Here is a 55,449-nt window from a genome sequence, read left to right as displayed (position 1 = left end):
GGACATTGCTCAGTTTCATCCAGATCGGGATCGATTATGCCAGCGAAGACGCCTCCATCAACCGCGAGATGCAGGCATTGCTTGATATCAGTCACAACACCGCTTCGCGCATCGCTTACAACATCGACGCCGAACTGGCCCAGGAGCTGACCCTCGGCCTGCTGCAATCGCCCGCCATCATCCGCGCCCAACTGGTCGACAACAACGACACTGTCCTCGCCGACATGCAGCGCCCTCGCCAGGAAAGTGCTTACCGCGTCATCAGCGACTTCCTGTTTGGCAACAACCGCCAGTTCAAGAATCGCCTGTACCTCAGCCACATGCCCGACGAATACCTCGGCACGCTGTACCTGGATGTGGACACCTTCGCCTTCGGCAGCCGCTTCCTCAAACGGGCCGAAGTGACGCTGCTCAACGGCTTCGTGCGCAGCCTGGTGCTGACCGGTATTCTCCTCGCGCTCTTCTATATGATGCTGACCAAGCCATTGGTGCGGGTGATCAGCTCCCTGAGCAGCAGTGACCCGCACGACCCCAACCAGGGCAAGCTGCCCTTCCCCGTCGGTCATGAACACGATGAGATCGGCGTGCTGGTCAAGGTCGCCAATCAGCAGTTCGTCACCATGGCCACCGAAATCAAACAGCGGCGCAATGCCGAGAACCGACTGACCGAATACCTCAACGAACTGGAAAACATTGTTTCCGCCCGCACCGACGAGCTAAAAGCCAGCAACACGCGCCTGAGCCAGTCCAATGAGGAACTGGAAGACGCGCGACGGCGCGCGCTGGACATGGCCCAGGCCCGCGCCGCCTTCCTGGCCAATATGAGCCATGAAATCCGGACGCCGCTGAACGGTCTGCTCGGCATGATCGCGCTGTCGCTGGACAGTCCGCTCAACGCCGAACAACGCCAGCAACTGGCCATCGCCCATGATTCGGGCAAGGTGCTGGTGGAGTTGCTCAACGATATCCTTGATCTGTCCAAGTTCGACGCCGGCCAGCTCGAACTGGAGCGGATCCCCTTCGACCTCGGCGCCCTCGTGGAGGACACCGCCAACCTGTTGTCGCAAAACACCGCACCCAACGTCGAACTGACGTGCCTGATCAACCCGACATTCCCCGCCATGGTGCTGGGCGATCCGACACGGGTCCGGCAGATCGTCAGCAACCTGCTGTCCAACGCACTCAAGTTCACCCGATTCGGGCGTGTGGATGTGCGCCTTAGCGTCTACAACGGCGGCGTGCGCATCGATGTCTGCGATACCGGCATCGGTATCGCCCAGGAAGCCCAGACCAGGATTTTCCAGCCCTTCATCCAGGCCGCCGCCGGGATTACCCGTCAATACGGCGGCACAGGCCTGGGCCTGACCCTGACCAACAACCTCTGCGAAGCCATGCAGGGTCGGCTGAGCATCAGTTCCGAAAGCGGTTTTGGCAGCCAGTTCAGTGCGGAACTACCACTGCCGAGCCACACCGGCGCCGTCACCTACGAGCCCCTCCACGGCAACGTGATCGCCATCAGCAACGCCAACAGCGGGCTGGCCGAGTTGCTGCAAACCCTGCTGCCGCGCTGGGGCGTGAATTATCAGCGGCACGATCGTATCGATCAGCTTGGCGACAGCAATCCGGACCTGCTGATTACCGACGATCTGGACAGCCTGATGACCCTGCGCCCGACCATCAAGGCGCCGATCCTGTTGATCACCGCCTACGGCAACTTCCTGCCAGGCGACCAGGCCACCGGCCTCGCCCCGCTACAGCAACAGGCTCGCCCCCTGGCCCGGAGCGCTTTGTATCAGGCACTGCGCCGGGTACTTTCGCGCGTCGATGAAGGCGCGCCTGCCAAACAAGCCGAAAAGCCCGCCAGCGTGCGCCGGGCGCGGATACTGCTGGTAGAAGACAACCCGGTCAACCAACTGGTGGCCAAGGGCATGCTGGGCAAGCTGGGCTGCGAGGTGAGCGTCGCCGCACACGGCGCCGACGCCCTGGAGCAACTGGAAAACGGGAGTTTTGATCTGGTGCTGATGGACTGCAACATGCCGGTGATGGATGGCTACGAAGCCAGCCGCCGCATCCGCCAGAGCGGACGCTGGCCGAACCTGCCGATCGTAGCCCTGACTGCCAACGCCATGCCCGAAGAGCGCGAGCGGTGCCGGGCGGCGGGGATGAACGACTATCTGGCGAAGCCGTTCCGCCGCGAGGAGCTACTGGCCCTGATCGACCATTGGGTGCCGCCGGTGATTATTTGAGCAGTGCTTCGATATCGGCGCTCAAGGCATCCGGCCTGGTGGTCGGCGCATAACGCGAGACCTTTCCGGTACGCGGATCGAAGAGGAATTTGGTGAAATTCCACTTGATCCCTTGCGAGCCCAGCAGGCCGGGCGCGCGCTTTTTCAACTCGACGAACAGCGGATGGGCATCTGCGCCGTTGACGTCGACCTTCCTGAACAGCGGGAAGCTGACACCGAAGTTCAACTCACAGAACTGCGAAATGGCCGTCTCGTCACCCGGCTCCTGCTTGCCGAACTGATTGCAGGGGAAACCCAGCACCACCAGGCCCTGCTCGCGATAGTGCTGCCAAAGCGCCTCAAGTCCTTTGTACTGGGGCGTGAAGCCGCACTGGCTGGCGGTATTTACGACCAACAGTGCCTTGGCCGGAAAGTCCGCCAGGGTCTTCTGCTCACCCTTGATGGTGGTGCAGGGGATATTCAGCAATTCGCCAGCCATTCACATCGCTCCTTAATTGAATGAACGCGTTTTCAGCGTGGTACCAATTCCAGGCACACCGAGTTGATGCAGTAACGCAGGCCGGTGGGTGGCGGTCCGTCGGGGAATACATGACCCAAATGGGCATCACACTGGGCACAGGTAACTTCGGTACGGATCATCCCGTGGGAGGTATCGCGTATCTCGATCATCGCGCTGTCTTCGATCGGCTCGTAGAAGCTCGGCCAGCCACAGCCGGAGTCGAATTTTGCCTTCGAATCGAACAACGGGGCGTCACAGCAGATGCAATGGTAGACGCCATCGGTCCGGGTCGCGTTGTACTTGCCGCTGAACGGGCGCTCGGTGCCTTTCAGGCGGCAAACCTGATACTGCTCGGGGTCGAGCATCTCACGCCATTCTTCAAGGGTTTTCTCTAACTTTTGCATGTGCAGGCCTCGGCAAATCAAAAAGCCCGTGCAGCTTCTTTTCGTCTGTACGGGTGGCACGTATTATTGCGCCTCAATTCAGACGTCAGTCTGGCACCCGCGTTACTCGCATTTCAAACCTTTTCAAAGCGCAGTGCGCGGCGATCTTTTCCAAACGGGATCACATCATGCAGGTCAGCAAATCGAACAAGCTCGCCAACGTCTGCTATGACATTCGCGGCCCGGTGCTCAAGCACGCCAAGCGACTGGAGGAGGAAGGCCATCGCATCCTCAAGCTGAATATCGGCAACCCCGCGCCCTTTGGCTTCGAGGCGCCCGAGGAAATTCTCCAGGATGTGATCCGCAATCTGCCAACCGCCCAAGGCTACAGCGACTCCAAAGGCCTGTTCAGCGCCCGCAAGGCGGTCATGCAGTACTGCCAGCAGAAGCAGATCGAAGGTGTCGGCATCGAGGACATCTACCTCGGCAACGGCGTTTCCGAACTGATCGTGATGTCGATGCAGGCCCTGCTCAACAATGGCGACGAAGTGCTGATCCCGGCACCGGATTACCCGCTGTGGACCGCCGCGGTCAGCCTGGCCGGCGGCCGGCCGGTGCATTACCTGTGCGACGAGCAGGCCGACTGGTTCCCTGACCTGGAAGACATCAAGGCCAAGATCACCCCCAACACCAAGGCCATGGTGATCATCAACCCGAACAACCCTACCGGCTCCGTGTACTCCCGCGAAGTGCTGCTGGGCATGCTTGAACTGGCGCGCCAACACAACCTGGTGGTGTTCTCCGACGAAATCTACGACAAGATCCTCTACGACGAAGCCGTGCACATCAGCAGCGCATCCCTGGCGCCTGACCTGCTCTGCCTGACCTTCAACGGCCTGTCCAAGTCCTACCGCGTGGCCGGTTTCCGCTCCGGCTGGCTGATCATCTCCGGCCCCAAGCAACACGCCCAGAGCTACATCGAAGGCCTCGACATCCTGGCCAACATGCGCCTGTGCGCCAACGTGCCGTCCCAGCACGCCATCCAGACCGCCCTTGGCGGTTACCAGAGCATCAACGACCTGGTCCTGCCGCAAGGCCGCCTGCTGGAACAGCGCAACCGCACCTGGGAACTGCTCAACGACATCCCGGGCGTCAGCTGCGTCAAGCCGATGGGCGCGCTTTATGCGTTCCCGCGGATCGACCCGAAAGTCTGCCCGATCCTGAACGACGAGAAATTCGCCCTCGACTTGCTGCTCTCGGAAAAACTGCTGATCGTCCAGGGCACCGCCTTCAACTGGCCGTGGCCGGATCACTTCCGCGTGGTGACCTTGCCGCGCGTCGACGATCTTGAGCAGGCCATCGGTCGCATCGGAAATTTCCTGAAGACTTATCAGCAGTAGCCTACAGTCATACCTGCGTCTGAAAAGTCGCAGGTACTTTCCCCTACCACTTCCTCCTTTCCTACCTGCGGCTCTGGACCGCGGGTTGGATTGGCGTGTCCGCCGCCCTGACGCGTACACAGTTTGAAATAGTCGCTCGGTTGAATCCCAAAGGCGCGCACCTTATATACCCGCATACGCTACATATCTATCCGTCAGGAGAACGTAACAACCATGATGCGCATTTTGCTGTTTGTGGCCACTAACCTTGCGGTCGTGTTGGTCGCCAGCATCACCCTGAGCCTGTTCGGCTTCAATGGGTTCATGGCGGCAAACGGGGTTGACCTCAAGCTCGACCAACTGCTGGTTTTCTGTGCGGTGTTCGGCTTCGCCGGTTCGCTGATCTCGCTGTTCATCTCCAAGTGGATGGCGAAGATGAGCACCGGTACCCAGATCATCACCCAGCCGCGCACCCGTCATGAGCAATGGCTCATGGAGACCGTCGAGGAACTGTCGCGCAATGCCGGTATCAAGATGCCGGAAGTCGGTATCTTCCCGGCCTACGAGGCCAACGCCTTCGCCACTGGCTGGAACCGCAACGACGCACTGGTCGCGGTCAGCCAGGGCCTGCTGGAGCGCTTTTCGCGGGATGAAGTACGTGCGGTTCTGGCCCACGAGATCGGCCACGTCGCCAACGGCGACATGGTGACCATGGCACTGGTACAAGGCGTGGTGAACACCTTCGTGATGTTCTTTGCGCGGATCATCGGCAATTTCGTCGACAAAGTGATCTTCAAGAACGAGGAAGGCCAAGGCATGGCCTACTACATCGCGACCATCGTTGCCGAACTGATCCTGGGCATCCTCGCCAGCATCATCGTCATGTGGTTCTCGCGCAAACGCGAGTACCGCGCCGACGACGCAGGTGCCCGCCTCGCCGGTACTGGCGCAATGATCAGCGCACTGCAGCGCCTGCGCTCGGAACAGGGCATACCGGTGCAGATGCCGAGCACCTTGAATGCCTTCGGCATCAACGGCGGCCTGAAGCAGGGCCTGGCTGGCCTGCTGATGAGCCACCCGCCACTGGAAGAACGCATCGAAGCACTGCGCCGTCGCGGCTAAGCGACACCGCAACGAAAAAGGGCGACCGCAAGGGTTAATGCCAGTCAGCTAGGCCAGTTGGGGCCTTCGCGAGCAAGCTCGCTCCTACAGAATCGACACTGAACCTGTAGGAGCGAGCTTGCTCGCGAAGGGCCCCAGTCGCTTTAACTGACTGGCATTAACCGCAAGGGTCGCCCTTTTTTTCACTGCCGATTCAGCCCCGCAGCACGTAAACCCGCTCCAGCAAACGACTGACACCCGCCTGCAGAAACTTCCAGCTCTGACCGAGAATGTCCTGCTCGTCTTCGGCGAGGATCTGCCAGCGCGGCGTGTACAGCCTCCGCACCTCGTCATCGTTGACGGCGAACGGAGGTCCGTCCAGCTGCGACTGATCGTAGTCCATGGTCACCAGCAAGGCCCCGCAACCGGCGGGCAGGATCGCCGTCAGATGAGCGGCATAACGCTCACGCATCTCCGGTGGCAGGGCGATCAGCGCGGCGCGGTCGTACAGGCCGACACAGTCGGCCACATCGGCGGCATTCAGCTCGAAGAAGTCTCCGCACCAGAGCTCGATGCCTTCACTGCGATAACACGTGAAGGCGCCATGCTCGAAGCGCTCGGGCTCCAGTTGCTGCTCGGCAAAAAAGTCTTCCACGGCACGCTGCGACAACTCCACCCCCAGCACCCGCAACCCCTGCCCCGCCAGCCAGACCAGATCCAGGCTTTTGCCACACAATGGCACCAGCACTCGCCCACCGGCGTCGATGCCCAATGAAGGCCAGTACTGCGCCAGATAGGAATTGACCTGCTCCTGGTGGAAACCGATCTGATTGCGCTCCCAGCGCTTGTGCCAAAAATCCGCTTGCATGCTGACCTCGAATAATTCGATCAAATACTGCGAAAACTTATATTAGATTTAGATCAATGATCTGCCTGAAGATGGTGGCCATCATAACCCTCAGGACTTCCGAGATGCTCCCCAGCCTGTTCATTTCCCATGGATCCCCCATGCTGGCCCTGGAACCGGGCGAAAGCGGCCCGGCGCTGGCCCGGCTGGCCGCAGAACTGTCGCGCCCCAAAGCCATCGTCGTGGTGTCGGCACATTGGGAAAGCCATGACCTTTTGGTGACCAGCGCCCCAAACCCCGCCACCTGGCATGACTTCGGCGGCTTCCCGCAAGCGCTCTACGCCGTGCAATACCCGGCACCCGGAGAGCCTGCACTGGCCGAGCGCCTGGCCGCGATGCTCACCGAAGCCGGCCTGCCCACTGGCCTCGACCCCAAACGCCCTCTGGACCACGGTGCCTGGGTACCGCTGTCGCTGATGTACCCGGCAGCCGATATTCCGGTGGTGCAGGTTTCCCTGCCCAGCGTGCTTGGCCCAGCCTTCCAGGAACGCGTAGGCCGTGCCCTGGCCCCGCTGCGGGCAGAAGGCGTGTTGTTGATCGGCTCCGGCAGCATCACCCATAACCTGGGTGAACTGGACTGGCGCGCCAGGGATAGCAGCGCCGCGCCCTGGGCCTTGGCCTTTCGTGACTGGATGGTGGAAAAGCTGACGGCCAACGACAGCGCCGCCCTGCTCGACTATCGGCGCCAGGCGCCCTTCGCCGTGCGCAACCATCCAAGCGATGAGCACCTGCTGCCGTTGTACTTCGCCCGGGCCGCAGGCGAGCGATTCGGCATCGAACACCAGGGCTTTACGCTGGGTGCGCTGGGAATGGACATCTACCGCTTCGATTGACCTTGCCCCGCCTTCTGCCATCTCACAGGCAAAAAAAATCCCCGAACCAGTCGGGGATTTTTTATTTACTCGCGGATCAGTCTTCGCGATAACGGCGCAGTTTCAGCTGCTTGCCGGCAACGCGGGTGTCCTTGAGCTTGGTCAGCAGACGCTCCAGACCATCTTCCGGCAGTTCAACCAGGCTGAAGCTGTCGCGCACCTGGATGCGACCGATAGCTTCACGGGCCAAGCCGCCTTCGTTGAGGATCGCGCCCAGCAGGTTCTTCGCGGCGATACCGTCGCGAGCACCCAGAGCGGTACGGCAACGCGCACGGCCTTCACCCAGCGGGATCGGCGCACGACGCTCACGCTCGCCACGCTCCGAACGCTCACCGGTACGCTCGCGCGGAGCGGAGGTCGGAACCAGCGGTTGCTCTTTCTCGACAGCTTCCAGGGTCAGGGCCTGACCGTTGGTGGCCTTGCGCAGCAGCGCAGCGGCCAGGGCACGTGGGCTGCAACCGATATCGGCGGTCAGGCGATCCAGCAGATCACCGTGGGTCGATTCAGCGTCAGCAACCAGCGGCGCCAGGCTGTTGGTCAGTTTCTTGATGCGGGCATCAAGAACGGCCTGGCCGTTCGGCAGGCGAACTTCGGCAACTTTCTGACCGGTAACACGCTCGATCACCTGCAGCATGCGGCGCTCACGTGGAGTGACCAGCAGCAGGGCACGGCCTTCGCGACCGGCACGGCCAGTACGGCCGATACGGTGAACGTAGGATTCCGGGTCGTACGGCATGTCAACGTTGAACACGTGAGTAATGCGCGGCACGTCCAGACCACGGGCAGCAACGTCGGTAGCGACGACGATGTCCAGGCGACCATCCTTGAGCGAGTCGATGACGCGCTCACGCTGGTTCTGGGCGATGTCACCGTTCAGTGCAGCAGCCTTGTAGCCTTTGGCTTCAAGGGCGCTCGCCAGATCCAGGGTGGCCTGCTTGGTGCGCACGAAAGCGATCAGCGCATCGAATTCCTCGACTTCCAGCAGACGCAGGACGGCGGAAACCTTCTGGTCGGCGTGGACCATCAGGTGTGCCTGCTCGATGGCAGTTACGGTCTGGGTCTTGGTCTGAATCTTGACGTGCTTCGGCTCGCGCAGGTGGCGCTCGGCGATGGCACGGATCGAGGCAGGCAGGGTGGCCGAGAACAGAACGGTCTGACGGCTTTCCGGCATGGCCTTGAAGATGACTTCGAGGTCATCCATGAAGCCCAGTTTCAGCATTTCGTCGGCTTCGTCGAGAACCAGGTGGTTCACGGTAGCCAGGACTTTCTCGTCGCGACGCAGGTGGTCGCACAGACGGCCAGGGGTAGCGACGACGATTTGCGCGCCGTTGCGGATTGCTTTGAGTTGTGGGCCCATCGGGGCACCACCATATACAGCCACCACGGTAACGCCCGGCATCTGCTTGGCGTAGGTTTCAAAAGCGGTGGCTACTTGCAGCGCCAACTCACGGGTTGGCGCCAGGATCAGGGCTTGCGGCTCGCGCTTGCTCGGGTCGATACGATTCAGGATGGGCAGAGCGAACGCGGCGGTTTTGCCGGTACCAGTCTGCGCCTGGCCGATCATGTCATGACCGGCGAGAATGATCGGGATGGATTGTTGCTGAATGGCCGAAGGCTCTTCGTAGCCAGTAGCGATTACGGCGGCAACAATACTTGGGTGAAGATTGAGAGCGGCGAAGCCGCCGATTTCCTGGGTCATGGGTCTGCCTCTAAGTGCATCCGCAAAGACCCATGCTCCAAAGCTGCACATGCCTTGTAAGACCCGAAGGTCACCCTGGCAGCTTTGTCGGCGGGGATTTGCGAAAACGATTGAAGATAAAAGAACGTCTAAGAAGAGTCCGCAGTGCGGACGCGCAGCCGAAGCTGGCTTCGGGGAATTGCACGACTTAAACGAGGTCCGTTGAAAGACCGGCGCGCACTATACCCGATTTCGTCGCCTCCGTGAGACCTTTTTTTCGGAAAACGACGAGCGCAAGCCTTGGAACGACAAGCCTTGCCGAACTCCAAGGCCCCCGTGGTGCCTGACACTGGGGCGGATAGCTGAAACGTTTTATTCAGGATGCCGGGCGAATCACCTCGATCAATGGTTGCAGCGAGTAGCCCAGACGCGGCGCCAGGGCCTCGGCGCGGGCCCGCAGGCCTGCCTGATCCAGGGTCTGGTCGAGGTCGGCCGGCACCAGCAGGATCACGTTGCCCTCCTTCACCGGCAACTCCCAGTAATGGCGATGGTAGAGCCCGCGCAGCAGTGCCGCGCCCAACGGCTTGCCGTCGTCGCCGGCCCACTGATTGATCACCAGCCAGCCACCCGGATTCAGGTGTTTCTGACAGTTTTCCAGGAAGCTCCAGGCCAGATGCGCGACGCCCGGGCCGTGGTCGGTGTAGAGATCGACGAAAATCAGGTCCGCCGTTTCCGCGCTTGGCAGCAGTTCCATCGCATCACCGACGCGGATATACAGACGCGGATCGTCATCCAGACCAAGGTATTCAATGGCGAGGCGCGGCACATCGGGGCGCAGTTCGATGGCCTCGACGTCCTCCAGCGGCAGGAACCTCAGGCAGGCCTGGGTCAGCGTGCCAGCGCCGAGGCCGAGGAACAGCGCGCTTTCCGGCAACTCATGGCACAGCGCGCCAATGAACATGGCGCGGGTGTAGTCGTATTCCAGCCAGCTCGGGTCAGCGGTAAAGACGCAGCTCTGCTCGATCGCTTCGCCGAACTCGAGAAAGCGGTAGTCTTCGACCTCGAACACGCTGATGGTGCCGAATTGATCCTGGACCTGCGCCAGCAGCCGCTCTTCCCGGTCTGTCATGCTGTCTCCCGGCAACCTGCGTGCCCAAGCAAAAGGCGCCATTGTCCGTCAATGCGTCCAGTGCAACAAGGCGTGTGCCTGGTGATAGCATGGCGGCAGACCTTTCCGCTTCTTTGCGATAACAAGACAGAGCCTGTGATGAGCCAACCCTGGAGTCCCGATAGCTGGCGCGCCTTGCCGATCCAGCAACAACCGACCTACCCCGACGCTACGCGCCTACTCAAGGTCGAACAGACCCTGGCCAGCTACCCGCCGCTGGTCTTCGCCGGGGAAGCCCGCGAGCTGCGCCGACAGTTCGCCGAAGTCACCCAGGGTCGGGCCTTCCTCCTGCAAGGCGGTGACTGTGCGGAGAGTTTTGCCGAGTTTTCGGCGGCGAAAATCCGCGACACCTTCAAGGTGCTGCTGCAGATGGCGATCGTCATGACCTTCGCCGCCGGCTGCCCGGTGGTGAAAGTCGGACGCATGGCCGGGCAATTCGCCAAGCCGCGCTCGGCCAATGACGAAACCATCAACGGCATCACCCTGCCCGCCTACCGCGGCGACATCGTCAACGGCATCGCCTTCGACGAGCCGAGCCGGGTGCCCGATCCCGAGCGTCTGTTGCAGGCTTACCACCAGGCCACCGCCACCCTCAACCTGCTGCGCGCGTTCGCCCAGGGCGGTTTCGCCGACCTGCACCAAGTGCACAAGTGGAACCTGGACTTCATCGCCAACTCGGCCCTGGCCGAGAAATACAGCCAACTGGCCGACCGTATCGACGAAACCCTCGCCTTCATGCGTGCCTGCGGCATGGACAGCTCGCCGCAACTGCGCGAAACCAGTTTCTTCACCGCCCACGAAGCGCTGCTGCTGAATTACGAAGAGGCCTTCGTGCGCCAGGACAGCCTCACCGGCGACTGGTTCGACTGCTCCGCGCACATGCTCTGGATCGGCGACCGCACGCGCCAACTGGACGGCGCCCATGTCGAGTTCCTGCGCGGGGTGAACAACCCGATCGGGGTCAAGGTCGGCCCGAGCATGAATACCGAAGACCTGATCCGCCTGATCGACATCCTCAACCCCAGCAACGACCCGGGCCGGCTGAACCTGATCGTGCGTATGGGCGCGGAGAAGGTCGGCGATCACCTGCCGGGGCTGATCCGCAGTGTCGAACGCGAGGGTCGCCAGGTACTGTGGAGTTCGGACCCGATGCACGGCAACACGATCAAGGCCAGCAGCGGCTACAAGACCCGCGACTTCGCGCAGATTCTCAGCGAGGTGAAACAGTTCTTCCAGGTGCACCAGGCCGAGGGCACCCATGCCGGCGGCATCCATATCGAGATGACAGGGCAGAACGTCACCGAATGCATCGGCGGCGCCCGACCGATTACCGAAGATGCCCTGTCCGACCGCTACCACACCCATTGCGACCCGCGGATGAACGCCGATCAGTCGCTGGAGCTGGCATTCCTCATCGCCGAAACCCTCAAGCAGGTTCGCCGCTGAGTTCGACCCGGGCCAGCGCTGCGCGCAAGCGCGCGGTGCCGGCCCGGGCGCAATTGATCTGCACTCGCTCCAGGCCCAGCCAGCCCGCCAGTCGCCAGAGACTGACGGCCAGGGCTTCTATCCCCTGCTCATCCAGCCCCTTTTGTTCCTCATGCAGTGCATGAACGGCCAGGCGCTGGTGCGCACGCTCGGCGCGCAAATCGACCCGCGCGGCAATCCGTTCATGGTGCAGGAACGGCAACACGTAATAGCCATAAACGCGCTTGTGCGCCGGGGTGTAGATTTCCAGTCGGTAGCGGAAATCGAATAGCCGTTCGGTGCGGTCACGCTCCCACACCAACGAGTCGAAAGGCGACAGCAAGGCACTGGTCTCGACCTTGCGCGGTATGCGCGGGCGATCGAGGCAGTAAGCCGGCTGGGACCAGCCCTGAACCTGGCAACGCTGCAAGCGACCGTCCTCGACCAGCTCGGGCAGGCGCTGACGGCTGTCGGCGGGCGAAAGGCGGAAGTAGTCACGCAGGTCTTTCTCGGTTGCCACGCCCAGCGCCTGTGCCGCGTGCAACAGCAAACCGCGCTGGGCCTCGGCTTCATCGGGAACCGGCTGCGCGAGCAGCGACGCCGGCAGCACCCGTTCCGGCAAATCGTAAAGCCGCTCGAAGCCGCGACGGCCGGCGACGGTGACCTCGCCAGCGGCGAACAGCCATTCCAGCGCGCGCTTTTCCGCGCTCCAGTCCCACCACGGCCCGGCGCGCTCCTGGCGGGTCGACAGGCTGCCGGCGCCCAGCGCGCCCTGCTCGGTTACTGCGGCTAACACCCGGGCGATGGTCGCCTGCTGCTCATGACCGAATTCCGCCAGTTGCCGATAGATGCCCTGCCCCTGCCGCGACCGCTGCATGCGCCAGCGCAGCAGCGGGTATAGCTCCAGCGGCAGCAACGACGCTTCATGCCCCCAATACTCGAACAGCTTGCGCTGACGGCCACGGCCCCAGGCCAATTGATCGAAGGTTTCGGAGGAATAATCGCCCAAGCGGGAAAACAGCGGCAGGTAGTGGGAGCGCACCAGCGCGTTGACCGAATCGATCTGCACCACGCCCAAACGCCGCAGCATGCGCGCCAGTTGCGCGGCGCCCGGCGGTTCGCCGAGCGGCGGGCGGGCGAATCCCTGGGCGGTGAGTGCCAGGCGTCGCGCCTGGCTCAGCGAAAAGGACTGTGCAGTGGGCATGCCTGACTCCTTGTGAACAGGCCCACTACAGTAGCCGCGGAACACCGGAGCGGCGACTCATTTTCTTGCAGCAGCAACGATCAGATCTTGAACGCGAGCATCAGCGCGCAGACCACCAGGAAGCCGCAGAACAGCGAGCGCAGGACTTTTTCCGGCATGGCGTGGGCCAGTTTCACACCCCAACTGATACTAAGCAGGCCGCCTGCCGCCAGCGGAATGCCCATGGCCCAGTCGACATGCTGGTGCACACCGTAGGTGAACAGGGTCACGGCGGTACTGGGCAGTGCCAGCGCCAGCGACAAGCCTTGAGCGACCACCTGAGTGGTGCCGAAAACGCTGGTCAGCACCGGCGTCGCCACCACTGCACCACCCACGCCGAACAGACCGCCCATCACCCCGGAAAAACTGCCGAGCACGCCCAGCCATGGCCACGGATGGCGCAGCTCACTGGACGCCGGCTTGCTGCGCAGGAACATCCGCAGCAGATTCCAGGCCGCCAAGGCGACCAGAAACGCCACGAAACCAATGCGCATCGCCCTGGCGTCCAGCCCCACAGCCCAGATCGACCCGAGCCAGGCGAAGACAAAACCGGCAGCGGCCAGCGGCAACGCATGGCGTAACTCGATGCGGTTGCGCTGGTGATAGCGCCACAGCGCCAGCATCACATTGGGCACCACCATCACCAACGCCGTGCCTTGGGCGAGTTGCTGGTCCAGGCCGAACAACACGCCCAGCGCCGGAATCGCGATCAGACCACCACCAATGCCGAACAACCCTCCCACCGTGCCCAGGGCTGCGCCCAGGACGATATACATCAACCACTCGATCATGCCGGCCTCGATTCAATAACCAATCGCGGCATGCTACCGGGACCGGTCTAGCGGGGAAACGCACAGCAACGCACAATGGCTTTGCCGATTTCGCATAAGCGAGCCCACTGATGAACCCCGATGCCCTGACCGAACAGCTCAGCCTGTTCCTCGATGTACTGGAAACCAGCAGCTTTTCCGCCGCCTCGCGGCGCCATCCATTGACACCGTCGGCAGTGGCGCGGCGCATCGACAACCTGGAAAACGCAGTGGGCAGTCGCCTGTTCGTGCGCAGCACTCACGCGGTACGCCCGACCCCGGCCGGCGTCGCCTTCGCCGAGCGGGCCCGGCGCATCGTCGAAGAACTGCGGCTGGCCCGGGCCGAAGCAGTGTCACTCAGCAATGCCCCGGAGGGCCTGATCCGCATGGACGCCCCCGCAGCCTTCGGACGCCGGCACCTGGCGCCGGCGATCGCTGATTTCCTGGTCGCCTACCCGGGCCTGGACGTGCAATTGCGCCTGATCGACAGCTTCGTCGACATGCACGGCTCCCACCTGGGCGAAGTGGACCTGGTGTTGCGCGCCGGCCCGCTGGCCGACACCCGGCTGGTGGCCACGCCGCTGGCGTACATGGTGCGCATCGCCTGCGCCAGCCCAGCCTACCTGCGTCAACGCGGCGTCCCAGCCAGCCCGCTCGAACTGGTACAACACGACGGCCTGGACTGGGACGGCCTGGCGCCACCGTTTGCCTGGCGCTTCGAGATGGACGGCCAGATGCGAGTGTTCCGCCCGTCGCGCATGCGCATGACCGCCAACAACGCGGAAACCCTATTGTTCGGCGCCCTCGCCGGCCTCGGCATCGCCCACTTGCCCACCTGGCTGGTCAGCGAATACCTGCTGCGCGGCGAATTGCTGCCGCTGTTCTGCGAAAACGGCCTGCCGCAAGCCGAAACCAGTGGCATCTACGCACTGCGCCTGGAACATGAAACGAACTCTCGCAGCCGTTTGCTGCTCGAATTCCTCAAGAGCCGCTTCAGCCCGGTTCCGCCCTGGGATCTGGCCCTACAGAGCGAACTGAGCTGGCGATCGCACTAAAATCTTGCGTGCTAACATCCAAGGGTCCACCGAAGAAAAGGATTTGCATGAACGCTGACACCAAAGCCTCCGACAACTGCGACGAGTTGCTGCTCGACAATCAGGTGTGCTTCGCCCTGCACTCCACCTCCTTGTTGATGACCAAGGTCTACAAGCCACTGCTGAACGAGCTGGGACTGACTTATCCACAGTACCTGGCGATGTTGGTGCTGTGGGAACAGGATGCGTTGACCGTCGGCGAGATCAGCCATCGCCTGCTCACGGATCCCGGCTCCCTCACCCCACTGCTCAAGCGCCTGGAAGCCGAGGGCCTGCTCAAGCGCACCCGCAGCCGTGAAGACGAGCGCGTGGTAATCGTCGAACTCACCGATGCCGGCCGCGCCTTGCAGGAACAGGCCCGCCGCGTGCCGCACTGCATTCTCGGCGCCAGCGGCCAGTCGGTTGAGCGCCTCAAGGCCCTACAGGCGCAATTGCTGGAGCTGCGCGACAATCTGCAAAAAAGCCTCTGACTGCTCTGCGACGGGGTTTCTGGCCTGATGACCAGCCCCGTCGCAAAGATCGTTGGGAAAAATACGGAAATTTATCTTGCGCACTAAATACTTGTGAGCTAACTTTATCTCCGTACCCAGACGGCGCCACACACGACGCCACACACGATCAACGTTAGAGGACACCTCCATGAAATCGCTCTACATCGCACACGTAACCTCCACCGGTGGCCGCGACGGCCGTGCCGTTTCCAACGACGGTATCCTCGACGTGAAACTGGCCACGCCCAAGGAACTCGGCGGTGCCGGCGGCGCAGCAACCAACCCCGAGCAACTGTTTGCCGCCGGTTATTCGGCCTGCTTCATCGGCGCGCTGAAGTTCGTCGCCGCCCAGGGCAAACGCCAACTGCCAGCGGATGCTGCGATTACTGCAGAAGTCGGCATCGGCCAGATCGAAGGCGGTTTCGGTCTCGACATCGACCTGCGCATCAGCCTGCCCGGCCTGGAACAAGCCGACGCTCAGGCCCTGGTGGACGCCGCGCACAAGGTGTGCCCGTACTCCAACGCCACGCGCGGCAATGTCGATGTGCGCTTGCACGTCAGTGTCTGAAGCGTTTTTCAGGCATAAAAAAACCCGGCCAAGGCCGGGTTTTTTGCGAAGCCGCCAGTCTTACTTGGCGCGGCCCTTGTAGGAACCACCTTCGCGGGTGTCGATCTCGATCAGGTCGCCGATTTCGATGAAATCAGCAACGCTCAATTCGGTACCGTTCTTCAGCTTGGCAGGTTTCATGACCTTGCCGGAGGTGTCGCCACGGGCGGAACCTTCGGTGTAGTCAACCTGACGAACGATGGTGGTCGGCAGCTCAACCGAAACCAGACGGTCTTCGAAGAACACGGCTTCACAGACGTCGGTCATGCCTTCTTCGATGAACGGCAGAACGGCCTCGATGTCTTCGGCGTTCAGCTCGTACATGGTGTAGTCGGTGGTGTCCATGAAGGTGTAGGTGTCACCGCTGATGAACGACAGGGTCGCTTCTTTGCGATCCAGGATCACGTCGTCCAGCTTGTCATCGGCAGAGTAGACGGTTTCAGTCTTGTAGCCGGTCAGCAGGTTCTTCAGCTTGGTCTTCATGATCGCGCTGTTACGGCCCGATTTGGTGAACTCAGCTTTTTGCACCAGCCACGGGTCGTTGTCGATCCGCAGTACGGTACCGGGTTTCAGCTCTTTACCAGTTTTCATTACGAAGTATCCGAATTTGGATGGATTTATAAAAATCGAGGCCGCGTATCATATCCAATTTCGGTAAAAGTGTACCAGCGTCGTGGCAAGGTCAGCTCCAGCGGCCTGTTCCGAGCACCATTTACGGGCATGGGCGGCCAGTTCGTCCCAGTGTTGCAACAACGCTTTCCACGCTTCGCCCATATCGCGATCCATGTTCCAGGCGCGCCACAACTCGACCAGCGCCACCGCCGCAGGCGTCGACAAACCCGGCGTGTAGCGATCGAGAAATGCTTCGAGCTTCTCCCAGTGCGCGTACTCCTCCTGTACATAGATATGCCAGAGCAATGGCCGCCCCGCCCATTGCGCACGGACGAAGGAGTCCTCGCCCCGCACCGCGTTGAAGTCGCAGCTCCAGAGCAGCCGGTCGTAGTCGTCCTGGCGCACGAACGGCAGGATTTGCACGGTCAGCGCCCCACGCCGATGAACCTCGCCAACCTCCAGTTCGTCCAGCCCCAGCCAGTTGCGCACATCGCCCAGCACCCGCCCTTCCGGCACCAGCACGTGATTGGGCCGGCTGTCTTCGGACAACACCTGCAGCCAGCTCGCCAGCCCCGGATTTTCATAAGCGAACAGCGACAACAGACGTGCCCCCGGCTCAGGCGCGATGCCCAACCGCTGCAAGAACGCCTCGCGCTCGTCCTGTTCGAACGCCTCGCGCCGCTCCAGCAAGCCGGCTTCGCGCAGCAGACCACCGGTGCGCGGGGTGAAACCGGGGAAGAAGAACACCTTGCGCAGGCCATTCGGCTGAGGCGACGGCAGACCATGACAGCCTTCGACCCAGTCCTCGGCACTGAGGTAATCGAGGTTCAACCACAACGCAGGCGTTTCCCGCTGGACCATCGCATCGATGTAAGGCTGCGGAATCTGACAGGCGAACGCCCCGATCACCACATCGGCCACCGCCACCGGCTGCCACTCGGCATCCCAGCGACAAACCTCCACGCCCTCCCAATACTGCCGCTCCGCCTGCGGATCAGCTTCCGGACACAGGCGGGCGAACGCGTTCAGCTCATCGACCCACAGCCGCACCTTCAGCCCATGCTCGGCCACCAGTTGTCGGGCCAGGCGCCAGGTGACGCCGATGTCACCATAGTTGTCGACGACGCAGCAGAAGATATCCCAGCTCGGCTTCATATCAGGCACCTCTTGCACCGCAAACGAATAATCGCCGATTGTCCTGATATTCGAGCGCAGACAAAAGTGTTGCCGGCAACGGAAACCAGGTTCTGCACGAAATGTATTCGAGCGAAGGCCAGGCAAGGCGAAAACAGGCGAGGAAGCGGAGTTGACTGGTTGTCAATGAGCATTCCGAGCCTGTTTTCAACGCAGCATGGCCGAGCTCGGATGCATTTCGTGCAGAACCTACGATGTGTCGTGCGACAATCCCATCCCTGTCCTGGCCAGGAGGCTTTCATGTCCTACCGAGCGCATCGTCGCGAACTGAAAATTTCCCACAAGATCCTGCCGCTTGCCCTCGGCGTGGCCTTGGGCCTGTGGCTCGGTGTTGTCGCTGTCGGCCTTACCCTGTGGGCCGCCTGGCAATTCGTGCCGTCCCTGCATGAGCCGCTGGCCGCAGTGATCAGCCAGCCCGCAACACCACCACCCGCCGCGCCAGCCCGCTTGCCAGCACCAGCCCGCCTGCCGGGTGCGCAGGAACAATCGCCGGAACAGAACCAGATGTTCGACCAGTACCAGCAAGCCCTGCGCACCCAGCAGATCGATGATGCGCAGAGGCATGCCGAGGAAAACCCGCGCAACCTGTCCAACCCCAGGTGCCAGTTCTGGCTGCAACAGGACCGCACCGCCCCTAATGAGAAAAGCCGGGCCAATGTCCTTGAGTTCTGCCGCTGAAATGAACAAGACCGATTTGCTGAAAGCCATCATCGAGCGCCTGGAGATTGACCTGGACGTCATCCAGCGCGCTGCCCAGACCGCCTATGAAACGGCCACGGCGGAAGAAAACATCGCCGAGAACAAGTACGACACCCTGAGCCTGGAAGCCTCCTACCTGGCCACCGGCCAGGCCCGACGCATGGAAGAGATTCGTCAGGCCTGCAAGGCGTATCAGCAACTGACGATGCGTGATTACGACCCCGAACGTGGCATCCAGATCAGCAATCTGGTGCAACTGGAAGACGCCCAGGGTAATCAGCAATGGCTGTTTCTAGGGCCGGAAGCGGCTGGATTGCAGATCGGCACGGGGCCATCAAAAGTCACCGTGATCACCCCACGCTCACCACTGGGCCAGCAGTTGCTGGGCAAATTCGAAGGCGATGAAATCACCTTGGTGCTGGGCAATGGCCGGCAGGTTCAGGAAGTCGTCAGCGCCTGGTAACACTCAGGCCAACGCGTCGAACCGCCGCGCCAGCCCCTGCTCGGCAAACTGCTCCAGGATGAAATCGACAAACGCCCGGGTCTTGCCCGGCAGCAGTTTGTGCTGGGCGTAATACAGCGAAATATTGCCGTCATCCACGTACCAGTCAGGCAGCACTCGCAGCAGGCTGCCGCGCTGCAGATAGGGCACGGCGAACGGCATGCTCACCAACGCGATACCCAGACCCTGCTCGGCCGCCGCGCAGGCCGCCTCCGAGTCGGTCATGGTCATGCGCGGGCGTAGCGTCAGCGGCGAGTGATCCTGGCCACGACTGGTCAGCGGCCAGGAGCGCACGCGGCCGGTCTGCGGCGAACGAATCAGGATGCCGTCCGCCTTGTTCAGATCATCCGGCTCGCGAACGGCCCCGCACTTGTCCAGATAATCAGCAGACGCCACCAGCACCCGGTGCGCGGGTGCCAGCTTGCGTGCCACCACGCCCGGCGGCAGGTCGAAGCCGCCGCCGATGGCTGCATCGAAGCCTTGGGCGATCAGATCGATCTGACGATTATCAAAGTGCCAATCCGGCGTGATTGCCGGAAATCGCCGAAGGAACTCCCCCAACAGCGGCAAGATGTACAAACGCCCGAACACAGTGCCCATGCTGACTTTCAAGGTGCCCGCCGGCTGCCCCTCGGCACTGGCCAGGTTGGCCACGGCGTGCTGGATGGTCTGAAAGCTGTCGCGTACCTCGGCAAGAAAACGCTGGCCTGACTCGGTCAGGGTCAGGCTGCGGGTGCTGCGCTGAAACAGACGAACCCCAAGCCGGGCTTCCAGACCGGCAACGTTCTTGCCCACCGCTGCGGGTGTCAGGCTCAGGCGGCGGGCGGCTTCGGCGAAGCTGCCCACCTCGGCGCTGCGAATGAAGCATTCAATACTGGTGAAGGTTTCCATGGCGCACTCTAAACCCGTGGTTTATTCAGACTATAGCGATTAGTGGATTATCAGAGGGTAATCCAGCGCCGATACTGAGCCCATCAACAAGGCATTCGGCCTTGTCTTTTCGGGAGCATCATCATGTCGAATCAATCCAGCCTCAGCGGCAAAGTAGCATTGGTCCAGGGCGGCTCACGCGGTATCGGCGCAGCCATCGTCAAGCGCCTGGCCGAACAGGGCGCCGCAGTCGCCTTCACCTACGTCAGTTCGCAGGCAGTGGCCGACGACCTGCAACAGCAGATCCGCAACAACGGCGGCCAGGCCCTGGCGCTCAAGGCCGACAGCGCCGACGCGGCGGCGGTACAACAGGCCGTGGCACTGACCGTCGAGCAGTTCGGGCGCATAGATATCCTGGTCAACAATGCCGGCGTGCTGGCGGTCGGCCCGCTGGACGACTTCAGCCTGGAAGACTTCGATCGCACCCTCGCCGTGAACGTGCGCAGCGTGTTCGTCGCCACCCAGGCTGCGGCCCGGCACATGGGTGAAGGTGGCCGGATCATCAATATCGGCAGCACCAACGCCGAACGCATGCCCTTCGCCGGCGGTGGTCCCTACGCCATGAGCAAGGCGGCGCTGGTCGGCCTGACCCGCGGTCTCGCCCGAGACCTGGGCCCTCGCGGCATCACCATCAACAACGTTCAACCGGGCCCGGTGGACACCGACATGAACCCCGCCGAAGGCGAGTTCGCCGAGAGCCTGATGGGCCTGATGGCGGTGGGTCGTTATGGCCGCGTGGAGGAAATCGCCAGCTTCGTCGCCTACCTCGCCGGCCCGGAAGCGGCCTACATCACCGGTGCCAGCCTGACCATCGATGGTGGTTTTGCCGCCTGATACGTCAGTCGACGGCCCTGGCGGCCAGGGTTCGTTCCAGCAACTGGATGAACGCACTGGCGGCCGGGGTCGGCGATTTGGACCAGATGGCATACAGATGACGAATCGGCGCATCGCTGACCGGCAAGGCCACCACGGCCTGAAAACCGGCAGCGATCCGCGCGGGCACCAGCCCAACGGCCAGCCCGCGCTGGACGAAGCGCTCAATCAGGCTGGTGGTACCCACCTCGAATTGCACCCGATGACGCAGGCCAGCGGCAGCGAACGCCTCGTCGGTTTGCCGGCGGGCCCCGGTTCCGGCCTGGAAGTCGGCCAGCGGCTGGTCTTCCAGTTGCGCCAGGGACAAGCGTTCGTCAGCCGCCAGCGGATGATCGGGCGGCAGCACCGCCACCAGTTCTTCCTTCGCCAGCAGGCGCCACTCCACCCCTTCCAGCGACTCTCCCGGCCACACCCCGATAAACGCCACATCCAGGCGACGCTCGCGGACATCGGCAATCATCAATTCGCTCTTGCCCATCAGCCAGCGGATATCCACACGCGGGTACTGGTGGTGGAAGCCGGCAAGCAGGTCCACCAGGTCCAGTTCGGTCAGCGAACTGATCTCGCCGATGGACAAGCGCCCGCGCACTTCTCCACAGGCGGCGGCCACCTCGTCGCCAATCCGCCGCGCCGCCTCCAGCGCGGTGCGGGCACTCGGCACGAACGCCTCGCCGGCCGGCGTCAGGCGCACCCAGCGCGAGGTCCGCTCGAACAGTTGCGCGCCCAGTTGTTCTTCCAGCCGGGCGATCTGATGGCTCAACGCCGACTGCACCACGTGACAACGTTCGGCCGCGCGGGTGAAGCTCCCGGTATCAGCCACCGCCAAGGCGTACTCGATCTGTTTAAGGTTCATGCTCATCTATCTGATTTCAAGATTGATCGAATGAAAACGATACATTGGCCTCATGCTAGCGCATTTTCGATACTGCCCATCTTCACCCACGGATAGCGAGACAGTTCATGACCTCCACAGCTCCACTCAGTCGTGCACTGATCCTGCTGATGGCGACCGCCACCGGCCTGGCGGTCGCCAGCAACTACTACGCGCAGCCGCTGCTGCACAGCATTGCCGAGCATTTCGGGCTGAGCACTGCCAGCGCTGGCGGCATCGTCATAGCTGCGCAACTGAGCTATGGCGCAGGCTTGCTACTGTTGGCACCGCTCGGCGACATGTTCGAACAACGGCGGCTGATCGTCAGCATGATCGCCATCAGCACCCTCGGCCTGTTGATAAGTGCCTTTTCCCCCAGCCTGCTGTGGCTGTTGGTGGGCACCACACTGACCGGCCTGTTTTCGGTGGTCGCGCAAGTACTGGTGCCCATGGCCGCAGGCCTGAGCGAGCCGGGTGAACGCGGCCGGGTGGTGGGCACGTTGATGGGCGGCCTGCTGCTGGGCATCCTGCTGGCGCGAACCGCCGCCGGGTTCATGGCTACCCTCGGTGACTGGCGTAGCATTTACCTGCTCGCCGCCGGCTTGATGGCCGTCAGCGCCATCGCCCTCGCCCGCGCATTACCGCAGCGCCGGCAACATGCAGGGCTCGCCTACCCGGCGCTGATCGCGTCGGTATTCCGCCTGTTCGCCGAGGAGCCGGTGCTGCGTTTGCGCTCCTTGCTGGGCGCTTTTTCCTTCTGCCTGTTTGCCTTGTTCTGGACGCCGTTGGCGTTTCTGCTGAAGGCCGAGCCTTATCAGTATTCCGATGGCGTCATCGGACTTTTCGGCCTGGCTGGCGCTGCCGGCGCGCTTGCCGCCAACCTGGGCGGGCGCCTGGCCGACAAGGGCAAGGGCGCACAAGGCACGACCTTCGGCCTGCTTATCCAATTGCTGTCTTGGGTACCGCTGGCGTTCGCCCCGACTTCACTGGCGGCGCTGCTGGCCGGTGTGCTGTTGCTCGACCTGGCGGTGCAACTGGTGCACGTCAGCAACCAGAACGCGGTGATCGCCCTGCGCCCGGAAGCCCGCAACCGGTTGAACGCCGGCTACATCACCTGCTACTTCATTGGCGGCGCAGTGGGTTCGCTGCTCGGCACCCAGTTGTTCCAGGCCTACGGCTGGAATGGCATCGTCATCGCGGGGCTGGGCATCGGTGCGCTGGCGCTGCTGGTATGGGGTGTCGCCGGGCGGCGAGTGATGCACGTCAGTACTGTCTGACAGACGCATTACCCTCCGTCGCCTGACGATTGACTTGGCGGTATCCGAAGCGCTCAGTAGGGATTGGTCAACAGCCCTCTCAACCTGGATACCCCTATGACAAGACTCACGGTTCAGTCCGGCGATTTCTTGCAAGGTGAAGGCGAGTACCGCAATGGATCGCTCACACTCAAGACCGCCACAAGCCCCTCACCGGGTGAAAAAATCGCACTCTCGCGCATCAAGGACATGCAAGTCGCCAATCAGGAGTCCAGCCGCAATATCGGTAGCGCCATCGGCTGGGGCATGGCCGGTGCACTGGTGGCAGGCCCCTTCGGTCTGCTCGCCGGGCTCTGGCTTGGCGGCAAAGATGAGGAGGTGACCTTCCTGGCCACCTTCAAGGACGGGCGCAAGCTGTTGGCCGTCACCGACAGCAAGACCTGGTCGAAACTGGACGGAACCTGGCGCCGCCAGCACACGCAACCGCCCGCCCGTCACTGAATAAATCCCTTCTCCATTCGTTTTCCGCAGAAGAAAGACTCACGGCAATTCGGGGCACCGCAACGCGGTCGCCCCTGCTAAGATTGCGCCCGCGCTCCGGCGCCCACTGGCGCAATGCCAGTAGCCTTTCGCACTTGCGCGCCCTTTTGCGCCTTCCTGTCGCCGTACCGGGCTTTCAGTCATCGGTAGTCGCCGAGTCATAACGGCGCGCCCGCTGCCGGCCCTCAAGGAGTTTTGCCGCATGTCCCTGCAACGCCCCCGCCTGCCCCTCAGCCTGCTGAGCCTCGGCCTGGCCCTGAGCACCTCGACTGCCCTCGCCCAAGACAATGTGACCCTCGCCCCGGTGAACATTTCCGACACTCAGAACGATGGCTACCAGCCACGCCAGGCTCAGGTCGCCGGCTTCTCGTCGGCGCCGCTGCTGGACACCCCGGCCTCGGTGTCGGTGTTCACCGAGCAACTGTTGAAGGACCGCCAGGTACGCCTGCTCAGCCAAGTGCTGCAAAGCGACGCCTCGGTGGGCGAAAGCTACGCACCGATCGGCTACTACGAGAACTTCACCGTGCGCGGCTTCAGCCTGGACGCGGCCCACAGCTACACGATCAACGGCCAGACCATCACCGGCGAACAGAACGTAGCGCTGGAGAACAAGCAGCAGGTCGAATTGCTCAAGGGGCTGTCAGGCCTGCAAAGCGGTGTGTCCGAGCCCGGCGGCGTGATCAACTATGTGACCAAGCGGCCGGAAGACGTGCGCTCGGTGACGGTGTCGAGCAACGAGCAAGGCGAACGCTATATCGCCACTGATCTGGGTGGCTGGTTCGGCAGCGAGCGCCAGTTCGGCCTGCGCGCCAACCTCGCCCATGAAGATATCCGCAGCTACGTTGACCATGCCGACGGCAAGCGTGACTTTGCCTCCCTGGCCTTCGACTGGCAGATGAACCCCGATGCGCTGCTGCAACTGGATGTCGAGTACCAGACCCGCGAGCAATACTCGGTGCCGGGTTACCAGTTGCTGGGCAACACCAGTCTGCCTCACGGCATCGATCCGAAAGACCGCCTGGCCTGGCAGGACTGGGCCAAGCCGGTGAAGAGCGATTCGCTGAACCTCGGCGGACGCTTTGAATACCGCTTCAACGAGGCCTGGACCGGGGCGCTCAGCGCGTCGCACAGCCGGGTGGTGATCGATGACTACAGTTCGTTTGCGTGGGGTTGCTACGGTTCGGCCAGTTGCGGCGCCGACGCCGTGCCCAACTACTTCAGCCAGGAAGGCGACTACGACATCTATGACTTCCGCAGCCCGGACGACACCCGCCGCACCGATGAAGCGCAGGCAACGTTGACCGGTCGTTTCGCCGCGCTCGGCGTTGACCATGAACTCACCGTCGGCAGCAGCGCGCAACGGCGAACTGTAGATCAACGTCCGACCTTCAACGAGTGGGTTGGCACCGGCAACATCTATCAGGACACCCCCGCCGTCGATCCTGCGCCAGGCACCCCGGGCCACAGCGAACGCCGGCTCGACAGCCGCCAGTACGGCGTGTTCTTCAGCGACCGGATCACCTTCGACGAACACTGGCAGACCGTACTCGGCTCCCGCGTGGTGCGCCTTGACGAAAAAGCCTTCGGTGAAGATGGCAGCCTGCGCCGGCAGACCCGCCAGTACGAACTGCTGCCCAACGCCGCATTGATCTACAAGCCGCGGCCGGATATCTCGCTATACGCCAGCTACAGCAAAGGCCTGTCGTCCGGCGGCACGGCGCCGTGGTTCGCGCTCAACAATCAAGACATCCTCGCCCCAACCACCTCGCACCAGATCGAACTCGGCATCAAGCGCGACTGGCAGCGCATGAGCTTCGGCGCCGCGCTGTTCCAGTTGCGTCAGGCTTACCAGTACGCGAAACCGGACGGCGGTGATTTCGTCTATGTGCAACAGGGCCAGCAGAAGAACATCGGCCTGGAACTGTCCGCCAGCGGCTGGCTGACCTCGGACCTGCAGATCAGCGCCAGCGCCGCAGCGATCCGTGCCCGGGTCAAAGGCAGCGGCACCGAGGCCTACGACGATCACCAGGCCCTCAACGTGCCTCGACTGCGCGCCTCGCTGCAGGCCGACTACAGCCTGCCGGTTCCCGGCCTGGCCCTGCTAGGCGGCATGCGCTACAGCGCCAGCAAGTACGCCAACTACGCGGGCACGGTGGAAGCCGGGGGTTATACCGTGTTCGATGTGGGGACGCGTTATCGCACGCGAATCGCCGGCTACGACACGACCTTGCGGCTGACTGTGGATAACCTGTTCGACCGCCGCTACTGGCGGGATGTCGGCGAATACCTGGGGGACAACTACCTGTTCCAGGGCGCGCCGCGGACGGCTCGGGTCTCGGCGTCGGTGAACTTCTGATCGCGCCGATCGCGGGCCGGAGGCGGCCCGCGATCGACTGCCGGGAGTTATCGCGAACCCAGGTAGAACAAGCCGCCGATGAAAATAACGAAATACAGCGGCCCACGGAAGGCGACCGGGATTTTCCAGACCCCCAGGCCCCACAACCCCCAACTGCCCACCAGCAGCAGGAGCATCTGGAAGGCCATGAACACCTTGTCCTGGGAGAGCGCCTTGGGAATGGCAACGAATATCCCCATCGAGAGAATCAGCAGCCCGAGGACGATGAAAATGTCGGCGCGGCACAGATTACCTTCGTTGAGTTTGTCCTCCTCGCGCAAATAGGATGAGTTGGCGTGCTCGGCATTCTGCTCACTGTTGTGCAACTTGCCACGCTGGTCCCGATATTTGTTGTCGAACACGCGAAGTACTCCTGTAGGTTCATGCCGCCGGCTCCATCCGTTTGAATGTAGCGGATTATGGCAATACGCCATAATTTCAACGAAGGCCTACAAAGACCGTGCTTTTTGGAGTGAGTTCAGAGGGGCGAGAAAAATGCGGAGCAGGATGACCAGGACAGCCAGGAGATAAAATCGCGGGCAATAAAAAACGGCGATTTGCAGGTTGTACCTACAAATCGCCGTTCTTTGCGCCAGGCAAGTCAATGACGTGCGAGGCGTTTGAAAGTGGCGGTGAAGAAGGGATTCGAACCCTTGATACAGTTTCCTGTATACACACTTTCCAGGCGTGCTCCTTCAGCCACTCGGACACTTCACCGGATCTCTTCAAGCAGTTCAGCCTGTCGAGGCGCGCTAATGTAGTCGAAAGGTTTATCGATGGCAAAGGTTTTTTTCAGATTTTTCATGCGTTTAAGCCAATCCGCGAAAAATGGCGGGGGACGATGGCAATTTGGCCAATCTGTGGAGTGCTTTGCCAATCGTTACCAAGCGAACCCCGCCGAGCAAGGACGGCAGGCGATACGGTGACCCACCGGTCAGTCATCGTGCTTTACCTGACTGCGGCGGCTGGGTAACGTCTTTGCCACTTCTTATAAAGGAACACCGCCATGAGTGAGCTGATTACCTACCAACTGGACGACGGTATCGCGACCCTGACCCTGAACAACGGCAAGGTCAACGCCATTTCGCCCGATGTGATCGCCGCCTTCAATCAGGCGCTGGACCGCGCTACCCAGGACCGGGCGGTGGTAATCGTCACCGGCCAGCCGGGCATTCTCTCCGGCGGCTACGACCTCAAGGTGATGACCGCCAGCCCTCAGGCTGCTGTGTCCTTGGTCACCGCCGGCTCGACCTTGGCCCGGCGCATGCTCTCCCACCCCTTCCCGATCATCGTCGCCTGCCCCGGCCATGCCGTGGCCAAGGGCGCGTTCCTGCTGCTGTCGGCCGATTACCGCATCGGCGTCGAAGGCCCGTTCAGCATCGGCCTGAATGAAGTCCAGATCGGCATGACCATGCACCACGCCGGTATCGAACTGGCCCGCGATCGCCTGCGCCGTTCGGCGTTCCACCGCTCGGTGATCAACGCCGAGATGTTCGATCCGGTGAGCGCCGTGGACGCCGGCTTCCTCGACAAGGTGGTACCCGTCGAGCAACTGACCGAGGCGGCCCTGGCCGCAGCGCAACAGTTGAAGAAGATCAACATGAACGCGCACAAGCACACCAAGCTCAAGGTGCGCAAAGCACTGCTGGAACTGCTCGACGACGCGATCATCCGCGATCAGGAACACCTCGGCTGAACCCAGCCACCAGGCCAGACGCAACCGCGTCTGGCCCTTGTCCATTTGCCCGATGACACAGGGCGTTTGCCGCCATCAGTGCACAACCGTACACTGAGCAGTGTTTTATCGAGTGAGTCGTACGATGCTCTTCCTTCCTCGCATGCTCCTGCTGGGTGTCCATTTCATCCTGGCGGGCGTGATCGGCGTGATCATTGGTCTGTGCCGCCCCTTCAATCCCGATAACAGCCGGCTTTATGCCCGCGTGTATGCCTGGCCTTCGAGCTGGCTGCTGCGGCTGAAGATCGAGGCGGAAGTCGGTCCGCTGTTCGACCAGCCACCCGGCTGCGTGATCATCGCCAACCACCAGTCCAACTTCGACCTGTTCGTGCTCGGCAACGTAGTGCCGCCACGCACCGTGTGCATCGGCAAGAAGAGCCTGGGCTGGATCCCGCTGTTCGGCCAGTTGTTCTGGCTCGGCGGCAACGTTCTGGTCGACCGCGGCAACGCCTTCCAGGCCCGCCGCGCCATCCAGACCACGACCCGCACCCTGCGGGAAAACCACACCTCGATCTGGGTGTTCCCGGAAGGCACGCGCAACCCGGACGATCAGTTGCGTCCCTTCAAGAAAGGCGCCTTCCACATGGCCATCGACGCCGGCGTGCCCATCGTCCCGGTGTGTGTCAGCCGCTATGCGCGGCGCTTGAGCATCAATGGCTGGCGCCGCCAGCGGGTCATCATCCGCTCGCTGCCGCCCATTGCCACCGCCGGCCTGAGCCAGCAGGACGTCGCGGCCCTGGTGGAGCAATGCCGCACACAGATGCAAAACTGCATCGATCTGATGGAGCGCGAGGTCGGACGCGGCTGAGCATTTGCCGATTCGCCAGGGTCAGACCAAGCTGTCAGTCACGTTAACGCAGAGAAATGGACAACCATGGGTCGAGTCGTTGCAGCGGCGGTGTACAGCGCCGGCAGGAAAGTCACCAATATCAGCCTCGACGAAGGCGCGGAATGGGCGAGAAAACCAGGGCACTTCGTCTGGATCGGTCTGGAAGAGCCCAACGCCCAGGAACTGGCCAACCTGCAACGGCAGTTCAACCTGCACGAACTGGCCATCGAAGACGCCCTGGAAAAGCACAGCCGGCCCAAGCTGGAAACCTTCGGCGACGCGCTGTTCATCGTCACCTACTCGCCGGTGCGCCATGAAGGCAAGCTGGAGTTCATCGAAACCCATATTTTCGCCGGCAATGGCTACATCATCACCTGCCGTAATGGTCACTCGAAGTCCTACGCGCTGGTCCGTCAGCGCTGCGAGGCGCGGCCGCTGTTGCTGGAGCACGGCGAGGACTTCGTGCTCTACGCCCTGCTCGACTTCGTCACCGAGAACTATCAGCCGGTCAGCGAAGCGATTCATGGCGAGATCGAAGAGCTGGAACAGAGCGTGCTCAGCGGCTCGCTGAACGAAGAAGACATCCGCCGCATCCACGGCCTGCGCCGCGACATCCTGCGCCTGCGCCGTTATGTGGCGCCGATGGTCGAGGTCAGCGAGGAACTGCAGCGCCTGACCTTCCCCTTCATCGACAAGAATATGCGCCCGTACTTCCGCGACGTGCAGATTCACGTCACGCGGCAGATGGAAGACCTGGCGGGCATCCGCGATATCGCCAGCCAGACCATCGAGATCGGCATGCTGCTGGAGTCGTCACGGCAGAGCATCGTGCAACGCAAGTTCGCCGCCTGGGCGGCGATCCTGGCGTTTCCCACGGCAGTGGCGGGCATCTACGGCATGAACTTTCAGAACATGCCGGAGCTGAGCTGGCAGTACGGCTACTTCGCCGTACTGGGAGTAATCGCGGTGGGTTGCACCGCGCTGTACAGCAATTTCAAGCGTTCTGGCTGGCTTTAGGCTGCGCCACGAAACGCATCATCCATTCCGCGACAGTCTGGCCCTGGTGATCCACGCCCAGGCTGTCGACGCCCTTGCGGTACACCTCCTGCCCCAGATGCTCCTGACGCAGTTCCAGCAGCGCGCGGGAATAGTCGTGGATGAATTCCGGGTGGCCCTGGAAACACAGCACCTGGTCGCCGATGTGATACGCCGCATAAGGGCAGAAATCACTGGAGGCAATCACGGTGGCGTTTTCCGGTAGCGCGGTGACCTGATCCTGATGGCTGATCAGCAAGGTCAGCTCTTCAACCTGCGGACTCATCCACGGCGCCTTGGCGGCCATCACATAGCGATGGATGCCGACGCCCCACCCCTGAGTGGCGCGCTCGCTCTTGCCGCCCAGCAGCAGCGCCAGCAACTGATGGCCGAAGCATACGCCCAGCAGCTTGTCGCCGCGGCGGTAGTGCTCCAGCAAAAAGGTCTTGAGCGTCTGGATCCACGGATCGTCGCCGAAGGAGTCGGCCTTGCTGCCCGTCACGAGGTAGGCATCAAAGACCTCGTCATCGGGCGGGTACTCACCGTTCATCACGTTGTAGACCGTGAATTCGGCGGCGATCGGCTGGCGGGTAAACAGTTGCTCGAACATCCGTCCATAGCCCTGATACTGCTCGACCAGCTCAGGTCGCAGGACGTCGGTTTCCAGGATGCAGATGCGTAACGACATAGACTTGGCCCTGAACGACAGTGGTGAAAAAAGACCGGTAGAGCCTGCCGCGAATATGGGCGACAGGCAAGCATTGCCTCGGACGAACGGTCATTTCATTGCAAGGCGTGTGTGTATCCCGCGCACGCGTCTAGTCGGGCACGTCGTACGCATATGGCATAAAGCCTCATAAGAAAAAACGTTAACGACACTAAAGTCGAGACGAAACCGATCTAAAACAGCGGTAACGTTGCCCCTAAGGTTGGTTGTATACCGATATCCAGCAGGTTTGTAGCCGGTACGGGAAATCCCGTGCATTTCGTGGCCAGCGGACCCTGGAAAAGGATGTCTCTCGCTCTCAGGAATAACAACAAGAAGGCAGTCAGCCATGTTCAAACAACACAAAGTACGTCAGGCCGGACTCATTCTGTTCGCCACCACACTGCTGCTGATCCTGCCGAACCTCACTCGCCTGTTCGGCTGATCGCGCCCGGTATTCTCAGCGTTCCTGCGCTCTGGTATATGCTGCCGACCCTCACTGGTTGGAGACCGTCCATGCGCCTTCGCTTCGCCCTCCTGCTCAGCGTGCTGAGCCTGCCGTTGCACGCGGCGCAATTGGCCCTCCAACTGGGCGGCAACGACAAGCAATGGCAAAGCGCGGAGTTACTCCAGCACCCGCAGGCCCGGGACATCCGTATCGAGCAGGATGTGTCGTACAAGAAGTCCATGACGTATCGCGCGGTGCCTTTGGCGGTCCTGCTGGAAGGCGTCAAGCCGGAAGACCATCTGCAAGCCGTGGCCCTTGATGGCTTCGCTGCCGAAATGCCCGCCGCCGCGTTGCTCAAGCAAGGACCGGCACAAGCCTGGCTGGCGGTGGAAGACCCGGCTCACCCGTGGCCGCCACTGGCCAAGGACAAACCCGGGGCCGGTCCCTTCTATCTGGTCTGGACGCACCCCGAGGCCGGCAATATCAGCCCCGAACAATGGCCCTTTCAGGTGGCCAGCATCCGTCGCCTGCCGCCGGTGGCCGAGCGATTTCCCGCCCTGCTCCCGGCACCCGGCCTGGCAGCGAATGACCCGGTGAGCCGCGGCTTCGCCCTGTTCCAGAAGAACTGCTTGGCCTGCCACCGCCTCAACGGCGCCGGCGATGCCCAGTTCGGTCCGGACCTGAACCTGCCCTACAACCCCACCGAATACTTCCACCCCGCGTTTCTTCGTCGCTATATCCGCGACCCGCAGAGCCTGCGCCAGTGGCCGCAAGCGCGGATGCCTGGTTTCAGCGCAAGCGTGCTGCCGGACGCCGACCTCGACGCCCTGCTCGCCTACCTCGGTCATATGGCCAAACGCAAACCCTGACGCTTACTGCTGCGCCGAGAACCCGGACGTCACCAGCACGTTGGCGTGCATCTGCTCGTACCCGCCGCCCCGGCGCATGCCGCGTACCGGGCAGGCGTCGAGGTAATCCAGGCCCACCGCCAGTTTCAGATGGCGCTCGGGTACCGCAAGCTGGTTGGTCACATCGAAGCTGTACCAGGCGCCGTCCAGCCAGGCCTCGGCCCAGGCGTGGCTGGCCATGTGCTGGCTGTCGTTGTCGAACAGGTAGCCGGACACGTAACGCGCCGGCACCAGCAGGCTGCGGGCGCAGGCGATAAAGGCGTGGGCGTGGTCCTGACAGACCCCCGCGCCACCGGCGAAGGCCTGGGCGGCGCTGGTATCCACCGCGGTGGCGCCGGGGCGATAGGCCATGCGCTCATGCAACGCCCCCATCATCTCGATCAGCGCGCTGCGATCACGGCGTTGCCCGCACTGCTGGCCGGCGAACCCACGCAGCGCCTCGTCCGCCTCGGTCAGGCGGGTGAAGCGCAGGAACGGCAAGGGTGACTGCGATTCGTGCTCGGCTTCCCTGGTCGGATCGATCTCGACTTCACCGCGCGCGGCAATCAGCAGGTCGGCATGCGGTTCTTCCAGGCTGAGCACATGCAGGATGTTGCCGAACGGATCGCGCCGGGCCTGGGCGGGACGCGGCAGGTCCAGCTCCCATTGCAGCACCTGCTGACGCTCGTTGTCCGGGGGCGTCAGGCGCAGGTACTGGATGCTGGTTCGAACCTGGTCTTCGTAGTGGTAGGCGGTTTCGTGGCTAATGGTCAGTCTCATACGACCTCCAGGTAAGCGCTGTGAATGGCGTTGCCCAACTCACGCACCAGCGGAATGTAGTGGTTCAACCAGGGGTGCAGTCCTTGCGAGAGGATTTCGTCGATGCCGGTGTAGCGCAGGCGGGCATCCACTTCCGCGGCCAGGCGCTGGGCCGGGCGGCCGTTGGCGCCGGGCAGGCTGGCGAGAATCTGGTCGATTTCTTCCGTACAGGCACGCAGGGAACGGGGTACATCGGCACGCAGGAGCAAGAGTTCGGCGACATGGCGCGCCGTGGGGGCGTCGCGGTAGATCTCGGTGTAGGCCTCGAACGAGGACAGTGCGCGAAGCAAGGCGCTCCACTGGTAATAACCGCGGGCAGAGCTGTCGCTGACGGTTTCGGCGTCCTCGCCGAACATCTCGTAGCGGGCGTCGAGCAGGCGCAGGGTGTTGTCGGCCCGCTCGATGAAGGTGCCCAGCCGAATGAAGCGGAAAGCGTCGTTGCGCATGATGGTGCCGTAGGTGGCGCCGCGGAACAGGTGCGAGCGCTCCTTGATCCACTCGCAGAAACGGCTCATGCCGTAACGCCCCAGGCCCTGCTCGGCAATGCCGCGGATCTCCAGCCAGGTGGCGTTGATGTTTTCCCACATGTCCGCGGTAATCCGCCCACGCACCGCATGGGCGCTGGCCCGCGCGGCGCCCAGGCAGCTGTAGATGCTGGCCGGGTTTTCCGGGTCGAGGGCAAAAAAGTGCAACAAACGCTCGGCGTGCAGTTGTCCATGCCGGCCCAGGTAATCGTCCAGGGTGCCGGTGATGCGCAGCGCCAGCGCCATTTCGTCCAGGCCATCGCCGCGACCGTCCTGCGGCATCAGCGACAGCGAATAACTGACATCGAGCATCCGCGCGAGGTTTTCCGCCCGCTCCAGATAACGCGACATCCAATACAGGTCCGAAGCCGTTCTACTGAGCATGATTCAATCCTCGACCACCCAGGTGTCCTTGGTACCGCCCCCCTGGGACGAGTTCACCACCAGCGAGCCCTCGCGCAGCGCCACCCGCGTCAGGCCACCGGGCACCACGCGGGTCTCCCGGCCGGCCAGGACGAACGGACGCAGGTCGATGTGCCGCGGCGCAATGCCGTTTTCGACAAAGGTCGGGCAGGTCGACAGCGACAGGGTCGGCTGGGCGATATAGGCCGCCGGGCGGGCCTTGATGCGCTCGGCGAAGGCAGCGATTTCCGCCTTGGTCGACGCCGGCCCCACCAGCATGCCGTAGCCGCCGGAACCCTGGGTTTCCTTGACCACCAGGTCCGGCAGATTGGCCAGCACGTGGGAAAGCTCTTCCGGCTTGCGGCATTGCCAGGTAGGCACGTTCTTCAGGATCGGTTCTTCGTCCAGGTAGAAACGGATCATCTCGGTCACGTAGGGATAGACCGACTTGTCGTCGGCTACCCCGGTGCCGATGGCGTTGGCCAGCACCACGTTGCCGCAGCGATAGGCCGACAACAGACCGGGCACGCCGAGCATGGAGTCGGGGTTGAATGCCAGCGGGTCGAGGAAGGCATCGTCCAGCCGGCGATAGATCACGTCGACCGGCTTGGGGCCGTCGGTGGTGCGCATGAATACCCGCTCGTCGCGAACGAACAGGTCCGCCCCTTCCACCAGTTCCACACCCATCTCGCGAGCGAGAAAGGCGTGCTCGAAGAACGCACTGTTGAACCGCCCCGGGGTCAGCACCACGACGCTGGGGTTATCCAGTGGGCTGGAGCTTTTCAGGGTGTCGAGCAACAGGTTCGGGTAATGGTCGATCGGCGCGATGCGCTGAGCGGCGAACAGCTCGGGAAACAGCCGCATCATCATCTTGCGGTCTTCGAGCATGTAGCTGACACCGCTGGGCGTGCGCAGGTTGTCTTCGAGAACGTAATAGCTACCGTCGCTGTCGCGAACCAGGTCGACCCCGGAAATGTGCGCGTAGATGTCGCGGTGCAGGTTCAGGCCCTGCATCGCCAGTTGATATTGATCATTGGCCAGGACCTGCTCGGCGGGGATGATCCCGGCGCGCAGGATGCGCTGCTCATGGTAGAGGTCGGCGAGAAACATGTTCAGCGCCTTGACGCGCTGAATGCAGCCGCGCTCTACCACCCGCCATTCGCTGGCCGGGATGGCCCGCGGAATGGTGTCGAAGGGGATCAGGCGCTCAGTGCCCTGCTCGTCCCCGTATAGCGTGAAGGTGATGCCGGCGCGATGGAACAGCAGGTCCGCCTCGCGGCGGCGTTGCGCCACTTGCTCAGGCGGCGTCTGCGCCAGCCAGCGGGCGAATTCCCGATAATGCGGACGGAGCTGACCGTCGGCGGCGTACATCTCATCATAGAACGTGCGAATCATGCCGAACTCCTTGTCACCCGTGCACAGGCACTGTCGCAAAGCCCGTGCCAGCGGAATTAATCCTTTTCAATCAACGGGTTGGGGAATTCAGAAAAAGACGCCGCACCAGACTTGTGCAGCCAGCCCCACGCGAATGGGGCACGCGCTTCATTGCGAAGCGTGTGGGTTCCCGGGACGGCCAGGCCGTCCCGGGGTGCATTTCAGGCTACCGCGCGCTCCTGCTTCACTCCCCAGCCCTGGGCCTCACCGCCCAGTGGCACGACCACGGCTTCGAAATCCTGTTCGAATTCGTCGATGCCACCATACGTGGCGTACATGATCTTGCTCAGTTCCAGTTGCCAGCCGTCGTCACTTTCATGCACTTGGGCACACAACGACTCACCCCGGAACTTTCCTGCAGCCCTGCGCGCCCGTTCCTCGTCCGGGAATACCGCATAGAACTCGATTGGATGGATTTGTGCGAAGTTGAAACCGCCTTCTTTCATGCGGCGCAATACCGTGCTGCTGATGTCCTCGTACAAGTTGCTCATGAATCGTCCTCCTCAATCACGATGGATAGACTTTCAGTGCTTGCGCACTTACCCCTGGCGCGGGACGCGGGTGGGGTTCTCGAGCGAATGCAGCAATGTTGCGGTAATGAATGTAGCGGTAATGGTAGACAAGGGCCGGCGCCATAACCGACGGCCCTGCATGCAGCGTAGCGGCTGGTGAGGCACAACGCCAGCCAGCCTGTGGATTCAGGTCCGTTCAGTGATGTCGGTGATCTCCACCCCGTTCTGTTCCTTCAGCCACTTCGCGGTCGGACAGTCGGCACGGTCCTGGAAATCATTGAGGTCGAGTTCATCCATGACCGGGAACAGGTGGCCCCTGATCCGCCGCGCTGCGTCTTCAATGCTCGGGCGGTTCGCGGCGGCAAGCAACAACGAAGTGCGTTCGCCCTTCTGGTCCACAAAAGTGATTTCCCACTCTTTCATCTGGCGTGTCCTCGATGGCAGGTACAGGAGTGTTCCCAGCCTGTCTTCCGTTGACCCTCGCCTGCGGACATTGTTCAAGTCGGTTGGCCCGGCGGCGCACCCATAAAAAACCCCGGCCAGGCCGGGGTCTTGTGCAACGAACGGATTACGCCAGGGCGATCAGTCCGGGATGCCGTGGACAACACCGGCGGTATTGTCCAGCAGGCTCTTGGTTGCGGTCTGGATGAAGGATTCGAGCTTCTTGAGCATGGCGTCCTGCTCCGGATGCTCGATCAGCTCAGCCTTGAACTCGCTGCCCAACTGATAACGGTACAGGCGTGGCGACATGTCCTTGGACTCGATCAACACGCGATCCCCCTGGATCAGGCCGACGATCTGCTCGCTGCCCGAAGGCTTGATCATGCCGATGCCCTGGTCGCCTTCCGGCAGGTTGAGCAAGTCACGCCCCCAGCACTGGTGACGAGTTTCGCCACCCAGGCGGCCCATGACGGTGGGCACGATATCGATCTGGGTGCCGACGGTGTGGTTGCGCTTGCCGAACTTGTCCTGGATGCCCGGTGCTATCAGCAACAGCGGCACGTTGAAACGGCCCAGGTCCAGCTCAGTGACCTGCTGGTTATTGCCGAAGCCATGGTCACCGACGATGACGAACAGGGTCTCCTTGAAGTACGGCTCCTTGCGCGCCTTCTCGAAGAACTGGCCCAGGGCCCAGTCGGAATAACGCATGGCGGTCAGGTGCTCGTCCAGGCGACCATGCCCGGTCACCGGCTCTACCGGCAGGTCTTTCGGCAAGGCATACGGGGTGTGGTTGGATAGGGTCTGGAGCAAGGCATAGAACGGCTTCTTGCCATAGTTGTTCGCCAGTTCCTGGTTACCGCGGTCGAACATGTCCTGGTCGGACACGCCCCAGGTCGGGTCGGAGAACACCGGATTGACGAAGTCATTGCGGCCGATGAAGGTGGTCATGCCCTGGTTGCCGAAGAAACCGGACTGGTTGTCCCAGGCGAAATCACCGTTGTAGACGTAGACATCGTCGTAGTCCCGGGCGCTGAGCAGCGCTGGCAGGCCCGACAGCTTGTGGCCGCCTTCCGGGGTCTGCATCAGGTATTCGAAGCCTGGCAGGTTCGGGAAGCAGGCCATCGTGGCGAACATGCCCTGGTGGGTATGGGTGCCGTTGGAGAAGAAGCGGTCGAACAGCAGGCCTTCCTCGGCCAGTTTGTCGAAGTACGGGGTGATGTTGCCGGAAGCCCCCAGCGCGCCGACGGAATGGCCGGCAAAACTCTCCATCAGGATGACCACGACGTTCTTGATCGGCAGGGTGTTCTCGGCCGGCGGTGTGAAGTCACGGCGAATCGCGGCGCTGTCGGCGTCGACCAGCTTGTCGCTCGGCGTCAGCAGCATCTCGCGCACAGTGTTCTGGGCGACCGTCTGATCGAGGGTGGACTTCCAGATGTTGTCGCGGTCCTCGGACATGCGGCTCTTGGCAGCATCGATCAGGGTCAGGGTGCCGTTGAGGCCCAGTTGGTTGACGAAGTTCGAGTCGGTGGTGAAGGCATCCCCCCAACGCATGGGCGGGCCCTGGCGCAGGGTGCCACGGGCGGCAATCACGGCCACCAGCAGGATCATGAAGAACACCACGCCGCGCACGTACCACGGCGCCACGCTGCGAACACCGGCGAGGTTGCTCTGGTACTCGCCACGAGGCCGGGTCAGGCGATCGATGCCTTTGAACGCCAGGCTCATCACGATCGTACCGCCGACCCACGCCAGCAGGTAGCGCACCACCGGGAAGCCGTACCACAGCATGCTGCCGACGGTCTTCGGGTCTTCCTTGATGTACTGGAATACCAGGCCGTTGAGGCGCTGGTGGAACTCGCGATAGAAGTCCATCTCCACCAGGCCGAGGAACAGCACGATGCTGGAGGTCAGGGTCAGCCACACGCGGAAGAAACCGCGCGCCGCCATCGCCCGCGCGCTGAGGATCGCCAGCAGCAGCGGAATGCTCAGGTACACCACTACCCGCAGGTCGAACCGCAGGCCATTGAGGAAACCTTCCACGACAGTGGACGACGGCGTATCGCCAACCATGTCGCTGTTGTAGGCCAGCAACGCGAGCCGCACCAGGCTGAGCATCGCCATGATCGCCAGGCCGCACAGCAGGGTGTAGAGCAGGTGTGATTTGACCGTTGGTTGCAACAGGCGCGAAGCAGCCCGCTGTTGACTCAAGGCGTCCGTATTAGCCATGAATTGGAAGATCCCTGGGATTCGGTTGTGGAAGGCATTGACGCGAAGCGGCGGCAGCGGCTCGGGTCATACCCGAAAAGTGCCGAACCATTAGGCGAATGGATAATTGCGCGCGCGGATTGTCTGCAATCGATTGTGAAAATTTCGTTGAGAACATCGGGGCTGCGGATCAGGCTATCTTTATCGCCCTCTCAAGCAAAGAGCCCACCCGCATGTACTATCGCTATCACCCCAGCCCCATTGGCCAGTTACTGCTGGCGGGCGACGAACAAGGCCTGCACCTGCTGCACATGGACAGCGCCCACCCCTGGGAACTGGACGCCACCTGGCGCCAGGCCGACAGCCAGCTCGACGACGTGGCGCGGCAACTGGACGAGTATTTCGCCCACAAGCGCGAGCGCTTCGAACTGCGCCTTGCCGCCCGCGGCACACCGTTTCAACAGGACGTCTGGCGAGCACTGGTGAACATCCCCTACGGCACCACCACCAGCTACGCCGAACTGGCCCGCACCATCGACCGGCCCAAGGCGATCCGGGCGGTCGGCACGGCCAATGGCGCCAACCCCATCGCAGTGATCGTGCCCTGCCACCGGGTGATCGGCAGCGACGGCAGTCTCACCGGTTTTGCCGGAGGCCTCGAGCGCAAGCAACTGCTGCTGCAACTGGAAGGCGCGTGGCTGATTTGAACCGGCCTACAGCCGCACATTCCCCCGCGGCCCGGCGATGGCCCAGATGATCAGGCCGAGCACCGGCAACAGCAGGATCAGCAAGATCCACAGCACCTTGGCGCCAACCCCGGCGCTGCTCTTGATCACGTTGATGATCGCCCAGATATCCAGGGCCAGAATGATCAGGCCAACCAGCCCGTTGAACGCGGAACCCATGATGAAGCTCCCATGTATGAGTGAGCCCTCAGGATAGCTGGCTATTGGCCTGATAGACGCGTTTGCTTCGGCTTCGCCCTGCCGCTGTGCTTACACTCGCGCCATTGCCTTTCGGAGAAATGCTTTATGCCCTCGACGTCCAGCCACAGCCACTCCGCCCCCGTGCCGCTCTACACCGCGTGGCTGCAGCAGGCGCAATCCTCGCCCTGGATGAGTGCCGGCCTGGGTCTGAGCCTGCTGGCGGTGCTCTGGCTGATGGGCGCCAGCGCCTGGAACGCGATTCACGGTGACCATCAGGAAAACCTGCACATGGCCCTGCTCGGCGGGCTGGCCGGTTTCTCCGCCACCGCCTTGGGCGCATTGCTGGCCATCGTGCTGCGCGATGTCAGCAGCCGGATGCAGGACGTGATGCTCGGCTTCGCCGCCGGGATGATGCTCGCCGCCAGCTCGTTTTCATTGATTCTGCCGGGCCTCGACGCCGCTCGGGAGATTACCGGCAGCGGCCCCTACGCGGCCCTGACGGTGGTGGTCGGCATGGGCCTGGGCGTGTTGCTGATGCTCGGCCTCGACCGCTTCACCCCGCATGAACACGAAAGCACTGGTCCTTGCGGCCCGCAGGCCGAGCGGATCAATCGGGTCTGGCTGTTCGTGCTGGCGATCACCTTGCACAACCTCCCCGAAGGCATGGCCATCGGCGTGAGCTTTACCACGGGTGACCTGAGTGTCGGCCTGCCGCTGACCAGCGCCATCGCCATTCAGGACATTCCCGAAGGCCTGGCGGTGGCCCTGGCGCTGCGCGCCACGGGGCTGTCGACGTTGAAGGCGGCACTGGTGGCCGTCGGCTCGGGCCTGATGGAGCCGATTGGCGCGGTGATCGGCCTGGGGATTTCCAGCGGCTTCGCCCTCGCCTACCCGGTGAGCATGGGCCTGGCGGCGGGCGCGATGATCTTCGTGGTGTCCCATGAAGTCATCCCGGAAACCCACCGCAATGGCCATCAGACCTCGGCGACCCTCGGCCTGATGGGCGGCTTCGCGGTGATGATGTTCCTTGATACCGCGCTGGGTTAAACGTGCAGCGCCACCCGCAGCGCTTCCAGGGCCGGCGCTGCGGTAATGTTCAGTTCGGCGCACAGTTCCAGCACTCGCGGCAGGTCATTGCCGCACACCAGCACCATTTGCAACTCGTCATCCAGCAACTGGCTGAAGTTCATCAGCACATAGCCACCGGCCTCCTTGTTCATGCTGCCCATCTGGATCTGGATGCGGTTGAGCGCGGTGAGCGCCTCGACTTTGGCCAGTTGCTTGGGTTTGATATTGAACGGGACGCTCTGGTCAAACGAATCGGTGATCTGCACGAGCAGGTCCTGGTAGCTGTCGGCCTGGAACAGCACGGTGTCCGGCAGGCTGCCCACCACCACCCATTCACCCAGCGGGATCGGGAAGGTGTCGTCGTAGTTGATATCGGGGTTGGCGGCGAGGAAACCCGCAGGATCGGCGTAGGCCTGCACCGCTTCGTCGGCGATCCCCTCGATGTCCTGCTCGGTCATGCAGCCGGAGCTGATTTTGCCAAGGAGTTCGACCAGTTGGTTTTTCATGAGAGGCCCTGCGACGCTGGAAAAAAGTCGCCAAGGATAGCCGCAAAAGCCTCCCGCCGGTTAGGCCAACGCTTGCAACTGCAATGTGGTGTCAGTGGCGCCCATGGCCTGGGCGGCGCCGAGGGCATCGATGCCACGGGCGTCGCGGCGCTTGGGATCGGCGCCGTGCGCCAGCAGGTAGTCAACGATCGCTGTGCGGTTGAACATCGCCGCCATCATCAACGCCGTGCGCCCGTCGCCTGCGGCTGCATCCGGTTCGACGCCCTGCTCCACCAGCAGCCGGACCATCTCCAGGTTCCCCTTGAACGCCGCGCCCGCCAACGGCAGTTGGTTATTGTCGTTGGCGATGGCCGGATCGGCGCCATGCTGCAACAGCACCCGCGCCGCTTCCAGATGACCGTGATAGCTGGCGAGCATCAGCAGCGTGTCGCCCTTCTGGTTGCGCAAATTGGCTGGCAGGCCGTTCTCCAGCAAGCGGGCAAGCATCGGCGCATCGCCCTGGCGGGCCCGGTCGAAGACTTCTGCGGCAAAGGCGGCGGCTTCATCGGCATCCATGGTGACGGGCTGACGTTGATCGGACATACGGAACCTCCTGACGGGGAAAAAGCCCAAGTCTTGTGAGGATTGGTCCCGGAATCCCTGTGGATAATTCCATGGCGTCGGCAGAAAAAACGCGAGGGCGGACGACCCTTGCAAAATGCACTGTGCAAAATGCACGACCTTGCACAATGCACGGCGGCCCTATTGCCACAAAAACATAAATCATTGATTTACAACGAATTTTTAATTACTGAAAAGCTGGCACAGTCGCTGCACCCATCACTCCATGTCTGCCACCCACAGCCAGGAGCTGATATGGACCTCATTCAGGAAAAATTCGCCTCGGTATTCTCCGCCTACCAAGTGGCCACTCAAGCCCGTCCTGATGGCGGTATTCTGCTGACGCTGCGTGCCGCCGACGGCACACAGGTCAAACGCTCGATTTCCTACGCCCAACTGCACAGCGCCGAACAACTGTCGTGGGCCATTAGCGCCATTCGCCGTGACCTGGCCGAGCAGGCCAGTGAGTTGCCGGTGATTTCGATGCTGCAAAGCCAGCAGCGCTTTGCACTGCCGACTTACCGTTGAGCTGAATGCATCGCTGCGGTTCGGCGCCCCGACAAGCCAACCCCCACAGGTACAGGATTCACTGGACCTTGTGAGCGCTGGCTTGTCGGGGTACCGAGCCGCAGCAATGAAGAACTTGAAGGTTTAGAACGTGTCATCCAGCCCCGGATACAACCGGGCACTTTCATCCCCCGTCAACTCCAGCGCTCGCCCGCCCTCATTCTCGAACAACCGCGCCAGCACCAGGTTGGGCTGCTCGCCGATATCGAACCAGTGCGCGGTCCCCGCAGGAACGCTGACCAGAGCACCCCGCTCCGCCACCAGCGCATACACGTAATCGCCGATCCGCAGATTCAGCAGGCCGCGCCCGCTGATGACAAAGTGCGCGACTTTTGCCGAGTGACGACGCTCGTCGATCCAGCCGGCGCGCAGTTCATCCTTCTGCGGATGCTCGGGATTGACGCTGAACACCTCCACCACCGCGCCACACTCGGCCTTCAGCGCCTGGAGCTGCTGACCCAGTAGCACAATCACCTCCTGCGCGGCAGTCCCTGGGCGAATCCGCTCGGCCACTTCCCGCTGTTCGAAGTGCACGCCCTGTTCGGCCAGTGTCGCGGCGATATCGTCATCGTGGGTCAGGACTTTGTTAGGGGTATCCGGGGTGGACTGGTGATAAACGCTGAGGATGCTCAAGGGCAACTCCTGTTCTAGACATGACGCGGACGCTAGATAGCGTCCTCTTTCAACCGGGTCGCAATGATAACGGCTGCGGCCAGCGCCGCGACGGCGGCAATACTAAAGGTGATACCCGGGCCCAGGGGCTTCCAGCTATAGCCCGCATACAGAGCGCCCAAGGCACCGCCGGTGCCTGACAACGCAGCGTAGAACGCCTGGCCCTGGCCCTGCTGGCGCGCGCCGAAACTGCGCTGGACGAAGGCGATACAGGTGGCGTGGAAACTGCCGAAGGTCGCCGCGTGCAGCAACTGGGCGAACAGCAGCACCAGCAAATGCTCGGCAAAGCTGCCCAGCAACAGCCAGCGCAGCGCCGCCAACAGGAAACTCGCCAGCAGCACCCGGCGCAATGACACCCGCGCCAGGATCCGGCTCATCACCATGAACAGCAGCACCTCGGCCAGCACCCCCAGCGCCCACAGCATACCGATGGTACCGCGGCTGTAGCCGAGGCTTTCCAGGTGCAAGGTCAGGAAGGTGTAGTACGGACCGTGGCTGAGCTGCATCAACGCCACGCAGGTGTAGAAAGCCAGCACGCCGGGGCGGGTCAGTTGCTTGAGGAAGCCGCCACCGGACGGGCGCTCGGCCTGCTCCACCGGCTGGGCATTGGGCACCCACAGGCTGGCCAGAACAATGCCGGCCATGATGCACACCAGCGCCACCGGGTAGATATCCAGGCTCAACCACTCGAACAGTCGACCCAGGCCAACCACGGTGAGGATAAAACCAATCGATCCCCAGAGCCGCACCTGGCTGTAGCGACCGGTCTGGCCTTGCAGGTGCGCGAGGGTAATGACTTCGAACTGCGGCAGCACCGCGTGCCAGAAGAACGCATGCAACGCCATGACCAGCGCCAGCCAGGCGTAGCTCTTGTCGACGAAGATCAGCGCGAAACTGGCCAGGGTGCACAGCGCGCCGAGGCGCACGATCAACAGGCGCTGACCGCTGCGGTCACCCAGCCAGCCCCACAGGTTTGGCGCCACGCAACGCATCAGCATGGGAATGGCCACCAGCTCGCCGATGCGTGCGCTGGAAAACCCGAGGTGATCGAAATACAGCGCCAGGAACGGCGCGGTAGACCCCAGCAGGGCGAAGTAGAAGAGGTAGAAACTGGACAGGCGCCAGTAAGGCAACGCCACGGCTAAAGAGCCGTGGCGCGATGGGCAATGCGGGGCATCAGAGCTGGCCCAGTACCGGGGTGCTCACACGTACGTCAGCGTTCTGCCCGCGGTGGCGCAGCAGGTGGTCCATCAACACGATCGCCATCATCGCTTCGGCGATCGGCGTGGCGCGGATCCCGACGCAAGGGTCATGGCGGCCCTTGGTGATGACTTCCACCGGGTTGCCATCCTTGTCGATGGAACGGCCCGGCGTGGTGATGCTGGAGGTCGGTTTGAGCGCCAGGTGAGCGACGATCGGCTGACCCGAGGAAATGCCGCCGAGGATGCCGCCAGCGTTATTGCTGAGGAAGCCTTCGGGCGTCATCTCGTCGCGGTGCTCGGTACCGCGCTGGGCGACCGAGGCGAAACCGGCGCCGATTTCAACGCCCTTGACCGCGTTGATGCTCATCAGGGCATGGGCCAGTTCGGCGTCGAGACGGTCAAAGATCGGCTCGCCCAGACCCGGCATTACACCTTCGGCGACCACGGTGATCTTCGCGCCGACCGAATCCTGGTCACGGCGCAACTGATCCATGTACGCCTCCAGTTCCGGGACCTTGTCCGGGTCAGGGCTGAAGAACGCGTTCTGCTCCACCGAATCCCAGGTCTTGAACGGGATTTCGATCGGGCCGAGCTGACTCATGTAGCCACGAATACGGATGCCCTGGCTGGCCAGGTATTTCTTGGCGATGGCACCGGCGGCCACGCGCATGGCGGTTTCGCGTGCCGAGCTGCGGCCACCGCCGCGATAGTCGCGCTCACCGTACTTGTGGTGGTAGGTGTAGTCGGCGTGGGCCGGGCGGAACAGATCCTTGATTGCCGAGTAGTCCTTGGACTTCTGGTCAGTGTTGCGGATCAGCAGGCCAATGGAACAACCGGTGGTGCGGCCCTCGAAGACGCCGGAGAGAATCTCGACCTCATCGGCTTCCTGGCGCTGGGTGGTGTGGCGGCTGGTGCCGGGCTTGCGCCGGTCCAGGTCGCGCTGCAGGTCTTCCAGAGAAATCTCCAGGCCCGGCGGGCAGCCATCGACAATGGCGACCAACGCCGGACCATGGCTTTCGCCAGCGGTGGTGACAGTGAACAGCTTGCCGTAGGTATTGCCGGACATGCAGGACGCTCCGCGAATCAGCCTGATTTGAACAAGGCCGCCAGTATACGCAGGCTAACCATTCAGTTCATCCCTGCTGGCGAACCTTCTGCACGGGGTCAGGTCCAACCGGCATCCCCCCGCATGTAGCCCGATGATGTCGCGCCTCGCCGTCCTGCTCCTCCTGATCGTATCCGGCCTCGCCCAGGCCGCCACCCCCGCTGTGTTCCAGCGCCCGGTCAGCCTCGACACCGGCCAGGGCATTCTTCATGGCAGCCTGCTGCTGCCGCGCGGCGACACCCCGCCGCCGGTGGTGCTGATCATCGCAGGCTCCGGCCCAACCGACCGCGACGGCAACAACCCTGCAGTCGGGCGCATCGACATTCTCAAGCGCCTGGCCCTGCAACTGGCTGCCCAGGGCATCGCCAGCGTGCGCTACGACAAGCGCGGCGTTGCCGAGAGCCTGGCGGCGACCCCGGACGAGCGTCAGTTGAGCGTCGAGCGCTATGTCGCCGACGCCGTGGCCTGGAGCCACAAGATCAAAGCCGACCCACGCTTCGGCCCGCTGATCCTGCTCGGTCATAGCGAAGGCGCACTGATCGCCAGCCTCGCCGCAGAGCCGGCCGGCGCCAGCGCGGTGGTCGCCCTGGCCGGCAGCGGCCGTCCAGTGGACCAGGTACTGCGCGAACAACTGGCCGAGCGCCTGCCGCCGGCCCAACTCAAGCAAGCACAACACGTGATCGATCAACTCAAGGCCGGCCAGCCGAGCAGCGACGTGCCGCCGGTACTCGCCAATACCCTGCGCCCCAGCGTGCAGCCCTACCTGATTTCGTTGTTCCGTCAGGACCCGGCGGCGGCCTTTGCGCGCTTGAAGATTCCGGCGCTGATCATTCAGGGACGCAACGACATCCAGGTCAGCCCGGCCGACGCCAAAGCCCTGCAGGCGGCCAAGCCCGATGCGCAGCTTGCGCTGATCGATGGCATGAACCACATGCTGCGCATCAGTCCGCCAGGGATGGGCCAGCAGCGCGACAGCTACACCAATCCGGCACTGCCCCTGGCCAGCGCACTGGGTGAACGGATCGTAGTTTTTGTGCGGCAGTTGACATCCGCCTGAGCAAATCGGGCTCCAGTCCTCGGCGAATCGGCCGATAAATCCGATGCAGGCGCTGTCACCGTAGACGGCCTGTTGCGCACACGAGGACCCTGTGATGACTGATGCACCCACCCAGGACGCTACCGCAGCGGCCGACGAACCGGTTGTCCCGGAAGCCGCCCCGCTGCCCTGGGCGGATCTGGCACCCGAACATTTCCAGTTGCTGCGCCTGGCGCCGCTGCCGACCGACCGCAACAGCGGCGCGCGTCCGTTGCGTTTCGTCGAGTTCGGCCATGCCGAGCGCCACAGCAAGGAACACAGCCTGCTGCGCATGGAAATCCGCCTGCCCGGGCAGAAAGTGCGCAAAGAACAGAACGTGCTGGATATCCGTGTCGACCACGACAAGCGCTTGGTGACCATCGGCCCCGACAGCGGCTTGCAGATCGAACCACTGAACCGCGGAATCGGCCGCTTCATGCTGGCCCAGGCCGTGCAGTGGGCACAGCGCAAGTGGTCGCACTACCGGCTCGAGGGCGGCGCCCTGGCGAACAAGGACGCACTCAACGAAGACACCCGCCTGCGCCGCGACCATGTGCTGCGCAGCCACGGCGTGGAAGTCGAGTACGCCGATGCCCAGCACCTCAAGGGGCGCTACGTGGAAACCCAGGTGGGCGAGCTGAAGGGCGGCTGGAATACCGACAAGCTGCAGCGGGTCGAGATGATCGAAGCGGCCAACATGTTGCAGCAGGCCGATCAGAAGTTGCAGGAGAAGGAAGCGCAACTGCGCGAGCGCGACGAGCGGGTTTCCAAGTACCGGCGCGAAGACAGCGGCCTGCGGTTCACCATTACCTGCCTGGTGGCTTTCGCAGTGTTCCAGGCCGGCTTGCTGATCTGGATCGCCACCCACCGCTGAGGGCGAAACGCGGGACCGGCTGACGAGCCGTCCCGCGCAACAACATCATCAGACCCGCGAAGCGAACAGCGCCTGATGCTGACGGCATTGCTCGGCGGTGAGCATGAACACACCGTGACCGCCGCGCTCGAACTCCAGCCAGGCGAAATCCACTTCCGGGTACAACTGCTCGACATGCACCTGGCTGTTACCAACCTCGACGATCAGCAAGCCCTTCTCGGTCAGGTGGTCCGCCGCCTCGGCCAGCATGCGCCGCACCAGATCCAGACCATCATTGCCACAGGCCAGGCCCAACTCCGGTTCGTGCTGATACTCGGCCGGCATGTCGGCGAAGTCCTCGGCGTCGACATACGGCGGGTTGGACAGGATCAGGTCGAAACGCTGCGCTGGGAGACCGGCGAAACCGTCACCCTGGACGGTGTAGACGCGCTGTTCCAGGCCATGTCGCTCGATGTTCTGGTTGGCCACTTCGAGTGCTTCGAAGGACAAGTCGGCCAGCACCACTTCGGCGTCGGGGAAGACTTCGGCGCTGACGATACCGATGCAGCCTGAACCGGTGCACAGATCGAGAATGCGCGCCGGCTCGTCGGCCAGCCACGGCTCGAAGCGCTTCTCGATCAGTTCGCCGATCGGCGAGCGCGGCACCAGCACGCGCTCATCGACGATGAACGACATCCCGCAGAACCACGCCTCACCCAGCAGGTAAGCGGTGGGCACGCGGTCTTCGATGCGGCGCTTGAGCAGGCGTTGCAACTTCACCAGTTCGTCGTCTTCCAGGCGGCAATCCAGATAGCTGTCAGCCACTTCCCAAGGCAGGTGAACCGCTCCCAGCACCAGCAGCCGAGCCTCGTCCCACGCGTTGTCGGCACCATGACCGAAGAACAACTCATGCTCGTGGAAGCGGCTGACGGCCCAGCGAATGTGGTCGCGCAGTGTGCGCAGGCGGGAAGTGATCACGGCAGACTCCTTGGAAGACGACCGGCGATTCTACCAGCCTCGCGCCACAAGTGGCCGCAATTGCATCGACGGGCGATTGGCTTACATGGCTGAGAGCCACTAACCACGCCACTTGTACGCTAAGCGATTCACATAAGTGTCCAAGCAGGGGAGAATAGGTAAAAAGCCCTACCCGAAGGAGCCCCTGATGTCTGTTCCAATGACGATGTTTCACCTCAGCGGACGTGGCTATCCGCCCGCCAAACTGAGCAACGCCAGCCTGATCATTATCGATGCGCAGAAAGAGTACCTGAGCGGTCCCTTGGCGCTGTCGGGCATGGACGAAGCAGTGGCGAACATCGGCAAACTGCTCGACGCGGCGCGCAAGGCCGGTCGTCCGGTGATTCACGTGCGCCACTTGGGCACCGTCGGCGGTCTGTTCGATCCTCAGGGCGCGCGCGGCGAATTCATCCCCGGCCTGGAGCCACAGGGCGATGAAGTCATCATCGAGAAGCGCATGCCCAACGCCTTCAAGAACACCAGCCTGCATGAAACCCTGCAGAACCTCGGCCACCTGGACCTGATCGTCTGCGGCTTCATGAGCCACTCCAGCGTCAGCACCACCGTGCGCCGGGCCAAAGACTACGGCTACCGCTGCACCCTGGTCGAAGACGCCTGCGCCACCCGCGACCTGCCGTTCAAGGATGGCGTGATCCCCGCCGCGCAGATCCAGCAGACTGAAATGGCGATCATGGCCGACAACTTTGCCTGCGTGACCCCTACCAACAGTCTGGTCTGACCCTTGGCGCGCGGAACCACCTCCACGACTTTCGGTCCAAAACCGGATATTCACTGAGGAAATCGGAATGAAAATATCCGACGGTTTCGACGCCAAACGCCTTCGCCCGCGCCAACCGGGCAATTGGCGTTCGCGCCTGGCCGCGGGGTTTTCGGCCCTGCTGGCGAGCGTCGGCGTACTGCTGGCCATGGCCGGAGCTGCCAGCCTGTTGGGCCGCCCCGCCGCACTGGGCGAGCTCAATGCCAACCCCGCCGCAGCCAGCCTGGTGCTCGGTGGCGGTTTGCTGGTGCTGTATCTGGGCGTGTGGCTCTGGCGCCGACGTCGCCTGCGTCTGCGCCGCGGCCGCGAACTGAACCTGTCGCCCCACCTGATGAAAAAACACGATTGACTGCAACGGCGTGTGGACTCGCGTAAACTGCGCCGCTTGCGGCGGAGACCTACATGCAAGACGACGATTTTTCCCTGTTCAAGAGCGAGGTGCGCGGCGTCAAGCCGATCAAGCATGATCGCGCCGACACCGGCAAACCCAAGACTGATCGCAAGCAACTGAACAACCTGCGGCAGAACGCGACGGTGCGCAGCGACCAGACCGTGGTCGACGGCCTGTCCGATCAGTTCGTCATCGATGTGGGCCCGGAAGACGATCTGCACTGGAGCCGCGACGGCGTCCAGGAAAGCCAGATGCGCAAGCTCAAGCTCGGCCAGATCGGCTTTGAAGGCAGCCTCGACCTGCACGGCATGACCGTCGAGAAAGCGCGGGAAACCCTCTGGGCCTTCCTTGCCGAGGCTACCCGCTTCGAAATCCGTTGCGTGCGCGTCACCCACGGCAAGGCTGTGCGCCTGGATGGCAAACGTCCCATGATCAAAAGTCACGTCAATACCTGGCTGCGCCAGCATGCTCAAGTGCTGGGTTTTACCTCGTGCCAGGCCAGACACGGCGGCACCGGCGCGGTGTATGTAATGCTGCGTCGGACCATGCTCGAAGGTCGCGACGAGTAACGCCGGACTTGCGGCGCCGCCACAGCCGCCGTACCCTTCGCGTTTGCGAAATACACCACAGGTAGATCCATGTCCCTGGAACAGAACTACACCGCGATTAAGCGAGGGTAGTACTGAGTAATACAGAGCAGTAAAATCGGGCACTTCAGCACTCTGGAGTACCCGACCACACTGCTGGAATCCCCCCCATTGGTACAGAAACTGGTATAGCCGCGAGCCTACCTCCGATTCTGCTTGGGTATCAGCCACAAAATCGGCTCAGGCCTCGACCTACCACTCAACTGATGATAGTGGGTCGCTGAATAGACCTTTAGGACCCACTTCACCAGAAGTTCATTTCCTACCACGCCATAGATCAATCCGCCAACCAGCCGATCGGTCCGATGGCTTTCCCACCATTAACTATGCGCAGTATCTAAACAGTTTCCACGTCAACTGCAAAACTTTCAGACCTCGAATACATTTTCTTACTTTGTGCTTCCAAGGACTCATCAATCACAGTGAAGAGTCTCTCGAAACTTCCGATCCACGACTCATCACCAGCGCCCTCTGCTTTCCGTTTCAGGTATTCCCGAAGCCTCTCTTTCGCATTATCATCCTTACATTCAAAGGGAAGCAATTTACCGTTTAGATCATGACCAAATTTTTCAAACCAATTCGGATGTTCTTCCTTAGCCTCTAGAATCCATTCGTGGGGAAATAATCCTTCCAACGCAAAACCTACTGGAAGAACGATAAAATTCTTGTTTGGCTCAAACGGAAGCTTTTTCTTACCCAGAAACCCCTGGATATTTCTTCTCGTTTTATCCCCTGCCTCATCACCATCCAAAATGCACACCACCGGCCTTTCCTTATGGACATACTCCCAGGAAGCCTTTACGAAACCCTCTAGCGCACCCACACCACCAAAATCTAAGAACTCTGCATTTCTGACATTTTCCCATGCATGTTTCCCGGTAGCTTTGACAGGCACCCGACTCAACACCCACTTGAATATCTCGCGATCTGACTTCCCTTCAACAAACACATTAAACAGTCCTAAATTACAGAAATCACTAAACTTAACACCGAGTGCATTTCGAATAGCCCGCGTAGCTTCAATATATGAACCACAGGTATTGGTCGTGGTTGCACCATCCTCGATTTCAGTTCTCATTACCAGCTTTGGATCTTTTGGCACAAAGGCCAGACTGTGAGTTGTTACTACGACATGTGCAATCTCGGCCAACTCCCTCAGAAGGCAATAACAACTAGACGCAAGCTCAGGGTGCAAATACGACTCAGGCTCCTCAATTAGCCATATAGGAGTTTTGCCAAGTTTTCCCTCCTCTTGAGATATCCATATGAACGAGGCAATCATTGACGCCGACTGAATACCCATCCCCTTTCTGCCAATTTCTGTGACAATCGGGTCAGCAAGATGAAATTCAAAACCACTCAGCAAGCTCTCAATTGAATCGTTCGGTATTCTAAAGTGCGACTTTATGTTGGACATACCCGCCAAACTTAGCTTTGAGTCAATAACTTTTGAAACCTCATCCAAGCCTGACTTAACCTTACCCACTACATCTTGCATTTGGCAAGCTATGTATTTTCTAAGATACGGCAACAACAAATCACCATATAGAGTGTCAATATTTTTGCTCGCTGCAACATAATGACAATTAAAGCAACCAAAAAGCAATTCTAAAAATAAATTTTGGTTTTTTATGAATGCCAACTTTTTACCAGAATCATACTTCTCCCCAACAAACATTCGGTAACTAGGCCTACCTGCACTGGAGAACGTCAGGTAGACAGTGGCTTTATCGAGAATTGTTTTCGGTTGATCCAAGCAAGAATTAATTTCGCGATAAATAGCTTTCGCTAATTCATCATCTTCTTCAAAGACAACTGTGGCAGTCAGCGAAGTCTGACCTGCTTCCAACCCTTCAGGAAAGTCTCGATGATGCAGATATTTATATTTATTATCGAATCCAGTGAAAAACATCTCCACTGCCTTTAATAAATTAGTCTTCCCACTACTATTTGGGCCGACAATCGTCGCTCCCCCGCTAAATGTAATAACCGTATCTGAAATTATCGTACGGAAATTCTTAATTCTAACGCTTTCTAAAATCATCCAGTGCTCTCCGGCAGTACCCGACTTCGCCACACTCCATTGCATGCCCGCGAAGGGCACCAGCAAGATTGCAACGCTTATGGCAATGTGCCACAGGTCCACCTAGAGGTCTATTACGTCACATCTCCATCAAGCCACTTGCTGAAAAAACAAAAGCGAACTACTGTACATCCAGACAGCTGACAGGTAACTGATTATGACCGCCCGCATCATTGCATTCCCAAACCCGTCGCCTATAGCTACCGATCAGATGGAGGTTGCATCCTTCATCAAGACATTGGATATCGGATTCCGCACACAGCACTGTCAACCAGCCCGTCAACTCTTGGGATGGAGTGTTGAGGCACTGAGCTTCAGGTCAGGTGTTTCAACTCATGCCATCAGAAAGTTGGAAGCAGGAGATCATCTGAATGAGGTTACGATGCACGCGCTTGCATACGCCCTGGAAACTGAAGGCTTGGTCTTTTTTCCGAGTCACCCCCCTATGCGAGGCGACAACTGCAGAGGTGCAACCCCAAACCCTAGATCACGCGATGACTTTCATTTGAGAGAATAGGCAGCAGTTACCGAACCCGCCAAAGCTGATCAATTCTTGTCGTGTACGAGCGGCTCATCATTTCGCGCCGCATGTCCCAGTCGGGAGTGCGAGGGACGCTCCCGGTCCGCATGGTCCCCCGGCCGTACTTGCCATTGATGTCGTCCAGCACAGACATGAGCCGATCACATGCAACTGGCTGGGACATCGCGAACAGGTCATCCGTGAATTCGCCAGACTGCCGCAGATCCATCAGCAGCACCTCCGCCTTGCTGTAACGAAACCCCGACCGGTAGACCTGCTCCACAGCCTCGGTGGCTGCCCTGGTGAGCAGCAGCGTGTCATTGGTGGGGTACGGTAGTTCGACCAACGCTCCGTTGGCATACCTCGCCTCATCAGGGTTGAACATCCCTGTACGAATGCTCACCCGCATGCGCTTGCACACGGAACCCTGGGACCGCAGCTTCTCCGCTGCCCTTGCAGTGTAGGTCGCCACAGCTTGCTTGATCGGCGTTAGCTCGACCAGTCGCTTACCGAACATCCGGCTGCAGCAGATCTCTTGCTTGGGCGGATCTGCGTCTTCCAGTTCAAGGCAGGACGTGCCGGCGAGCTCTCTGGCCGTCTTCTCCACAACCACGCTGAACCTGTCACGCAACATGCTTGGGTCAGCTTTCGCCAGGTCCATCGCCGTCCGGATGCTCATTGCCTCCAAGTGCGCGGTCATCCGCCTGCCAATGCCCCACACCTCCTTCACCTCGGTATTGCGCAATACCCAGTCACGTTTGAAGTCATCACAAATGTCCACCACGCCGCCGGTCTGAGCCTGCAGGCGCTTCGCGGTGTGGTTGGCCAGCTTCGCCAGCGTCTTGGTCCGAGCAATCCCCACTCCAACCGGGATGCCCGTGCACCGTAACACCCGGGCACGAACGTCACGGCCGAGCTGGGTGCGGTCGCCCGGGATCCCGGTGAGATCCGCGAAACACTCATCGATCGAGTAGACCTCTGACGCCGGCACCATCGACTCGATCAGCGACATGACCCGTTCGCTCATATCGCCGTAGAGCGCATAGTTGGACGAGAACGCCACGACGCCATGTCGACGCAGCCTCTCCCGGCACTGGAAGTAGGGCTCGCCCATCTTCACGAACGGCTTCGCATCGTAGCTCCTGGCGATCACGCACCCGTCGTTGTTGCTCAGCACCACTACAGGTGTCTTCGCAAGGTCAGGGCGGAAGACTCGCTCACAGCTAGCATAGAACGAGTTGCAGTCGATTAGGGCGAACACCTGGTCATTGGGCATGATCACGCACGCTGTAGCGAACTACGCCCCAAATCACCAGCTCGTCGCCCTCCAGGATGTGCCGGGGCGGGTAAGCGGGGTTTTCAGACTGGAGGATCACCGAACCATTGCGACGGTGCAGCCGCTTGCATACCGGCTCAGTGTTGACGGCAGCGATCACGATATCGCCGTGCTCCGCTTCGTTGCTGCGGTCTACGATCAGAAGGTCCCCGGAGTGGATTCCGGCGCCCTGCATGCTGTCACCCTCCACCTGCACAAGGTACACATGAGGCGCACGGAGTTCGAACAGCTCATCGAGTGAGATGTGCCGTTCAAGGTGATCCGCCGCCGGCGACGGGAAGCCGGCCGGCACGCGGAAGGAGTAAACAGGTAGCAATGTTGGTCCACCGGTCGGCGTCCCAAAAAAAGTGATAGTCATGACGAAGTGTCCCACAGCAGGCTGTATATTCATACAGTAAACTGTCAGATGCGTCCTACGTCAATGGATGGTCGCAAAGCAACCGACAAACGAGAGGAGGTGATTTATGTGCGGGAGGTACTCGATATACGATGACATGGACACCTACTTGCGGCAGCTGTCCTTGGACCTGGTCGTGATCAACGGCTATGACCACGAGCGGATCAACCGCTACAACGTCGCGCCGTCGACCCGCGTAGAGCTGATCCGCCCTGTCGCGGGAGGCCTGAGCGTCGATCGAGTGAAATGGGGATGGTCGCCATTCTGGGCGAAGGGGAAGCGCCCCGACCCGATTAATGCGCGAGCCGAGACAGTGATGACGGGGAAATTTTTCAAATCGCTCTGGCCGGCAGGCCGAACCGTGGCGCCGGCGAACGGATGGTTCGAGTGGATACCTGACCCGGCCGATGCAAAGCGCAAGCAGCCCTACTACATTTCTGCCGGCGATGATCAGCCGCTGTTCTTTGCAGCGCTTGCAGAAGTCCACCCAGGGCTGGAGCCCGACGAGCACGATGGTTTTGTGATCATCACTGCCGCCGCTGACGAAGGGCTCGTGGACATTCACGACCGCAAGCCCTTGGTACTGACACCCGCCCTGGCCCGCGAGTGGCTCGACCCGGACACTCCAACCGCTCGGGCTGCGGAGATCGTCCAAAACGGATGCCGACCTGCGACTGACTTCAGCTGGCACCCGGTCGGCAAGGATGTCGGCAACGTTCGCAACCAAGGCCAACAGTTGATTCAACCATTAGAACAGCTGACCTAGCTGCGAAGGACGCCAGTTTAAGATCACCAACTCGCCGGTGACCTCGGCCTTTCCCTGCCGCTGGTTTGTGTTGGTATAGCGGATATCCAAACTCTCGAAGTGGAAACCCTCGAAGGCCCGGTGGATATCCGGGTGGTCGTTGATGCTGACCATCACCCTACCCTTGCAGCGCCGCATGAAGTCAGCCATGCGCTCGTACTCCCCGAACGGGAAGTCGACGCCATAGCCGGCCGTCTGCCAATACGGCGGGTCCATGTAGAAAAAGGTGTGCGCTCGATCGTAGCGCTCGGCACAGTCCAGCCACGACAAGTTCTCGACATAGGTACCAGCCAGACGCTGCCAGGCTGCGGAGAGATTCTCCTCGATGCGCAGCAGGTTGATTGCCGGCCCCGTGGTGGCGGTACCGAACGTCTGCCCGGTGACCTTGCCACCGAAGGCATGCTGCTGCAGGTAGAAGAACCGCGCCGCACGCTGGATGTCCGTCAACGTTTCGGGGCGGGTCATCTTCTGCCACTCGAAGATCTGCCGGGAGCTGAGCGCCCACTTGAACTGGCGGACGAACTCCTCAAGATGGTTCTGCACCACCCGGTACAGAGTGACTAGGTCGCCGTTGAGGTCGTTCAGCACCTCCACCGGCGCGGGCTGGGGACGCATGAAGTACAACGCGCCACCGCCGGCGAAGACCTCAACATAGCACTCATGAGGGGGAAAGAGGGGGATTAAGCGGTCGGCCAGGCGGCGTTTGCCACCCATCCAGGGAACAATAGGAGAGGTCATTGGTTGCAAGTCTTTACTGTATGAATGAACAGGTGTTAGGCTCGCCGCGCTTTGTGCACAAGGCAGGGGCCACGGCTGGACTTGCAGGAAGGGTCTGCGGGTTCGGCGAGCCTGGTGGATGTTGACGCATCCATTAGGCTCGCTCCTTTTCACTTACTGTGCGATCCCTCGCACGTAGGCCTGGCAGGCCTTCAGCGCGATCAGTCCTCGATCGCCGTCACCGGTGATTCCGATAATTCGTTGAGCATGCGCTCGGTCAAGTCGGGCTCGACTGGCTCCATGAACCACGCCGCCGGCGCCGGTGGTGGCTGACACCCCACCGCAACCAGCCGAGGCGGAGGCATCGAGGAGGACTGACAGCCGCAGATCAGAA

The 55,449-nt window shown here is 61.7% G+C and carries 57 protein-coding genes, 1 tRNA gene and 1 pseudogene (2 of these 59 cut by a window edge); 27 read left to right on the top strand and 32 right to left on the bottom strand.

Features of this window, described 5'->3' with window-relative positions:
- Window positions 1-2,246: the 3' portion of a hybrid sensor histidine kinase/response regulator gene (locus tag DM374_RS07825; RefSeq protein WP_110969349.1), read on the top strand. The gene continues 73 nt to the left of window position 1, outside the view; 2,246 of the gene's 2,319 nt are visible here — the last part of the coding sequence; its start codon lies off the left edge, out of view; the stop codon is at window positions 2,244-2,246.
- Here DM374_RS07825 and DM374_RS07820 read toward each other — a convergent pair.
- Window positions 2,239-2,724 (bottom strand): glutathione peroxidase, encoded by a 486-nt coding sequence (locus DM374_RS07820; RefSeq protein WP_110969348.1) that lies wholly within the window; start codon window positions 2,722-2,724, stop codon window positions 2,239-2,241. The two genes, DM374_RS07825 and DM374_RS07820, sit on opposite strands and share 8 nt — an antisense overlap.
- Window positions 2,725-2,756: 32 nt before the next feature.
- Window positions 2,757-3,149 (bottom strand): peptide-methionine (R)-S-oxide reductase MsrB, encoded by a 393-nt coding sequence (gene msrB, locus DM374_RS07815; RefSeq protein WP_110969347.1) that lies wholly within the window; start codon window positions 3,147-3,149, stop codon window positions 2,757-2,759.
- 167 nt (window positions 3,150-3,316) lie between these two features.
- On the opposite strand from msrB, the gene DM374_RS07810 reads away from it, so the two are divergent.
- Both DM374_RS07810 and htpX read left to right on the top strand, forming a co-directional pair.
- Window positions 3,317-4,528: a pyridoxal phosphate-dependent aminotransferase gene (locus DM374_RS07810; RefSeq protein ID WP_110969346.1), complete on the top strand. Its 1,212-nt coding sequence runs from the start codon at window positions 3,317-3,319 to the stop codon at window positions 4,526-4,528.
- Between the two features lie 213 nt (window positions 4,529-4,741).
- Window positions 4,742-5,629, top strand: coding sequence for a protease HtpX (gene htpX, locus DM374_RS07805; RefSeq protein ID WP_110969345.1), 888 nt, complete (start codon window positions 4,742-4,744; stop codon window positions 5,627-5,629).
- Between the two features lie 193 nt (window positions 5,630-5,822).
- Here htpX and DM374_RS07800 read toward each other — a convergent pair whose 3' ends face one another.
- Entirely contained in the window at window positions 5,823-6,476 is a 654-nt protein-coding gene (locus tag DM374_RS07800; RefSeq protein WP_110969378.1) for a thiopurine S-methyltransferase, read from the bottom strand.
- A gap of 104 nt (window positions 6,477-6,580) precedes the next feature.
- Here DM374_RS07800 and DM374_RS07795 point away from each other — a divergent pair, with 104 nt between their 5' ends.
- Complete coding sequence (locus DM374_RS07795; protein WP_110969344.1) at window positions 6,581-7,348, top strand: DODA-type extradiol aromatic ring-opening family dioxygenase; 768 nt, start codon at window positions 6,581-6,583, stop codon at window positions 7,346-7,348.
- Window positions 7,349-7,424: 76 nt separating this feature from the next.
- On the opposite strand, the pseudogene DM374_RS07790 reads toward DM374_RS07795, so the two are convergent.
- A pseudogene (locus DM374_RS07790) lies at window positions 7,425-9,120 on the bottom strand (DEAD/DEAH box helicase).
- 321 nt (window positions 9,121-9,441) lie between these two features.
- On the bottom strand, window positions 9,442-10,194 hold the full coding sequence (locus tag DM374_RS07785) for a spermidine synthase (protein WP_110969343.1): 753 nt from the start codon (window positions 10,192-10,194) through the stop codon (window positions 9,442-9,444).
- 138 nt (window positions 10,195-10,332) lie between these two features.
- Here DM374_RS07785 and DM374_RS07780 point away from each other — a divergent pair, with 138 nt between their 5' ends.
- Complete coding sequence (locus DM374_RS07780) at window positions 10,333-11,679, top strand: class II 3-deoxy-7-phosphoheptulonate synthase (RefSeq protein WP_110969342.1); 1,347 nt, start codon at window positions 10,333-10,335, stop codon at window positions 11,677-11,679.
- Here the strand turns inward: DM374_RS07780 and DM374_RS07775 are convergent.
- Complete coding sequence (locus tag DM374_RS07775; protein WP_110969341.1) at window positions 11,660-12,901, bottom strand: winged helix-turn-helix domain-containing protein; 1,242 nt, start codon at window positions 12,899-12,901, stop codon at window positions 11,660-11,662. The two genes, DM374_RS07780 and DM374_RS07775, sit on opposite strands and share 20 nt — an antisense overlap.
- An 80-nt stretch (window positions 12,902-12,981) precedes the next feature.
- The gene (locus DM374_RS07770; protein WP_110969340.1) at window positions 12,982-13,731 is read right to left on the bottom strand and encodes a sulfite exporter TauE/SafE family protein; all 750 of its coding nucleotides are present in this window, start codon (window positions 13,729-13,731) and stop codon (window positions 12,982-12,984) included.
- A gap of 110 nt (window positions 13,732-13,841) precedes the next feature.
- On the opposite strand from DM374_RS07770, the gene DM374_RS07765 reads away from it, so the two are divergent.
- The 3 genes from DM374_RS07765 (at window position 13,842) to DM374_RS07755 (ending at window position 15,902) form a co-directional block, all read left to right on the top strand.
- A complete protein-coding gene (locus DM374_RS07765; RefSeq protein ID WP_110969339.1) occupies window positions 13,842-14,804 on the top strand; it encodes a LysR family transcriptional regulator in 963 nt (320 codons plus the stop codon).
- 47 nt (window positions 14,805-14,851) lie between these two features.
- Entirely contained in the window at window positions 14,852-15,313 is a 462-nt protein-coding gene (locus tag DM374_RS07760) for a MarR family winged helix-turn-helix transcriptional regulator (RefSeq protein WP_095155579.1), read from the top strand.
- 169 nt (window positions 15,314-15,482) lie between these two features.
- Window positions 15,483-15,902: an organic hydroperoxide resistance protein gene (locus tag DM374_RS07755; protein WP_110969338.1), complete on the top strand. Its 420-nt coding sequence runs from the start codon at window positions 15,483-15,485 to the stop codon at window positions 15,900-15,902.
- 60 nt (window positions 15,903-15,962) lie between these two features.
- Here DM374_RS07755 and DM374_RS07750 read toward each other — a convergent pair whose 3' ends face one another.
- Entirely contained in the window at window positions 15,963-16,532 is a 570-nt protein-coding gene (locus DM374_RS07750) for an elongation factor P (protein ID WP_095155577.1), read from the bottom strand.
- 48 nt (window positions 16,533-16,580) lie between these two features.
- Complete coding sequence (earP, locus tag DM374_RS07745; RefSeq protein ID WP_110969337.1) at window positions 16,581-17,708, bottom strand: elongation factor P maturation arginine rhamnosyltransferase EarP; 1,128 nt, start codon at window positions 17,706-17,708, stop codon at window positions 16,581-16,583.
- A gap of 279 nt (window positions 17,709-17,987) precedes the next feature.
- On the opposite strand from earP, the gene DM374_RS07740 reads away from it, so the two are divergent.
- Entirely contained in the window at window positions 17,988-18,425 is a 438-nt protein-coding gene (locus DM374_RS07740) for a hypothetical protein (protein WP_110969336.1), read from the top strand.
- A 1-nt stretch (window position 18,426) separates the two neighbouring features.
- Window positions 18,427-18,909, top strand: a complete 483-nt coding sequence (locus DM374_RS07735; protein ID WP_110969335.1) for a GreA/GreB family elongation factor — start codon at window positions 18,427-18,429, stop codon at window positions 18,907-18,909.
- A gap of 3 nt (window positions 18,910-18,912) precedes the next feature.
- Here the strand turns inward: DM374_RS07735 and DM374_RS07730 are convergent, their stop codons facing one another.
- Window positions 18,913-19,839, bottom strand: a complete 927-nt coding sequence (locus DM374_RS07730) for a LysR family transcriptional regulator (RefSeq protein WP_110969334.1) — start codon at window positions 19,837-19,839, stop codon at window positions 18,913-18,915.
- A gap of 123 nt (window positions 19,840-19,962) precedes the next feature.
- Here DM374_RS07730 and DM374_RS07725 point away from each other — a divergent pair, with 123 nt between their 5' ends.
- Window positions 19,963-20,712, top strand: a complete 750-nt coding sequence (locus DM374_RS07725) for a 3-oxoacyl-ACP reductase family protein (protein ID WP_095155572.1) — start codon at window positions 19,963-19,965, stop codon at window positions 20,710-20,712.
- A 4-nt stretch (window positions 20,713-20,716) separates the two neighbouring features.
- On the opposite strand, the gene DM374_RS07720 is transcribed toward DM374_RS07725, so the two are convergent.
- Entirely contained in the window at window positions 20,717-21,604 is an 888-nt protein-coding gene (locus DM374_RS07720; RefSeq protein ID WP_110969377.1) for a LysR family transcriptional regulator, read from the bottom strand.
- 107 nt (window positions 21,605-21,711) lie between these two features.
- Between DM374_RS07720 and DM374_RS07715 the strand changes: the two genes are divergently transcribed.
- The 3 genes from DM374_RS07715 to DM374_RS07705 all read left to right on the top strand — a co-directional run bounded on the left by DM374_RS07715 (window position 21,712) and on the right by DM374_RS07705 (window position 25,774).
- Window positions 21,712-22,899, top strand: coding sequence for an MFS transporter (locus DM374_RS07715; protein WP_110969333.1), 1,188 nt, complete (start codon window positions 21,712-21,714; stop codon window positions 22,897-22,899).
- Window positions 22,900-22,995: 96 nt separating this feature from the next.
- On the top strand, window positions 22,996-23,379 hold the full coding sequence (locus DM374_RS07710) for a hypothetical protein (protein WP_110969332.1): 384 nt from the start codon (window positions 22,996-22,998) through the stop codon (window positions 23,377-23,379).
- Window positions 23,380-23,620: 241 nt separating this feature from the next.
- On the top strand, window positions 23,621-25,774 hold the full coding sequence (locus tag DM374_RS07705; protein WP_110969331.1) for a TonB-dependent siderophore receptor: 2,154 nt from the start codon (window positions 23,621-23,623) through the stop codon (window positions 25,772-25,774).
- Window positions 25,775-25,821: 47 nt separating this feature from the next.
- Here the strand turns inward: DM374_RS07705 and DM374_RS07700 are convergent, their stop codons facing one another.
- On the bottom strand, window positions 25,822-26,175 hold the full coding sequence (locus tag DM374_RS07700) for a hypothetical protein (protein ID WP_110969330.1): 354 nt from the start codon (window positions 26,173-26,175) through the stop codon (window positions 25,822-25,824).
- A gap of 265 nt (window positions 26,176-26,440) precedes the next feature.
- Window positions 26,441-26,530, bottom strand: a tRNA-Ser gene (locus DM374_RS07695).
- Between the two features lie 289 nt (window positions 26,531-26,819).
- Between DM374_RS07695 and DM374_RS07690 the strand changes: the two genes are divergently transcribed.
- The 3 genes from DM374_RS07690 to corA all read left to right on the top strand — a co-directional run bounded on the left by DM374_RS07690 (window position 26,820) and on the right by corA (window position 29,394).
- A complete protein-coding gene (locus DM374_RS07690) occupies window positions 26,820-27,509 on the top strand; it encodes a crotonase/enoyl-CoA hydratase family protein (protein WP_110969329.1) in 690 nt (229 codons plus the stop codon).
- A 124-nt stretch (window positions 27,510-27,633) separates the two neighbouring features.
- A complete protein-coding gene (locus DM374_RS07685) occupies window positions 27,634-28,356 on the top strand; it encodes a lysophospholipid acyltransferase family protein (protein ID WP_095155566.1) in 723 nt (240 codons plus the stop codon).
- 66 nt (window positions 28,357-28,422) lie between these two features.
- Entirely contained in the window at window positions 28,423-29,394 is a 972-nt protein-coding gene (gene corA, locus DM374_RS07680; protein ID WP_110969328.1) for a magnesium/cobalt transporter CorA, read from the top strand.
- On the opposite strand, the gene DM374_RS07675 is transcribed toward corA, so the two are convergent.
- Window positions 29,372-30,100, bottom strand: coding sequence for an amidotransferase (locus DM374_RS07675; RefSeq protein ID WP_110969327.1), 729 nt, complete (start codon window positions 30,098-30,100; stop codon window positions 29,372-29,374). The two genes, corA and DM374_RS07675, sit on opposite strands and share 23 nt — an antisense overlap.
- A gap of 534 nt (window positions 30,101-30,634) precedes the next feature.
- Here DM374_RS07675 and DM374_RS07670 point away from each other — a divergent pair.
- Window positions 30,635-31,435 carry a cytochrome c gene (locus DM374_RS07670; protein ID WP_110969326.1) on the top strand — a complete coding sequence of 267 codons (801 nt, stop codon included), beginning with the start codon at window positions 30,635-30,637 and terminating at the stop codon, window positions 31,433-31,435.
- Window positions 31,436-31,438: 3 nt separating this feature from the next.
- Here DM374_RS07670 and DM374_RS07665 read toward each other — a convergent pair whose 3' ends face one another.
- The 6 genes from DM374_RS07665 to DM374_RS07640 all read right to left on the bottom strand — a co-directional run bounded on the left by DM374_RS07665 (window position 31,439) and on the right by DM374_RS07640 (window position 37,811).
- Window positions 31,439-32,233, bottom strand: a complete 795-nt coding sequence (locus DM374_RS07665) for a transglutaminase family protein (protein WP_110969325.1) — start codon at window positions 32,231-32,233, stop codon at window positions 31,439-31,441.
- The gene (locus DM374_RS07660) at window positions 32,230-33,180 is read right to left on the bottom strand and encodes an alpha-E domain-containing protein (RefSeq protein WP_110969324.1); all 951 of its coding nucleotides are present in this window, start codon (window positions 33,178-33,180) and stop codon (window positions 32,230-32,232) included. Before DM374_RS07660 ends, DM374_RS07665 begins: the two co-directional genes overlap by 4 nt.
- A gap of 3 nt (window positions 33,181-33,183) precedes the next feature.
- The gene (locus tag DM374_RS07655) at window positions 33,184-34,593 is read right to left on the bottom strand and encodes a circularly permuted type 2 ATP-grasp protein (protein WP_110969323.1); all 1,410 of its coding nucleotides are present in this window, start codon (window positions 34,591-34,593) and stop codon (window positions 33,184-33,186) included.
- A 200-nt stretch (window positions 34,594-34,793) separates the two neighbouring features.
- Complete coding sequence (locus tag DM374_RS07650) at window positions 34,794-35,123, bottom strand: ribonuclease E inhibitor RraB (protein ID WP_110969322.1); 330 nt, start codon at window positions 35,121-35,123, stop codon at window positions 34,794-34,796.
- Window positions 35,124-35,330: 207 nt separating this feature from the next.
- Window positions 35,331-35,567, bottom strand: a complete 237-nt coding sequence (locus DM374_RS07645; protein WP_110969321.1) for a hypothetical protein — start codon at window positions 35,565-35,567, stop codon at window positions 35,331-35,333.
- A 159-nt stretch (window positions 35,568-35,726) separates the two neighbouring features.
- Complete coding sequence (locus DM374_RS07640) at window positions 35,727-37,811, bottom strand: LTA synthase family protein (protein WP_110969320.1); 2,085 nt, start codon at window positions 37,809-37,811, stop codon at window positions 35,727-35,729.
- A 212-nt stretch (window positions 37,812-38,023) separates the two neighbouring features.
- Between DM374_RS07640 and DM374_RS07635 the strand changes: the two genes are divergently transcribed.
- Window positions 38,024-38,497: a methylated-DNA--[protein]-cysteine S-methyltransferase gene (locus DM374_RS07635; RefSeq protein WP_110969319.1), complete on the top strand. Its 474-nt coding sequence runs from the start codon at window positions 38,024-38,026 to the stop codon at window positions 38,495-38,497.
- Window positions 38,498-38,503: 6 nt separating this feature from the next.
- Here DM374_RS07635 and DM374_RS07630 read toward each other — a convergent pair whose 3' ends face one another.
- Complete coding sequence (locus DM374_RS07630; protein WP_110969318.1) at window positions 38,504-38,695, bottom strand: PLDc N-terminal domain-containing protein; 192 nt, start codon at window positions 38,693-38,695, stop codon at window positions 38,504-38,506.
- Between the two features lie 126 nt (window positions 38,696-38,821).
- Here DM374_RS07630 and DM374_RS07625 point away from each other — a divergent pair, with 126 nt between their 5' ends.
- Window positions 38,822-39,763, top strand: a complete 942-nt coding sequence (locus DM374_RS07625) for a ZIP family metal transporter (protein WP_110969317.1) — start codon at window positions 38,822-38,824, stop codon at window positions 39,761-39,763.
- Here the strand turns inward: DM374_RS07625 and DM374_RS07620 are convergent.
- Both DM374_RS07620 and DM374_RS07615 read right to left on the bottom strand, forming a co-directional pair.
- A complete protein-coding gene (locus DM374_RS07620; protein WP_110969316.1) occupies window positions 39,760-40,290 on the bottom strand; it encodes a hypothetical protein in 531 nt (176 codons plus the stop codon). The genes DM374_RS07625 and DM374_RS07620 overlap by 4 nt on opposite strands.
- A gap of 60 nt (window positions 40,291-40,350) precedes the next feature.
- Window positions 40,351-40,872: an ankyrin repeat domain-containing protein gene (locus tag DM374_RS07615; protein WP_110969315.1), complete on the bottom strand. Its 522-nt coding sequence runs from the start codon at window positions 40,870-40,872 to the stop codon at window positions 40,351-40,353.
- A gap of 273 nt (window positions 40,873-41,145) precedes the next feature.
- Here DM374_RS07615 and DM374_RS07610 point away from each other — a divergent pair, with 273 nt between their 5' ends.
- A complete protein-coding gene (locus DM374_RS07610; protein WP_095155551.1) occupies window positions 41,146-41,418 on the top strand; it encodes a DUF3509 domain-containing protein in 273 nt (90 codons plus the stop codon).
- A gap of 123 nt (window positions 41,419-41,541) precedes the next feature.
- Here DM374_RS07610 and DM374_RS07605 read toward each other — a convergent pair whose 3' ends face one another.
- Genes DM374_RS07605 through aroC form a run of 3 tightly spaced genes read right to left on the bottom strand, consistent with a single transcriptional unit; the run spans window position 41,542 to window position 44,397 of the window.
- Window positions 41,542-42,090 carry an acireductone dioxygenase gene (locus tag DM374_RS07605; RefSeq protein WP_110969314.1) on the bottom strand — a complete coding sequence of 183 codons (549 nt, stop codon included), beginning with the start codon at window positions 42,088-42,090 and terminating at the stop codon, window positions 41,542-41,544.
- Window positions 42,091-42,122: 32 nt separating this feature from the next.
- Complete coding sequence (locus DM374_RS07600; protein ID WP_110969313.1) at window positions 42,123-43,268, bottom strand: MFS transporter; 1,146 nt, start codon at window positions 43,266-43,268, stop codon at window positions 42,123-42,125.
- Window positions 43,269-43,305: 37 nt separating this feature from the next.
- Window positions 43,306-44,397, bottom strand: a complete 1,092-nt coding sequence (gene aroC / locus DM374_RS07595; RefSeq protein ID WP_110969312.1) for a chorismate synthase — start codon at window positions 44,395-44,397, stop codon at window positions 43,306-43,308.
- Between the two features lie 133 nt (window positions 44,398-44,530).
- Between aroC and DM374_RS07590 the strand changes: the two genes are divergently transcribed.
- Together DM374_RS07590 and DM374_RS07585 are read left to right on the top strand one after the other, a co-directional pair.
- Window positions 44,531-45,493 (top strand): alpha/beta hydrolase, encoded by a 963-nt coding sequence (locus DM374_RS07590; RefSeq protein ID WP_110969311.1) that lies wholly within the window; start codon window positions 44,531-44,533, stop codon window positions 45,491-45,493.
- Between the two features lie 94 nt (window positions 45,494-45,587).
- Window positions 45,588-46,385, top strand: coding sequence for a hypothetical protein (locus DM374_RS07585; protein WP_110969310.1), 798 nt, complete (start codon window positions 45,588-45,590; stop codon window positions 46,383-46,385).
- A gap of 48 nt (window positions 46,386-46,433) precedes the next feature.
- Here DM374_RS07585 and prmB read toward each other — a convergent pair whose 3' ends face one another.
- Window positions 46,434-47,342 (bottom strand): 50S ribosomal protein L3 N(5)-glutamine methyltransferase, encoded by a 909-nt coding sequence (gene prmB / locus DM374_RS07580; RefSeq protein ID WP_110969309.1) that lies wholly within the window; start codon window positions 47,340-47,342, stop codon window positions 46,434-46,436.
- Between the two features lie 187 nt (window positions 47,343-47,529).
- Between prmB and DM374_RS07575 the strand changes: the two genes are divergently transcribed.
- The 3 genes from DM374_RS07575 (at window position 47,530) to DM374_RS07565 (ending at window position 49,119) form a co-directional block, all read left to right on the top strand.
- The gene (locus DM374_RS07575) at window positions 47,530-48,120 is read left to right on the top strand and encodes a cysteine hydrolase family protein (protein ID WP_110969308.1); all 591 of its coding nucleotides are present in this window, start codon (window positions 47,530-47,532) and stop codon (window positions 48,118-48,120) included.
- Between the two features lie 67 nt (window positions 48,121-48,187).
- Entirely contained in the window at window positions 48,188-48,508 is a 321-nt protein-coding gene (locus DM374_RS07570) for a hypothetical protein (RefSeq protein ID WP_110969307.1), read from the top strand.
- 53 nt (window positions 48,509-48,561) lie between these two features.
- The gene (locus tag DM374_RS07565) at window positions 48,562-49,119 is read left to right on the top strand and encodes a Smr/MutS family protein (protein ID WP_110969306.1); all 558 of its coding nucleotides are present in this window, start codon (window positions 48,562-48,564) and stop codon (window positions 49,117-49,119) included.
- 415 nt (window positions 49,120-49,534) lie between these two features.
- Here DM374_RS07565 and DM374_RS07560 read toward each other — a convergent pair whose 3' ends face one another.
- The 3 genes from DM374_RS07560 to DM374_RS07545 form a co-directional block, all read right to left on the bottom strand.
- Complete coding sequence (locus tag DM374_RS07560; protein ID WP_110969305.1) at window positions 49,535-51,343, bottom strand: ATP-dependent nuclease; 1,809 nt, start codon at window positions 51,341-51,343, stop codon at window positions 49,535-49,537.
- A gap of 461 nt (window positions 51,344-51,804) precedes the next feature.
- On the bottom strand, window positions 51,805-53,076 hold the full coding sequence (gene umuC, locus DM374_RS07550; protein ID WP_110969304.1) for a translesion error-prone DNA polymerase V subunit UmuC: 1,272 nt from the start codon (window positions 53,074-53,076) through the stop codon (window positions 51,805-51,807).
- Window positions 53,066-53,494 (bottom strand): LexA family protein, encoded by a 429-nt coding sequence (locus tag DM374_RS07545; protein WP_110969375.1) that lies wholly within the window; start codon window positions 53,492-53,494, stop codon window positions 53,066-53,068. Before DM374_RS07545 ends, umuC begins: the two co-directional genes overlap by 11 nt.
- Window positions 53,495-53,600: 106 nt before the next feature.
- On the opposite strand from DM374_RS07545, the gene DM374_RS07540 reads away from it, so the two are divergent.
- A complete protein-coding gene (locus tag DM374_RS07540) occupies window positions 53,601-54,299 on the top strand; it encodes an SOS response-associated peptidase family protein (protein ID WP_110969303.1) in 699 nt (232 codons plus the stop codon).
- On the opposite strand, the gene DM374_RS07535 is transcribed toward DM374_RS07540, so the two are convergent.
- Together DM374_RS07535 and DM374_RS07530 are read right to left on the bottom strand one after the other, a co-directional pair.
- Window positions 54,282-55,076: a DNA adenine methylase gene (locus DM374_RS07535; protein ID WP_110969302.1), complete on the bottom strand. Its 795-nt coding sequence runs from the start codon at window positions 55,074-55,076 to the stop codon at window positions 54,282-54,284. The two genes, DM374_RS07540 and DM374_RS07535, sit on opposite strands and share 18 nt — an antisense overlap.
- A 153-nt stretch (window positions 55,077-55,229) precedes the next feature.
- Window positions 55,230-55,449, bottom strand: the end of a protein-coding gene (locus DM374_RS07530; RefSeq protein WP_110969301.1) for a lysis system i-spanin subunit Rz. The gene runs 296 nt beyond the window's last position; only the last 220 of its 516 coding nucleotides appear in the window; its start codon lies off the right edge, out of view; the stop codon is at window positions 55,230-55,232.

This window comes from Pseudomonas huaxiensis, from assembly GCF_003231275.1.
GTDB classification, from domain to species: Bacteria; Pseudomonadota; Gammaproteobacteria; order Pseudomonadales; family Pseudomonadaceae; genus Aquipseudomonas; species Aquipseudomonas huaxiensis.
The sequence above is the reverse complement of the archived record's forward strand: the minus strand, read 5'-3'. Positions and strand labels throughout refer to the sequence as shown.

Coding starts and splice junctions, on each gene's coding strand:
- DM374_RS07820 (WP_110969348.1), bottom strand. CDS start 2,724: ATGGCTGGCGAATTGCTGAATATCCCCTGCACCACCATCAAGGGTGAG.
- msrB (WP_110969347.1), bottom strand. CDS start 3,149: ATGCAAAAGTTAGAGAAAACCCTTGAAGAATGGCGTGAGATGCTCGAC.
- DM374_RS07810 (WP_110969346.1), top strand. CDS start 3,317: ATGCAGGTCAGCAAATCGAACAAGCTCGCCAACGTCTGCTATGACATT.
- htpX (WP_110969345.1), top strand. CDS start 4,742: ATGATGCGCATTTTGCTGTTTGTGGCCACTAACCTTGCGGTCGTGTTG.
- DM374_RS07800 (WP_110969378.1), bottom strand. CDS start 6,476: ATGCAAGCGGATTTTTGGCACAAGCGCTGGGAGCGCAATCAGATCGGT.
- DM374_RS07795 (WP_110969344.1), top strand. CDS start 6,581: ATGCTCCCCAGCCTGTTCATTTCCCATGGATCCCCCATGCTGGCCCTG.
- DM374_RS07785 (WP_110969343.1), bottom strand. CDS start 10,194: ATGACAGACCGGGAAGAGCGGCTGCTGGCGCAGGTCCAGGATCAATTC.
- DM374_RS07780 (WP_110969342.1), top strand. CDS start 10,333: ATGAGCCAACCCTGGAGTCCCGATAGCTGGCGCGCCTTGCCGATCCAG.
- DM374_RS07775 (WP_110969341.1), bottom strand. CDS start 12,901: ATGCCCACTGCACAGTCCTTTTCGCTGAGCCAGGCGCGACGCCTGGCA.
- DM374_RS07770 (WP_110969340.1), bottom strand. CDS start 13,731: ATGATCGAGTGGTTGATGTATATCGTCCTGGGCGCAGCCCTGGGCACG.
- DM374_RS07765 (WP_110969339.1), top strand. CDS start 13,842: ATGAACCCCGATGCCCTGACCGAACAGCTCAGCCTGTTCCTCGATGTA.
- DM374_RS07760 (WP_095155579.1), top strand. CDS start 14,852: ATGAACGCTGACACCAAAGCCTCCGACAACTGCGACGAGTTGCTGCTC.
- DM374_RS07755 (WP_110969338.1), top strand. CDS start 15,483: ATGAAATCGCTCTACATCGCACACGTAACCTCCACCGGTGGCCGCGAC.
- DM374_RS07750 (WP_095155577.1), bottom strand. CDS start 16,532: ATGAAAACTGGTAAAGAGCTGAAACCCGGTACCGTACTGCGGATCGAC.
- earP (WP_110969337.1), bottom strand. CDS start 17,708: ATGAAGCCGAGCTGGGATATCTTCTGCTGCGTCGTCGACAACTATGGT.
- DM374_RS07740 (WP_110969336.1), top strand. CDS start 17,988: ATGTCCTACCGAGCGCATCGTCGCGAACTGAAAATTTCCCACAAGATC.
- DM374_RS07735 (WP_110969335.1), top strand. CDS start 18,427: ATGAACAAGACCGATTTGCTGAAAGCCATCATCGAGCGCCTGGAGATT.
- DM374_RS07730 (WP_110969334.1), bottom strand. CDS start 19,839: ATGGAAACCTTCACCAGTATTGAATGCTTCATTCGCAGCGCCGAGGTG.
- DM374_RS07725 (WP_095155572.1), top strand. CDS start 19,963: ATGTCGAATCAATCCAGCCTCAGCGGCAAAGTAGCATTGGTCCAGGGC.
- DM374_RS07720 (WP_110969377.1), bottom strand. CDS start 21,604: ATGAACCTTAAACAGATCGAGTACGCCTTGGCGGTGGCTGATACCGGG.
- DM374_RS07715 (WP_110969333.1), top strand. CDS start 21,712: ATGACCTCCACAGCTCCACTCAGTCGTGCACTGATCCTGCTGATGGCG.
- DM374_RS07710 (WP_110969332.1), top strand. CDS start 22,996: ATGACAAGACTCACGGTTCAGTCCGGCGATTTCTTGCAAGGTGAAGGC.
- DM374_RS07705 (WP_110969331.1), top strand. CDS start 23,621: ATGTCCCTGCAACGCCCCCGCCTGCCCCTCAGCCTGCTGAGCCTCGGC.
- DM374_RS07690 (WP_110969329.1), top strand. CDS start 26,820: ATGAGTGAGCTGATTACCTACCAACTGGACGACGGTATCGCGACCCTG.
- DM374_RS07685 (WP_095155566.1), top strand. CDS start 27,634: ATGCTCTTCCTTCCTCGCATGCTCCTGCTGGGTGTCCATTTCATCCTG.
- corA (WP_110969328.1), top strand. CDS start 28,423: ATGGGTCGAGTCGTTGCAGCGGCGGTGTACAGCGCCGGCAGGAAAGTC.
- DM374_RS07675 (WP_110969327.1), bottom strand. CDS start 30,100: ATGTCGTTACGCATCTGCATCCTGGAAACCGACGTCCTGCGACCTGAG.
- DM374_RS07670 (WP_110969326.1), top strand. CDS start 30,635: ATGCGCCTTCGCTTCGCCCTCCTGCTCAGCGTGCTGAGCCTGCCGTTG.
- DM374_RS07665 (WP_110969325.1), bottom strand. CDS start 32,233: ATGAGACTGACCATTAGCCACGAAACCGCCTACCACTACGAAGACCAG.
- DM374_RS07660 (WP_110969324.1), bottom strand. CDS start 33,180: ATGCTCAGTAGAACGGCTTCGGACCTGTATTGGATGTCGCGTTATCTG.
- DM374_RS07655 (WP_110969323.1), bottom strand. CDS start 34,593: ATGATTCGCACGTTCTATGATGAGATGTACGCCGCCGACGGTCAGCTC.
- DM374_RS07650 (WP_110969322.1), bottom strand. CDS start 35,123: ATGAGCAACTTGTACGAGGACATCAGCAGCACGGTATTGCGCCGCATG.
- DM374_RS07645 (WP_110969321.1), bottom strand. CDS start 35,567: ATGAAAGAGTGGGAAATCACTTTTGTGGACCAGAAGGGCGAACGCACT.
- DM374_RS07640 (WP_110969320.1), bottom strand. CDS start 37,811: ATGGCTAATACGGACGCCTTGAGTCAACAGCGGGCTGCTTCGCGCCTG.
- DM374_RS07635 (WP_110969319.1), top strand. CDS start 38,024: ATGTACTATCGCTATCACCCCAGCCCCATTGGCCAGTTACTGCTGGCG.
- DM374_RS07630 (WP_110969318.1), bottom strand. CDS start 38,695: ATGGGTTCCGCGTTCAACGGGCTGGTTGGCCTGATCATTCTGGCCCTG.
- DM374_RS07625 (WP_110969317.1), top strand. CDS start 38,822: ATGCCCTCGACGTCCAGCCACAGCCACTCCGCCCCCGTGCCGCTCTAC.
- DM374_RS07620 (WP_110969316.1), bottom strand. CDS start 40,290: ATGAAAAACCAACTGGTCGAACTCCTTGGCAAAATCAGCTCCGGCTGC.
- DM374_RS07615 (WP_110969315.1), bottom strand. CDS start 40,872: ATGTCCGATCAACGTCAGCCCGTCACCATGGATGCCGATGAAGCCGCC.
- DM374_RS07610 (WP_095155551.1), top strand. CDS start 41,146: ATGGACCTCATTCAGGAAAAATTCGCCTCGGTATTCTCCGCCTACCAA.
- aroC (WP_110969312.1), bottom strand. CDS start 44,397: ATGTCCGGCAATACCTACGGCAAGCTGTTCACTGTCACCACCGCTGGC.
- DM374_RS07590 (WP_110969311.1), top strand. CDS start 44,531: ATGATGTCGCGCCTCGCCGTCCTGCTCCTCCTGATCGTATCCGGCCTC.
- DM374_RS07585 (WP_110969310.1), top strand. CDS start 45,588: ATGACTGATGCACCCACCCAGGACGCTACCGCAGCGGCCGACGAACCG.
- DM374_RS07575 (WP_110969308.1), top strand. CDS start 47,530: ATGTCTGTTCCAATGACGATGTTTCACCTCAGCGGACGTGGCTATCCG.
- DM374_RS07570 (WP_110969307.1), top strand. CDS start 48,188: ATGAAAATATCCGACGGTTTCGACGCCAAACGCCTTCGCCCGCGCCAA.
- DM374_RS07565 (WP_110969306.1), top strand. CDS start 48,562: ATGCAAGACGACGATTTTTCCCTGTTCAAGAGCGAGGTGCGCGGCGTC.
- umuC (WP_110969304.1), bottom strand. CDS start 53,076: ATGCCCAATGACCAGGTGTTCGCCCTAATCGACTGCAACTCGTTCTAT.
- DM374_RS07545 (WP_110969375.1), bottom strand. CDS start 53,494: ATGACTATCACTTTTTTTGGGACGCCGACCGGTGGACCAACATTGCTA.
- DM374_RS07540 (WP_110969303.1), top strand. CDS start 53,601: ATGTGCGGGAGGTACTCGATATACGATGACATGGACACCTACTTGCGG.
- DM374_RS07535 (WP_110969302.1), bottom strand. CDS start 55,076: ATGACCTCTCCTATTGTTCCCTGGATGGGTGGCAAACGCCGCCTGGCC.